Source organism: Peribacillus sp. NPDC055009, assembly GCF_053608705.1.
The window spans coordinates 1-47,205 of record NZ_JBSGVZ010000029.1 but is presented as its reverse complement, the minus strand read 5'-3'; the positions used below and the strand labels follow the sequence as shown (position 1 = coordinate 47,205).

The following is a 47,205-nucleotide window of genomic DNA, read 5'->3' as shown; positions in this document are numbered from 1 at the left end:
GATTAAATATTTATTTTATTATAATACAAATATTTACCAAAAATATGAATGTTAATTTTCAAAGAAAAAATCAATTCAGTTATGGCAGATGAGTTTCTATACAATGAAGCATCCTTTGCAAAACGGTCAGGCGCTGTATTTGTTGCGGAAAATCGTCAGTGAATCTGGTTTTTATGTGTTAATTTCTATATTTGGAATAAAGGGTCAGTGCGGTACACAAAAGGGAATTGTGTATCGTCCTTTTTAGGGAAAAAGGAGGATTTTACGTTTCATTTGGAGAATGTTTTGACAAATGGGGGTGGATTATTTGAGACAACATTTTGAACAGGATTTATCTAGAGAGGATATTTTTAGAATGATTGTTAAGCACCTTGATGTATTTCCGTTGACTAGTCTAGAGGCTATCAGAGAAGTGATCAGGAGTTCATTAAATCAAAGAGGCTTGATAGGGGGGATGAACACACAAACAGGAGCCGCTACATATAACCGGAAAATATCAGACCAGGATATCCAATTAATAAATGATTGTATTTGTGACCTCTTAAATAGCCGCGTTATCCAACCAGGTATTAATGAAGTCAATCAGGATTTACCATGGATTTCTGTTTTTGATAAAGAGAAACTTGAAACATATCTAAAATGAAAAGTATAGTATTTAATTTGAAAAAATTTCCTTTGTAATTCGTGAAATATTTTCTTCTTCACTTAAGGTAAGCTTTAACGCCAACTTAGAGGTAAGTTTTTTTCCATATTCTCAGTATATCACGGCCCTATCAGATTAATCTTCTAGTCTGCAGAATTCGTAAATCTCTAAGCTAGTTCAAATTTAGCTGCTCCAATTTTCGTCTGTACGACTTAATTTCCGTGCACGTTCTCAGATTATAATAAAATTAAGTGGCTCGAAAAGGGTACCCCCCTTTTTGAGTCATTTAATTTTATTCGCGAAAAGACGCTATAATGTTAAAAATCAAGTAAATTGTTGTCACTTAACCATGAGTGGACACAATCAACAAACTTTTTAGTTGCAGGTGACATATTCGGTTTTACAGCAAGGCCTATAAAGCGAAAAGATTCAATTTCTAAATTAAGAATACCAATATTGGCAGGAATGCCCGACAAAGTCATTTCAGGTCTAATACTAATGCCTAAATTATTTTGTACCATTGCAATAATCGCCTGATCATCCGATACCTCAAATAGTACGTTAGGCTTTATATTATTCTTTTTAAAAATTTGCTCTATCTCATTGCCCCAGCTCTTTTTGGGCATAATCAAAGGCTCAGTTTCAATTTGTTCAAAAGAAATAGTATTTGATGTATGAAGAGGATGCTGATCTGACAGGATACAAAGCATTTTATCCTTTTTTAAAGGAAGAAATTCCAACGATTTTGTGATAGGTGAAGTGAGAAATCCACAATCTATGCCTCCGGTTGAAACCTCATTTTCTATGGTAAGGTAATCACCCTCAAATAACTTTACGATGATTCCTGGATGGGCATCTTGAAACTTTTTTATAATAAAAGGCAGCCATTGTGCAGCAACACTTGTAAAGGTACCTATCCTGACTACGCCTGTTTCTATACCATTTATTTCTGAAGCTTCTTGTTTCATTTTATCGTTCAGGATTAGAATATCCCGAATATATTCAAGCATGCGTTCACCATTGCTTGTTAAAAAAATCCCCGCTTTCCCTCGTGTAAGTAAAGAAAAACCTAATTCGTTTTCCAAACTAGAAATTGCATGGCTGATACTTGATTGTGTTAAATTTAAAAGTTTTGCAGCTCCTGTCAGACTTCCCGATTCCACAACAGCATTAAAGGCTTCATACCGATTAAGTGTCATTTAATTCTCCCTCATCTATCGAATTAATTCATGTTTACTATTATAAACATTCAATTTACTAATTCATAATGATTTCTTATACTTAAGGTAATCAATTTTACTTTAATGAAAATTTTACTCTGTAAGGTAGAATGCAAGACTATTAAGAGTTAGCAAAGTATTTCGTTAAAACTATTTTGAGATAATTGTAAGCGCTTTAATACAGGTCTGTATTAGTGATAAATATTTTGTTTTTAAATTATGGATGCTCTCTTTTTGAAAATATATAAACGTTGATAAATAAGGTTTTATGTCACTTATATGATTACTCAAATAGATTTTTGAAAAAATGGTGTCAGAAAATATGACAAGAATATTGATGGGAGTTTAGTTTTCAGAATATAATGTTTTTATAGTTAAGAAGAGATAACATTGTGTTACGTTTCATCCAACTTTTTATGCTAATTATTCAAAGTGTGGGAGGAATATTGAAAGGTTTTTTAGACAACTTCAGTGAGGGGAAAAGAATGGTTATTGCTTGCTTAAAACTAAAGGGGGAAGTTGTCAATGAACTTTGAAGTTAAATTATCTGTAAATGAAATTTTAAAAAATAAACACTTTGCAAGTGCTAAGGTTTTGGCTGGCAAAGGAGGACTTGATCGGCTAGTTCGATGGGTCCATGTTATGGAGGTAGATTCAATTGAAAGCCTCTTGAATGGGAATGAATTGATTCTATCTACAGGGGTTGGATGGAAAAGAGGTGAAAATACTTTTACTTCATTAATTCAACAATCCATTGATGCTAACGCAGCTGGTCTTTGTATTGAGTTAGGAACATACATCTCCGAGATACCAGAAGCCGCTTTACAACTAGCCAATACAAATGACTTTCCCTTAATCGTTTTTCAGAAAAAAGTTCGCTTTATTGACATTACACAGGAATTACATAGCCTCTTGATTAAAAAGCATTATAGAATTTTGACTGATTTAGAAGATTACTCAAATAGGTTAAACCAGCTTCTTCTTTCGGCAAACCCACAACAAAGAATTCTCCAGTTAATACATGAACATTTAAAATTAACAGTTTTATATATTACCAATCAAGGTGAAATTGAAATTATTTCTAAGAAGGAAAGAGCAGAGGAAGAGAAAATAATACAATTGTTTAAAAGTAACAACATATCAAAACATATGAGTGTGGCACATCAATCTGTACAGGCTTTAAACCAAACTTTTGCTGATCTCTTTGTTTTTTCGGAATCGGGTTCCATAACAGAATTTGAATCCCTCATCCTAGATCGCAGTGCTATAGCATTGGCACAAAGCCTTTTGCGTGAATTATATATTGAAGAACAGAGAAAAACTAAAGAAGCGGAATGGGTACGGCGTTGGCTTGAAGGGGAAAATAGCGCTGAACAGATTCAAAAATATCTTTCAGAGCTTGAACCTAATCTCAAATCCAATACTTACACGGTTTTACTTTGCAAAGCAGATAACATAGAAAAAGTAAGTTCAGAATTTAACTATATAAAAATCTACTGTCGTTCAATGTTTGAACAAAAAGGTATATTTTTATTGACAGATATAGGGAAAAATCAAATTATTTTTATCCTTATAAACAAATGGAAGAAAGAAGACTTTAAGCGCAGAATACAAGAAGGAATAGAAGTTCTAAAAAAATCTGACTCTTTTAAAAAATATAAATTTTCAGATCTCAGTTTCAGCGTCGGTAAATTTGTTACTAATCTAAACGAAGTTAGAAACAGCTATACTTCAGCAAAAGAGACTATGAATATTCGAGAAAAAATACCCAATGAATTAAACAGTATTTTTTATGAAGATTTATATATTTTTCGGATGGTATTAGCTGCTCATGATCAAGGAATCCTTAACGAATTCATCACAGATTATATAGGTCCAGTTATATCACAAGATCAGCAGAATAGTGGAGAATTACTAAAAACATTAAAAACATATTTACAATGTAAAGGTGCAAAAAAAGAAACCGCCGAACAACTTCACATTGTACGTCAAACCCTGTATCATCGACTCGAAAAATTATATGAATTAATTGGAAGGGATTTCATGGATCCATATAAACGTCAAGCCATAGAAGTTGCCATTTCCTCTTATGAATATATTTCTGCTTCTCAGTCTAAGTCTGAATATGAAAATACTACGTTTCCGCGGGTGGTTAACCGATTGTATTAAACTAAGGTCTTTTGTATTATTTGGAAGCAAGAAAACCTATAGCATGGTAGCACTCTTTACCCTTTAGCTTTTTGAGCAATGCTGAAGAGGATATAAAACGCTAAGATCTATTTCATCATTTAGATACAAATGATGTTTTAAACAACTAAGTGAATGATACCTCTAAAAGAATGAGTTCTAATAGCAGCTAAGACAGACTGATTGTTTTGTGTCTTTTTAAAAAAGAAGGATTGCAGAATTACTAAAACCTTTGAAAGAAGCTTTTTTATGACAACTTGTAAATAACTTTTTATCCACACTCTTTCATGATGCAGAAAAAAATGACAGAATATCTTACACCTTGTCCAATGGTCTGTATTTATATAAACAATATAATAATCTCATTCATAAATAGGAGGTTTTATAGAGAGATTCCGGAATATTCAATCTACGGTGGGGTGAAACCCCGTAATTTTGAATAGGAATACGTATCAAAAAATTGATCTTTGTACAGGGGGATTTCGATGAGTGACATTGTTAATTGGTTAAATGGTTATGTCTGGAGTCCAGTCTTAGTTTATTTGCTTCTAGGAATAGGTTTGATGTATTCAATTCTCACACGTTTTGTACAGGTAAGGTATTTTATAGAGATGATTAAGCTAATTTTTGAGGGCGGAGGTTCTAAGGCTGGGGTAAATTCTTTTCAATCATTAGCTTTGTCATTGGGAGGTAGAATTGGTGTAGGTAATATTGCAGGTGTAGCTACTGCTATTTCGTTAGGGGGACCAGGTGCTGTTTTCTGGATGTGGTTTGCAGCATTTTTAGGAAGTGCTACTTCGTTCGTCGAAATTACTCTTACCCAAGTATACAAAAGCAAAATTGATGGTGAATATAGAGGGGGTATTCCTTTTTATATTGAAAAAGGATTAAACATGAGGTGGTTTGCCGTCGTTTCTGCAATCTTAACATTGTTTGTCATGGGTTTTTTATGGCCCGGGGTACAAGCCAATACAGTTGCATTGGCATTGAATGACGCTTTTGGAATAACACCAATCATAACTGGAATCTTCGTGGTTATTTTCCTAGGGACTATAATTTTTGGCGGCCTTAAGAGAATAGCCAAATACTCTGAAATCGTAGTTCCTTTTATGGCTTCTGGTTATGTCCTCATGTGCGTGATCATTCTTACTTTGAATTATGCTAAAATTCCAAGTGTTCTTTCCTTGATTTTTAATAGTGCTTTTAGTTTAGATGCGACTTTTGGAGGGATAATAGGGGCTGCAATTGCATGGGGAGTTCAAAGAGGAATTTATGCAAATGGAGCTGGTTTAGGTAGTGAAACGTTTGAATCTGGTTGCGTAGAGGTATCTCATCCAGCCAAACAAGGATTAGTTCAAGCATTTTCTGTTTATATTGATACCTTTTTGATCTGTACTTCAACGGCATTTATGATTCTGGTTACAGGAATGTATGATGTAAAACCAGAAGGGATGGAGCCTATTACGAATAAACTTGGAAACGTAGCACCATCTATGTATACTCAGCTCGCAGTTGATTCTGTTTTCCCTCAATTTGGTGCCGGTTTTCTTGCGATTGCTCTGTTATTCTTCTGCTTTACAACACTTACTTCTTATTATTATAAAGCAGAAACAACCCTTGCCTATCTTAGACAGTATTTAAAAGTAAAATCAATTTGGCCAAATCACCTATTGAAAGTGACCTTACTAGCCACTGTACTGTATGGTAGTGTTAAAACAGCGGACACAGTATGGGCAATGGGAGATTTAGGTACAGGGGCGCTAGCTTGGTTAAACCTCACTGTTGTTTTTTTTCTTACAAAGACAGCATTAAAGGTACTTAAGGATTATGAAATGCAGAAAAAGAAAGGAGAAAATCCTGTATTTGACCCTGTAAAGTTAGGGATTAAAGGAGCGGACTTTTGGGAAAAAGAATATGGGAAAGTCGAGCAAGATATACCAGCAAAACAAGATAAATTATCAGTGTAGTAATAGTATAATCATTTGTAGATCACTTTGAACAGACGTTTCTTAGAAACGAATCTGTTCTTTTTTTGATTTAATTATCGATCATTTTTTCTAGGTCTATTGTTTTTTATAGGTATGTTTTTCATGTGAAAAGTTCACTCTTTTGATTTATATGCTTGCTTGCGATTTTTTTGAGAGAGATGGTTGAATAAGCATATTTATAAATCTCCATAAAAAGCAGCTGAGTTTTTTAAAAATGACATTTTTTTAAAATTAATTACAAATTGTAAATTACAATAAAAGTATTACCGTCAAATCAACTGGAGGGAATACATTTTACATGATTATTATGAAAGACAGAAGAAAGAAGGAAAAGACCCTGTATTCGATTCATGTAGAATGGGGAATGTTCCGCCAGTTTCTGGCGTATAAATGCGAGCTCAATGGCGGCCGGCTGGTCAAAGTGAAGCCGCATTTCTTCCACTTGTGCAGTGCAAGCTCAATAAACTGGCTTGTTGTCTAAAGTTTTTCAGTCATCATTTCCGATGGGAAAACCCATACTCCCGGCTTCCTAGAGGGAGATGAATTGTTTCCCTTCTAGTCATTTTTTGGGGCAATTCCTTCATTCCTTTTTACATATAGTAACTGCTGTCAGGATTAAACATACTTCACTTAAACCCTTTTTATCTTTCTTTTCCCATAAAAAGCACCATTTTGTACTTTGAATTGTTATTTTAGTTGTCTCAATATATTACTACTAATCATTATGGTATTTCCCCCGTTCATTTTGTTCCTAACAAAGGAGGTAAATGAACGGAATTTTAATAAGTATCTTCCTTTAAAGAGAGCTATTACAATTCCTACTAGGAAAAGGAGAGAATTCAAATGGATGTTCATGTTGTTGTGATTACAGGGGCTGGAAGTGGATTGGGTGCTTCATTGGCAAAAAAATATTCTGATCTAGGCTGTCATGTATGTTTGCTTGGACGAACTCAAACAAAACTTATTCGAACAGCTGAAACATTAAGCCATAATCATTCTATTTATGAAGTAGACATTTCATCTAAAAGTGATGTAGCAAAAGTCATGCAATTAATTAAAGAAGAAGTTGGACAAATTGATCTATTAATTAACAATGCAGGAGTTGGGATCTTTGATTTGACTGAAAATTTAAGTGAAGAATCCATCCACCAAATGATTGATATAAACTTAAAAGGAACCATCTTTTGTACTCAAGAAGTATTAAACGACATGAAAAAGAGAAATCAAGGCTATATTGTCAACATTGTCTCTTTGTCTGGTAAGCGAGGAAAAGCTATTGAGTCGGTTTATAGTGCAAGTAAATTTGGCGCAAGAGGATTTACTGAAAGTTTAGCGATTGAACTTGAGCATACTGCGATTAGAGTATTTGGAGCTTATATTGGGAATATGAAAACTGAATTATGGGGGGGAGCTAGTTCAGAAGACAAGTTTATGGAACCGGATGATGTTGCAGATGTCATTATGGAAAGTATCAAACCGCGAAAATACGCATCAGTTGAAGAAATTATTATTAAAAATAATAAAGATAAATATTAAAGAAAGCGTTAATATAAATTCTCTACCATATTCAAGATAAGGGATGCTCTATCAAAATCTTTGTTGTAGGTAAGAGGTTGATAGGCCTGGCATTTCATAGCTGTAATTTATATACGAATACACCTCTGAATACATATCTTTCACCAAGTCGTAAATGAAAGTGAAGACAATGGAAGCCTCAATTTTACCAACCAAAAGGTTCGCCGGTACCAGTTGATCTAAAATAATCATTTCAAGTTGATCTCGTTGAATAGAATGATGTTTCGAAAGCATCCTCATTACCTCAAGTTTTAATAGATCTATTTTAAAACAAAAAAGACTGTAGGCAAAAGGAGTTCTATCTAAACTTTAAAAATAGTTGATTGGAGCGGGTGTGCGAGACTCCTGCGGGAATAGCGAGTCCAAGGGAGACCCCACAGGCGCATGTGCGCCGAGGAGGCTCCCGGACCGCCCGCGGAAAGCGAGCGCCCTACGTTCCAATCAACGTCCAAATTTGTACACTCTGTGAAATCCTTAAAAGGGTTTCTTTTTTTATGACAATATGTAAATAATTTCATCTACTCGTATTAATGTTGCAGAAAAAAATGACAGAATATTTTACACCTTGTCTAATGGTCTGTATTTATATAACCAATATAATGAGCTCAAGGTATTACTAAGTTTTCATAAAATAGGAGGTTTTAATAGTGGAATTAACGAAGGAAGTTCAAATGTTAAAGAACTATATAGGTGGACAATGGGTGGAATCGGCAAGTGAGCAAATTGAGGAAGTACCAAATCCAGCAACTGGAGAAATCATTGCCCGCATTCCAATTTCTACTCGTGAAGAATTAAACCAAGCGGTTTTGGCTGCTAAGGAAGCTTTTAAAAAATGGAGAAAAGTGGCTGTACCTCGACGTGCTCGAATTTTGTTCCGTTATCAACAATTATTAGTAGAGAATTGGGGGGATTTAGCAAAAATTATTACCCTGGAAAACGGAAAAAGTTATGCCGAAGCATACGGAGAAGTACAACGAGGGATTGAATGTGTAGAATTTGCCGCAGGTGCCCCTACTTTAATGATGGGAGATCAACTTCCTGATATTGCTACTGGTGTTGAGTCAGGCATGTATCGCTATCCAATTGGCGTTATTGGTGGAATCACACCTTTTAATTTTCCGATGATGGTTCCGTGCTGGATGTTCCCACTTGCCATTGCATGTGGAAACACTTTTGTATTGAAGCCATCTGAAAGAACACCATTGTTGGCTAATCGTTTAGCTGAATTATTTAAAGAAGCAGGACTTCCTGATGGGGTATTAAATATTGTCCATGGCGCACATGATGTGGTTAATGGCATTTTGGAAAATGAGGATATAAAAGCAGTATCTTTTGTAGGTTCTCAGCCTGTAGCTGAGTATATATACAAAACTGCAGCAGCTAACGGTAAACGTGTACAAGCTCTGGCAGGAGCAAAAAACCACTCAATCGTCATGCCCGATGCAGATCTGGACAACGCTGTAACGAATATTACCGGTGCTGCTTTTGGATCTGCAGGCGAGCGTTGTATGGCGGCTTCAGTAGTCGTTGCAGTTGGAGATGTTGGGGACGAATTAATCGATCGGCTTAAAAAAGCAGCTGATGAAATTACAATAGGAAACGGGATGGATGAAGGTGTGTTTCTTGGTCCTGTCATTCGTGAATCCCATAAAGAACGTACGCTCAGTTACATAGAAATTGGCAAGGCGGAAGGTGCTTCCTTAATTCGTGATGGAAGAAACGATGAAGGGAATGAGCAGGGATACTTTGTTGGACCTACGATTTTTGACAATGTAGAAACAGGAATGAAAATCTGGCAGGACGAAATTTTTGCTCCGGTACTGTCGATTGTTCGAGTGGACAGTTTAGAAGAAGCCATTGAACTGACAAACAAGTCTGAGTTCGCAAATGGCGCATGTTTATATACAGACAGTGCAAAAGTCATTCGTGAATTCCGTGAAGAAATTGATGCAGGCATGCTTGGCGTTAATCTTGGGGTTCCGGCTCCTATGGCGTTCTTCCCGTTCTCGGGCTATAAAAAATCCTTCTATGGCGATCTTCATGCAAATGGAAAAGACGGAGTGGAATTCTATACTCGAAAGAAAATGCTTACTGCCCGTTACTAAAAATTTGATTTAAAACCATAAAAGAATGGAACGGAGCGGATGATTGTGCAAATAACCGAACAAATGCAAAACCTACAGAAAATAGATGAAAAGTACCTTTGGCATGCAATGAGGGGAGCGGCTTCTAATCCGGCAAATATAATTGCCACAAGTGCAGAAGGAGCCTGGGTGACGGATATTGACGGCAACCGTTATTTAGATGGTATGTCCGGCCTGTGGTGTGTAAATGTAGGATACGGCCGGAAAGAACTTGCCGAAGCGGCTTTTGAACAACTTCAGGAAATGCCCTATTTCCCTTTAACGCAAAGTCATGTTCCAGCTATTAAATTAGCAGAGAAATTGAATGAATGGCTTGGTGATGATTACGTTATTTTCTTTTCCAATAGCGGATCAGAGGCGAACGAAACGGCATTCAAAATTGCCCGTCAATATCACCAGCAAAAAGGGGAGCAGGGGCGTTATAAGTTTATTTCACGCTATCGCGCTTATCATGGAAATTCAATGGGTGCTCTTGCAGCAACTGGCCAGGCGCAGCGAAAGTATAAATATGAGCCATTAGGGCAAGGCTTCTTGCATGTTGCACCGCCTGATACGTATCGCAATCCAGAAGATGCCCAAACACTGGCAAGCGCTGATGAAATCGACCGTGTTATGACATGGGAGCTAAGCGAAACAGTTGCTGGTGTGATTATGGAACCAATCATCACTGGAGGTGGAATACTAATGCCTCCAGATGGATACATGAAAAAAGTAAAGGAAATCTGTGAGAAGCATGGTGCGCTGCTTATTTGTGATGAAGTCATTTGCGGATTTGGACGGACAGGGAAAGCATTTGGGTTTATGAACTATGACGTCAAACCAGATATTATTACAATGGCAAAAGGAATTACCAGTGCGTATCTTCCTTTATCGGCAACAGCTGTAAAAAGAGAGATTTATGAGGCCTATACAGGCACAGATGATTATGACCGCTTTCGCCATGTAAACACGTTTGGAGGAAATCCAGCTGCCTGTGCCTTGGCTTTGAAAAACCTGGAAATCATGGAGAATGAAAACCTCATTGAATGTTCCAGAGAGTTAGGCGAAAGGCTGTTAAAGGAGCTGGAAGTATTAAAAAAGCATCCGAATGTGGGTGATGTACGCGGGAAAGGTCTTCTACTAGGGGTTGAACTGGTTGAAAATAAGGAAACAAAAGAGCCGGCTGGAGTCGGAAAAATGAACAAAGTGATACAGCTTTGTAAAGAAAAAGGCTTGTTAGTAGGGAAAAATGGCGACACGGTTGCAGGGTATAACAATGTTTTGCAACTCTCTCCTCCATTGAGCATTACGGAAGATGATTTTACATTTATAGTTAAAACGTTAACAGAAAGTATCTTTCAACTTTAAATAAGAGTATGTCGATACCACATAAAACGATGGGCCTAGTCCCATCGTTTTATCTATATAAGAAGAAGCGAAAAATAACTTTAAAAGATGTTTATTCCAATTGAAGAATATGAACGGTTCGTTTTTCTCTCATTTTATTATAAAAAGTAAGATCATTAAGAATGTAAATGGTGGGTGTAAGACCAATAAACTAAAAAGCTTGACACAGTGTCTAATGTTAAAATTTTGTGAATATTTTATTTTTAAATGAATGTTTCATTAATTTTAAAGCTTATGTGGAGGATGATGGAGCAAAAAAATAAGTGAAGAGGTGCTTGTTTGTGGAGAATTTAGTAAATTGGCTCAATGGATATGTGTGGAGTCCATTGCTTGTGTATGGATTTTTAGGGCTGGGGCTGCTTTTTTCTATTTTTACACGATTTGTTCAGTTAAGGTTTGTGAAAGACATGATTAAGCTGTCCTTCGAAGGAGGAGATTCAAAAGCAGGGGTTACGTCTTTTCAAGCACTGGCTATGTCATTGGGCAGCCGGGTTGGCACCGGGAATATAGCAGGCGTGGCTACTGCCATTGCCTTAGGAGGGCCCGGAGCGATTTTTTGGATGTGGGTTACCGCCTTTTTGGGCAGCGCCACTTCGTTCATCGAGATTACGCTTACTCAGATCTACAAAAGAAAGATCGATGGGCAGTACCGGGGCGGGACACCTTATTACATAGAAAAGGGACTGAAGCTCAGGAAGCTTGCCATTTTATCGGCCATTCTCACTTTAATTGTGATGAGCTGTTTATGGCCGGGTGTCCAGGCTAATACAGTGGCGTTAACAATGAACAGCGCTTTTGGAATGCCTCCTATGTTAACTGGCATCAGTATCATTGTGCTGCTGGGGTTTATCATTTTTGGCGGCGTAAAGCGGATTGCCAAAACCGCAGAAATCATGGTTCCGTTTATGGCGCTTGGCTATATTCTCGTTTGTATTATCGTGTTAAGTCTGAACTTTTCCCACATTCCCAGTGTGCTATCGCTGATTTTCACCAGTGCTTTTAATTTAAACTCCACTTTCGGCGGATTGATGGGTTCTGCGATAGCATGGGGCGTACAAAGAGGGGTTTATTCGAGTGGAGCTGGAATAGGCAGTGAAACGTTTGAATCAGGAGCAGCGGAAGTATCCCACCCAGCTAAACAAGGACTGGTTCAAGTCTTCTCTGTTTATATTAATACGTTATTTATCTGTTCTGCAACCGCATTCATGATTCTGATCACAGGTATGTACAATGTGGAACCGGAAGGCGCGGCACCTATTGTGAATAAGATTGGAAACGTTGAGCCATCTGTGTATACACAGCTCGCTGTTGATTCTGTCCTGCCGCAATTTGGTGCGGGCTTCCTGGCGATCTCTTTATTCTTTTTCTGTTTTACCACGCTGCTGTCTTATTATTACAAAGCAGAAACAAACCTTGCTTTTCTGACACAAAGCAAAAAAACAAAGTCTAGTTGGCCGAACCATGTCTTAAAAGTTGTCTTATTGATCACTTCATTTTACGGAAGTGTTAAAACAGCAGCTGTTGTGTGGGCAATGGGTGATTTGGGGATGGGGGCCATGGCCTGGGTAAACCTTGTTGCGATTTTTCTTCTGACCAAGCCTGCATTACGGGTGTTAAGAGATTATGAAGTGCAGAAAAGAGCAGGGAAAGACCCCGTTTTTAACCCGACAAAGCTGGGAATCCAAGGTGCCGAATTTTGGGAGGGGAAATATAAAGAAACTGAGGATCCGGTTAGGCGATCTGATCAAAGAAAGCTTAGTTAATGCCAGATGCGTCCAAGAATTTGAGAAAGATATTTTACACACTGTCCAATGAAGAATATGGCAATCTAATTTATCTTTAACTTATACAAAAGTTATAAAACATGTAATTTCATAGAAGAGGTGAATCTTGATGATTTTGGAAACAGCAGACATTAAATCCGTTTTAACTAGCAGCAACACTACTCAGAAGATGTATATTAACGGTGAATGGGTTCTAAGTGAATCAAATCAAACAAGTAAAATCGTTAACCCTGCAAATGGAGAGTTAATTGGAACAGTTACTGTTGGAACAGAAGAAGATGCTAAAAAAGCAATTGAGTCTGCACGAAAGGCATTCTATGAAAATGGATGGATGAATAGCAGAGCTCGAGATCGTGCAGAACTTCTTCTACAAATTTCAAATAAGCTGGAAGAAAGAAAAGAAGAATTTGCTTATTTAGAAACATTGAATAATGGAAAAACATTAAGGGAGTCACTGGGCGATGTTGAAGACGCAGTAAACCAATTACGTTACTATGCGGGATTAGCGACAAAACCACATGGCCAAACTTATGATGTGCCGGATGACATTCAGGCAATGGTTGTTCGTGAAGCAATCGGCGTGGTGGGGATAATTGTTCCTTGGAACTATCCATTAGTAATGGCAAACCAAAAAATTGCTGCAGCAATCGCTGCAGGCTGCTCAATAGTGGTGAAACCAGCAGAGATAACACCACTTTCCCTCATCCGCTTGTTTGAAATTATTGATGAGATTGGCTTTCCTCCTGGTGTTGTTAATTTAGTTTTAGGTTCTGGAAGAAAAGTTGGCGCAGAATTAGTTTCTAATCCAAATGTAGATAAAATCTCCTTTACTGGCGGTACTGATACAGGAATTAAACTGATGAAATCAGCAGCAGATACAGTGAAAAAGATTAGTTTGGAATTAGGTGGGAAATCCCCTAATATCGTCTTTGCTGATGCAGATTTTGATGCGGCTGTTGATTATGCATTATACGCCATTTTTGCAAATCAAGGCCAGGTGTGTTCGGCAGGATCACGTTTACTATTAGAAGAGAGTCTATATGAAAAATTCGTACCTGAACTAGTTAGACGTGCGAAGATGATTAAAATAGGTCCAGGTTGGAATGATGGTATTGAAATGGGACCTTTAGTCTCGGAAGCACATATGAACACCGTACTTAATTACATTGAAATTGGAAAAAATGAAGGAGCAACTCTGCTTTGTGGGGGCAATCGAATGATCGAAGGTGACTTTGAAAAAGGTTATTTTGTTGAACCGACCATCTTTGGAGATACGACCCCTGATATGCGTATTGTTCAGGAAGAGATTTTTGGCCCTGTGTTAGCCATTCAAACGTTTAAAACCGAAAAGGAAGCGATTGAACTAGCAAATGGTACAGCGTTTGGTTTAGCAGGAGCTGTTTTCTCTCAAGACGGTGCCAAAGCACAGCGGGTCATTCGCCAATTACGTGCAGGAATTACATGGATCAATACGTATCACCCAACTTTTAACGAAGCGCCTTGGGGCGGGTACAAACAAAGCGGAATTGGAAGAGACTTGGGCACATATGGTTTTGAAGAATACCTTGAAACAAAGCAAATCAACATAAATCTAAAAGTAGAACCATCAGGTTTTTTTGAGGGGAAATAAATAATAGTAAGGGAGAGTGATCCTACTTGGAAAGGAGGCAGATATATGAAAAGTTATGACGTCATTGTCATTGGGGCAGGAGTAATCGGATCTAGCGTAGCGTATCATTTAGCGAAAAAAGGACTTGATGTTGCATTGATTGAAAAAGGCGGTGTTGCATCAGGTACTTCCAGTAGATGTGACGCAGTGGCGCTAATTTGTGATAAAAAACCAGGTATTGATACCGAAATAGGTTATGCAAGTATCCAGCTTTTCAAACAATTGGCTAAAGAGTTTTCAGTAGATTTTGAATTTGCATCACGAGGAAGTTTATATGTTTGTGAAACAGATCAAGAGCTCGAAATTGCTAAAGGATATGTTTCTCAACAAGCAAAAGATGGTTATGATATGCGCATGGTCGATAGAAATGAATTGCAGCAAATTGAACCATATTTAGCTGATGATTTAGCTGGTGGGATTTGGACAGAAGTAGATTCCTCCATGAATCCGTACAAACTATGTTATGCATTTGTTGAAGAAGGAAGAAAGCTAGGGTTGGAGGTTTATGACTATCATTCTGTTCAGAATATTACACTGGATGTCAAAGGACGGATTGAAAGTGTAGTGACAGACCGGGGCACATTTAAAACAAATAGGATTGTGAACTGTGCCGGTGTATGGTCACCTAAGATAGCAGAAATGGTAGGGGTTTACATACCGATCAGGCCAAGAAAAGGAATGGTATTGATCTCCGAGAAAACGCCATTCAAAGTAGCCAGCCAGAAAGTGCATGAATTCGGATATATGTTATCAAAATTCGAAGATATCCAGTTTAAAAGAAACGTAAGTGAATTAGTTGAAAAACATAATGTGGCTTTTACCATTGAACCGACTGACGCCAATAACTTCTTGGTTGGGGGCCACAGGGCATTCAAAGGTTATAACATCAATTCCGAAATCGAAGTTATGCACGCAATAGCAGAAAGGGCTATCCGATTTTTGCCGAAACTAAAGGAAATTAACTGTATAAGAGCTTATGCAGGAGTACGGCCTTGGGTTGAGGATCACCTTCCTATTGTATCGGAAGTAGAAGAAGTACCAGGTTTCTTTATTGCCAGCGGGCATGAAGGAGACGGTATCAGCATGGCTCCCATTACAGGAAGAATGGTAACGCAGTTGATTGCAGGCGAACAAACAGACTTTAACATTGATAAACTGAATTTTTCTAGATATAAGAAAGCGAACGCAGTTTAATAACAAAAGTAAGTTCTACATATTAGAAAACAGGAGGAATAAATTATGAGTATTGCACCTAAAGGAATTTTTGTACCATTAATTACCCCGTTCAATGAGGATGAAACGATTGATTTCCAGTCTTATAAGAAAGTAATTGACTTTCAAGTCGAAAGCGGAGTCCATGGTCTTCTGGTTGGAGGCACAACAGGAGAATACCACGTTATGTCATTGGAGGAACGCAAAAGTTTAATCAAGGCTGGCTGTGATTTTGCCGCAGGAAGAGTACCTGTGATGGCAGGTGTTGGATGCTCAACTGCCAAGGAAACGATCGAGCTTGCCAATTATGCTGCAGAATGCGGCGCTACATGGGGATTGGCTTTGCCTCCTTATTACCATAAAACAAGTGAAGAAGGAATTCGTGAATTTTTCAAGGAAGTGGCTGAAAAATCAAATGTCGGAATCGTCATTTACAATTATCCAGGTGCAACGAGTGTTACCATTTCACCTGAAATGATTTATGAATTGAGCCAGGAAGAAAACATTGTAAGTGTCAAAGAATCTGCTGATTTTGGTCACTTATGTGAAGTTGTGGCTTTGACGAAGGATGTCGAAAACTTTACTGTATTCACGGGTGAAGAACACTTTATACTTCCTACTTTCTCTATTGGAGGACAGGGTGCTTTTGGAATTCTCGTCAACATGCTTCCTAAGGAACTTGTAGAGTTGTACGAACTGGTCGTTGAGAAGAGTGATATAAATGCTGCACGTGATTTGAACCGAAAATTATCAGGTTTCTATGGCCTAATGGAGGCGGAAGGCAATCCATATCCAGGTCCGGTAAAAGCAGGCATGGACTTGATCGGAATTAAAGGAGGAAATGTGAGAAAGCCTTTAACACAACCTACTGAAGAAATGAAAATAATGCTTAAAGAGGAACTGGTCAAGTTAGGATATGAAATTAAATCACTGACAGAAGCGTAAGGTGAATAAAATAAGATTAGGAGTTTCAGAGAATACATTTTTATTCTCTGAAACTATAAGGAGGGGCCGTAATTGACTACCAAATCATTGGGCAATGAACGGGAGTATGGCTACTTAGAAAAGGAAAGCCAGATTATCACCATGAAAAAAGGGCAATATGTAGCGGGATATTCAGTTGGTATACTTTATTTAGATGAATGCTGGTATCCGGTTTTACCTGGAAATGTTGCAAACCTTTCTACCTACGACTTTCCTGTACGGCTAAAAGTAGTGCCAGACTGTAACCAAGAAAGAATCCATGCAGGTGATCCTACACTGCTGGACGACATTATAAAAGCAGCAAAAGAATTTGAAGCAGAAGGTGCTCGTGCCATATGTGCAGCATGTGGTTTTTTCGGAAACTTTCAAGACAAAGTAGCAGCAGCTGTTGATATCCCAGTTTATCTTTCAAGTGTTGTTCAAGTACCTTGGATAAAAACAGGATTGAAACCAAGTCAAAAAATAGGCATGTTGACAGCGGATGCGCATGGAATTACGCCAAATTTATTTAAAAGCTGTGGAATAGATGATCCTAACATTTGTGTAGTGAAAGATCTAGGCAGATTGCCGGAATTTTCAGCCATTATTGAAAGCAGAGGATCTTTTGATAACGAAAAAGTAAGAAGAGAAGTAGTAGAAGCGGCTGTTAAGATGGTAAATGAAAACCCGGATATTGGAGCCATTCTGCTTGAATGCAGTGATTTACCGCCATATGCAGCTGATATTCAAAGGGCCGTTAAGCTTCCAGTATTTGATTTCATTACGATGATCAAATGGGCTCATTTTGCTACCAGTCAGAAACCATATAATGGTTTTATTTAAAAAATAAGGACAAGCAAACAAACGTAGCATGTAAATAGTGAAATCCAGGTTTTAACATATCTTCTGATGTGCTGCTCTATATTGTACGTATGAGGCATCTAACGTTCTCTTCTGCGTAAAAATAGTTGGTTGCGCATCTATTTTTACACTAGAAGAATGTTGATGTCTTTTCTTCTAAATAAATGACTTATAAGGAATTACTAGATTCCTTTTATGAGAAATTGCAGTTTCTAACACAATTCAAAAAAACCTAAAAAAATAGACCGGCTATTTTGAAAGTAGTGGAGGTGTGTTCAATGAATGAACAACATACAATAGTATGCAGATGCGAAGAAATTACAATGAATGAAATAAAAGAAACCATTGAACAGTTTCATTGTTCTTCACGTGAAGTGAAATTGCGAACACGTGCAGGAATGGGCTCTTGTGGAGGGCGCACTTGCCGTACCGTAATTGATCGATTAGTAGATCAGCTGGGGGGACCAGCTATTTCTAATGAAGTGCCACTTAGCTACCGTCCTCCTGTTCGCCCTGTTTCATTCGGTGTTTTAGGAGGAGAAAAAGAATGAATTCTATGAGAGTGGAACATCATCCTGTTCTCGGGGATCTTAACAATCAAGAAGAAATTAAGATTTACTTTGATGGTCAACAATATACGGCACGCGTTGGTGATACAATTGCCTCTGCCTTGCTCGCATGTGGAATTCGAACTCTTCGCCTTCATGAAGACAAAGCAACGCCACGTGGGATTTACTGCAATATTGGCCACTGTTTTGAATGTCGAGTAAGGGTGAATGGGAAAAATACAGTTCGTGCTTGTTTAACACCAGTGGAAAACGAGATGCAAATTGAATCAGGTACAGCTCTTCCTGCCTCTTTATTAAAAGGAGGTACATTATGATTGATGTAGTTATTGTAGGCGCAGGACCCGCTGGACTAGGCGCAGCTATTGCAGCTGCAGAACATGGGCTACAAGTATGCGTGGTGGATGAGTTTTTAAAGCCTGGAGGCCGTTTATTAGGGCAATTGCATGAAGAGCCTGATGGTAAATGGGTGAATGGTATCGAAGAAGCCAAAAAACTTTATAACCAAGCCGTTCAACTGGGCGTGGATATCCTTTGCGGAATATCCGTGTATGATTTAAAAAAAATAGAAAATGGCTGGTGTGTGTATACCACTGATAAAATAATAGAGTCAAAATGTCTTTTACTTGCTACAGGAGCATCAGAAACTCCTGTTCCTATCCCGGGATGGACTCTTCCAGGAGTAATGTCGATCGGAGCCGCTCAGGTGATGGGAAACGTGCATCGCGTGAAGCCGGGAGAAAAAGGGATTATAATTGGTGTTAATGTACTCTCTGTAGCAATTGCGAGAGAATTGCAATTGTGTGGAGTTCATGTTGAAAGTATTTTACTTCCTAATGCGGGTATTTTAGCTGGAAATGCTGCTCAGCCAGAAAAAATGATGGAATCGCTTCTAAGGCTATCACATTTAGCTCCTTCACCTATATTACGGTTTGGAGGAAAGCTGGTAAGTCCAAAACTGGGTGCGCGTTTTTTCCCGAAAAATGGATTTAAAATGTGGGGTATTCCTATACAGCTACGTAAAAGCGCTCTTGAAATATATGGAGAAAACCAAGTCGAGGGTGTCCGAATTGCGGAAATTTCTGTTAACGGAGAAGTTGTTCCTGGAACAGAAAAAACAGTATCTGCTGATTTTGTCTGTATTGCGGGCGGCCTTACACCATTGTCCGAACTTGCGGCTGTTGCTGGGTGCTCTTTCTGCTATGTTCCTGAACTGGGAGGACATGTTCCGTTGCACAATGAATTTATGCAGACCAATCTAAAAGGTTTATATGTAGCCGGCAATATCACAGGAGTTGAAAGCGCTAAGGTGGCCAGGGCTCAAGGAACAGTGGCTGGACTTACGATTGCAGGTGAACTTAATGCATTAGCGGGACGTGCTGATGCAAAGATTAAAGCAGCAATTGCAGAGGTTATTGAAACACGACGCAAAGCGCTAATCCAATTCCAGCCAGGAATTGAAGAAGCACGTACGGAACTTCATCATAAATTTTATGAAGAGCGTGGGAAAAGAGTCTTGGTCTGATTGCGGATAATTAGGGACTGTTAGTCGGTTGTTACTAAATACAAGTATATCTTGTGCTATGCAAAAAAAATTCAACCTCCCGTAATAGAAAAAGGTCTAATGCGGGCGTAGTCGGTTGACTTTTCAGAAGATTGTATTCCTGATTAGTTTTTTGTTAGGTTAAGGTTTTTCAAAAACTATACTTGGAGGATTAATAAATGAAGGTTTTAGTCATTGTAGCTCATCCAAATATTGAAGAGTCGATTGTGAACAGAACATGGCTAAGAGAATTGAAGCAGCATCCCGCTGTAACTGTTCATGAACTATATAAGGAATATCCAGATGAAAAAATTGATATTGAAAGAGAGCAAAGGCTATGTGAAGAACATGATCGGATTGTTTGGCAGTTTCCGTTCTATTGGTACAGCTCTCCGCCACTTCTTAAAAAATGGCAGGATGGGGTACTCACACATGGATGGGCTTATGGTTCAAACGGGAATAAATTACATAATAAAGAGCTCATTTTAGCAGTATCGACTGGAAGTGCAAAAGAAAGGTACAAAGCGGGTGGGCGTAATAATTATTCTATGAGTGAACTCTTAAAGCCTTTCCAAGCAACAAGTAATCTAATAGGTACAAAATTTTTACCGCCATTTATTTTCAATGGAACATATACCGCAAATGACGAAGAGATTGAAGAAAGTGCAAACGCATATATGGATTATATTTTTACTAAGGATGTTTTACACTAAGAAATATTATATTTGCTATGTGTCTCATGCTCAAATAATAATAAAAGTATATTTAAAGTTTTTAGTTAAAGAACAAAGTAAAAAATATAAAAACAAAAATAATAGAAGGTTGTCCTATAAATATAAATCTATATTGAATCTTCATTTTAGGTTAATGGATACATTGGTGAATTCCCTGTCTTAACTTTTTACATATAAAAGCCCTTCTCTAAATCGAGAGGGGCAAATTTTCTTTATCCAATAATTGTAATTTTCCATATCCTTCATACTCAATTAATTGTATTTTTTAACCTGTAAGATGGGATTCAAACATATCGATTATTTCAAGGAAACGTTCGGCCTCACGGAAAACGTGATCAGCCAATAGTGGATGAATGATGCTCTTGATTTTGCATTCTTCGATTAAATCCCTGGCGGTTTTCTTAAAGTCTCGAAGTGATACGACGGACACACGGTTCTGATCTAGAAATTGATCCAGAAGAGGGGCCGTTTGAGATTGCGGTTTCATGGACTCTAAGTCTACGGCTTGAAAGACTAATTGATCAAAATCATTACTAAAGTTTCGCGCCATATCCACCAGCTTTCTTTCCGATGGATCAAGGAGATGTCCAATGAATTTTGCATGATCCGCCATTATTCTTAAAAAGAATACATTTTCCTTGATGATGGCATCTGCAAGTGGTTTCAATTTACCTTCATTTAATTCTATTAATCGTTTTCTAAAATAATTGGCTTCTCTGCTTGTATGGTCGACTAGAAGTGGGAAGTTGTTTGCACCAGGCAGTTTACAGGTGAGTATTAATCCTAATACCTTCCTTTTAAACAAAAATATGCCTGTGGCAGCTTGTTGCACCTCCGCGTTAAATCTTCTGATTTGTTCTGGATCAGCTTGATTTGTAAATGAATGGGATTGCTGTTCTATCCGTTCAAATAAAAGATAAAACTGATTAGCTTCCTCAATTAACTGTGTATCTTCACATCTAAAACCTAGTCTTAGAAATAACGAGTGTTCCTTCATTATTCTTGACCAAAAACGAATCTCATCTAAGGAGCGTTCAACAAACATTCCAGAGTTATTCCTCATAGCTTCCTGTGCGTTCTCACTCATAACTAAGGCCCCCTCTTAAAACATAACCATCATTCAATCTTATTAACAAGGGGACAATAGTATTCTGCTCAATTTGCAAATTGTATCATTACGGATATCCTTTTAGCACCTCAAATCAATTGGTTCTTGATGTTCAAGGTGTGTAAAAAATTCCTGAACGATCGGAGACTGTACTTTGTTCGGCAGGACTTCAGGGTAATATCTAAAAAACCCTTAGAACTAATTCATTTCTAAGGGTTAACATCCAGTACATTAAGTTACAGTGATAGTCATTTGTCACCAAGTTCATTTATTTTTTTCGTAAGCTCATTAAACCTCTTATCGAGTTCCGTGTACGCTTTATCATTTGGCGTCATAAAGCTAAGCTTTCCCAAAACTTCCTGTCTTTCTGTTTCAAGTGTTAATCGCAGTTCTTCCAAATCATCTCTTTTGGAGGATGATGATTCATACAATTGCTTTTGTATGCGATTATTCGAAATGACAAGTTTGCTGCTTGTCGTTTTTTCGAGAAAATATCTATCATGCGAAACGACGATAAGCGTTCCAGTATAATGTGCTAAGGTTTCTTCAAGTTGTTCCCGTGAAGCTAAGTCCAGATGATTTGTCGGCTCATCCAAAATAAGCACATCTTTTTCTTCCAATATATATTCCATTAACTTACATTTCACGCGTTCACCCATACTCATATTCTTAATGGGTTCTGTCCAATGAGACGCCGTGAAGCCTAAATGCTTCATTAAAGTTTGAACGTCCCCTCTCGACTCGAAAGTATCTTTATGAAAAAGCTGGGCGGGTGTAAGTTCAAGTGGTAAATCAAACACTTCTTGCGTCAAATAGCCTATTTTTGCGGATGGTGAAATCCATACATCGCCCGCAAAAGTTTCATGTCCAAGAATTATTTTTAATAATGTCGTCTTTCCGCTGCCGTTTGGGCCTATAATGGAAATCTGCTCACCATGCTGAATCGTGAAATTGACGTTTTTAAACAGTGTTCGCCCGCTAAAAGTCTTAGTTAAATTCTTAACTTCCAAAAAACGTTTTCCCGTCTTGTTTTTTGTTTTAATTGAAAAGCGTACAGTATATTCTGATTCAACAGGTTCAGCTTTTACTTTTTCAAGCTCTTTTTCAAGACGCTTTTGTTTAGATTTTACCTGTGCATCCATTCGCTTCGCTTTCACGCGATAGTATTCCTTAACTCCTTCCTTTTTCGTCGATTGTGAATGGGCTTTTTTTGACCAGGAAGTGATTTCATTCATTTGTCCCTCGATCCGTTCAACCATTTTTTGCTGTTTTTCATATTCACGTTGTTGTGTAAGTCTTTTCTGTTTGCGAACCTCCATATAACTAGAATAATTCCCTCTGTGCTCAATTAGCTTTTTATCTTCAATCGACCAAATTTTCGTTGCAACAGCATCCAAAAAATAACGATCGTGCGAAACAAAAATAATGGTACCTCTATAATTCTTAATTTGTTCATTGAGGAATCCTAAACTGGCCTCATCAAGATGGTTCGTAGGTTCATCTAATAGTAAAAGGTCTGCACCTTTAGAAAGCCCTTTTGCTAGCCGGGCCTTTATTTTTTCTCCTCCGCTTAATTGTAGGAAGTCATGGCTTGGTACATGCATTTTATCCAGTAATTTAACTTCGGTAGGCGTTTTATCTTCTGAAGAATGCGACTCGACTTCTTGTTCAACCATAAAAACTTTCAAGTCTTGCTGTAGCCATTGGATTTGTCCATGTACAGGCTCTAAATCATTGTTAATTAAATGCAGCAACGTAGATTTACCGGCACCATTTTTGCCAATGATACCGATGATTTCCCCTTGTTGAACACTAGCATTAACATTTTCAAAAATGTTATGGTCCAATACTTCAAAGCTGATATTGGTTAACTTTAATAGTTCTTTCATATAATTATCCCTCTCCTTAAAGGGAGAATAAAAAAAATCCTCCCAGTTCTATGGAAGGATTAGCCGTACCTGTGCATTATCAAATAAGAGCTATTTTCATGATAGCTCTACAATTTATAGAAAATGGGCAGACTAATCCTATTTCGTATGATTTGAAATATGTGATTTCAAATTTTGAAAATAAGATTAGTTAATCATCGGCCACCCATCATCCCTTCTGATATTAATAAAATCAGTATAGCATAAAATAATCTTTGAAACCAAAAGGAAGCAACATAATACTTTTACATCATTTATATTTGTTTTAATTCAATCAAATATTTTATTATAAGGTGGGCAGTAGGACTGAATATTTCCTATAAAACTCATAAATATTTACCACCATAGGATTGTTTCCTTGAGGAGGTCATTAATATGGAATATATAAAGGGAATCGATGTTTCACATTGGCAAGGTGCTATTGATTGGGAGGAAGTTGCAAAGGCAGGCGTGAAGTTCGTGTTCATTAAAGCAACAGAGGGAACAAGTTATTCCAAGCTATCATATTTCAAAGAAAATGCACCACAAGCATTGTCAGTGGGATTGAAAGTCGGGGCCTATCACTATGCGAAGTTTGCAACTATTGCAGAAGCAAAGGCTGAGGCTGCTTATTTTTTAGATTCTATCAGCTCTTTTGCTTTAAATTATCCTGTTGTTCTTGATCTTGAAGAAAATAAAAAAAAGGCAAAGAAAAAAACGCTGACAGATGCAGCAATCGCGTTTTTGGAGGCTATTGAAGAAGCTGGATACACGGCTATGCTGTATACTGGTAAATACTTTCTCGAAAATACTTTAGATGAATCAAGGTTGACGAAATACGCTTTGTGGATTGCCAGATACAACAGCACGTTGGGACGTAGCACAGATATATGGCAGCATTCTGATTCAGGTAAGGTAAGTGGGATCAGCACAAAGGTGGATTTGAATATAGCCTATAGGGATTTTACAAATACAATAAATACTTTTAGGACGCACAACTCCCGTGCATTGAAAACTGAAACAACCACAACTTATACTGTAACAAAAGGCGACACACTTAGCTTCATTGCAAAAAAATATAAAACAACAGTAAAATCTCTTGTTAGTCTTAACGGAATTAAAGACCCCGACAAAATTTATATCGGTCAAAAATTAAGGTTGAAATAAGTAAAGGCTCTTCTCATTATGAGAGGAGCTCAGTTTTTAATGAATATTATATTTCTTTAAGTTCGTCAATTGCTACGTCTGATCTTTCCTCTAATGGGCCTCTTAGATGTACTGTAGCCGTTCTTCCATCTTCATTTAAATTATCAATCCATACTGAAGTGCCATTATATCTGACCTCAATGTCAGATGAAGAAGAAAGAATCTGTTTTACACGCTTAGCATCCATATAAATCCCTCCCTTAATTAGTCTACCTATTATTTGGGAAAAGCCATAATTTTATTCATTTGATTAATATTGCAACTAAATCATAAAAAGCGCAATGATGTTTAACTTTCCATTTATCTGCCGTGACTTTTTTAAAAATTAAGCATGTAAAGATGAGAATTCTTAATCTTAAAAATATTGAGTTTATCTGATAGAATGGATAGGATTGTAAATAATTTTTTGAGGTGATGAATTTGAAAAAACGCAGGCTTCTGGCAGCCTTTTTAATACTTATTGGCGCCTCCGTTATATTTACATGCATGCAGCAGCCAAGTGGAGCCAACGCCGCAAAAGATAAACTCAATATTAAGAAGCTCGACGTCGATGAATTTTTTGCTGAACGTGAAGGTACTTTTATATTACGTGAAGTGAAAAAAGGTAAGACTTTTATCTATAATAATGAACGGGCCGAACAAAGATTTGCGCCGCAATCGACTTTTAAGGTGCCTAATGCACTTATCGGATTGCAGGTCGGTGCCGTCGAGGATGAATATGACATTAAATATTGGGATGGCGTGAAAAGGGAAATTGAGATATGGAACAAGGATCATACGCTTGGGTCTGGTTTAAGGAACTCCGTTGTTTGGTATTATCAAGCAATGGCCCGTGACATTGGAGAGAGTCGAATGGAGGAATGGATTCATAAGATTTCTTATGGCAACCAAGATATTAGTGGAGGGATAGATCAGTTTTGGCTAAGCAGCTCACTCAAAATTTCTCCTATTGAACAAGTGGATTTCATGGCAAATTTATATGGAGAGAATCTTCCTTTTGATAAGGATGTCATGAAAACCGTTAAAAGGATGATGATCCAGACTGAAGGGGACAGCTATACACTATACGGAAAAACAGGGCAGGGGACAAACATTGGCTGGTATGTTGGTTTTATTGAAACAAAGGGAAGTGACTATGTTTTTGTAACGAATATCTCCGGTACATCGGCAGAAGCTAGGGAAATCACAAGGGACATTTTACAGAAATATCATTTAATGGCTGAATAGGTATTGATTTGGTGATTGCCGAAGTGTGAAGATAAAAATGCCAATGTGAACTTAGGCTAAGCAAAAAAGAATATAATATAGAGCTAATGGATGCTTACTATCAATAGGTGAGTTGCTTCGTTCAAACAGGGCTAACGGGACGGAAGGTTTGAATAAGGAAGTAGGTAAGGTGGGACAATATTGGAGGAGAAAGTGTTGTTGGGTTTGAAGTCATATACGCATTCTTATACATGCTTTTAGGGGGGTATCATGGAACTATCGTTATTATTGGAATATGGCTGGGTATTAATCATTCTAATTTTTTTAGAAGGTTTATTATCTGCTGATAATGCATTGGTTTTAGCCATCATGTCAAAGCATTTACCACAAGAACAGCAAAAAAAAGCGATTAATATTGGGTTGCTTTTGGCTTTTATATTTAGGATTGGTGCAATCTTCATCATTTCGTACCTTTTCCATGTTTGGCAAGTTCAAGCAATTGGGGCTGCATATTTGATTTTCATTTCATTAAAGCATTTACTAAAAAGGGACCACGGTGATAAAGAAAAAAAAGGGAAAAGCTACCGTATGACCGTTGCGCAAATTGCATTAGCTGATATTGCTTTTGCTATTGATTCCATTTTAGCTGCAGTCGCTCTTGTCATTGCCTTGCCAGATACACCGATGGGTGATATAGGAGGTATGGATGGGGCTAAATTCATTGTTATTTTGTTAGGAGCAATTGCAGGTTTAATCGTCATAAGGTTTGCTGCAGGATACTTCGTTAAGATACTGACAGAGCGGCCTAGCCTCGAAACGGCAGCCATGTTGATCGTTGGTTGGGTAGGGGTAAAGTTATTGATGCACACCCTTGCACATCCAGCCGTGCACATTATTTCTCATGATTTTGTTGAGGGACCGATTTGGAATATAATCTTTTGGTCAGTCATGCTTCTTATTGCAATAGGCGGATGGTTTTTATCTGGAAAAACAGTGAAAAACGATAAGCAAAATGACTAATGTTATTAGAATCAAAAAGAGTTGAAATAGTTCATTAAATTCCCTTATTTTAATAAATGAGCTCCTTAGGGTTATTTTTTGTTAACGTTATCTTTGCTAAATAAGAATTTGAGACCGACTTCAAATTTGAACTGCACCTCCAATTGTTAGACATCATTCTAACAATTGGAGGTGCTTTTTTGCCATTGCTGCCATATACCAGGGCCTTCCCGGCGGCAGTATTGCCTTGTTTGCCATAATCATTATTATCATTATTTTTCTTTCAGCTACACTAGATTCTTCGTCATTCACATTAGCAAGCGCAGCATCAAAAAAGTTGTCATTAGATCAATAGCCAGCTGGATGGCACAAAATATTTTGGGCATTGGACATAGAACTTGTAGCGTTTTCCATGATGTTTGGTGGAGGACTGCAAGTTCTTCAATCATTAGTAATCATTACCTCCGTTCCACTCATCTTAATTATGGCGATGGCATAGATATCTCTCATTAAATGGATTAAAGAGGATCAATCAGAAAGCAGCAGTATAGAAAAAACTATCAATGAACAACCTACAAAGCTAACATCTTAAAGTATAATTCATACTCAGAGGATACAGTATAAGGGATAAACGCCAACAGGCACCAGCTAAAAACAGCTGGTGCCTGTTTAGAGTTCGATGAGACCGTACAAAACTTTTCTGATTTGTAAACAAAAAATGCTTCTAAAATCAAAGCCGAAGATAAATGGCAGTTGATTCAGCGGAGCTTATTGACGGGAGGGTACGTTCAATTACCTATCTGTCCATTAAAGAAATGATGCACCGTATGAATAAAAACAAAAATGGCTCCTCATATTAAAAGAGAGGGGATGTGTCACATGATAAAAAGTATATCTACTTTTCAAGCAACAATGGTACTGATTCTATCTATTGGGTTGATGAACCATGTTATCGTTTTGCCTTCATTGCTTGGTGCATCCGGAAGAGATTCATGGATAAGTACTTTAGTCACCGGGATGCTTTTTCTATTATGGCTTCCCATGGTTTATTGGATAATAAATAAAACAAAGCAACAGCATATCATTGGTTGGCTTCATACTCACAGTCACCCGCTCGCCGCCTGGTCCATAAAAATCCTTCTTTTCTTATATATTTTATTAAACTTGTTTGTCACTTTATATAGCACATTTTCCTGGGTAAACAGTACTTATATGATTCAAACGCCAGAATATATATTATTCATACCTTTCATCATCCTATGTTTTATTGCTGCAGAGGCTGGAATCAAAACAATAGCCATTGCCGGAGGATTGGTTTTACCCCTTGTTGTGGCACTTGGATTTATGATAATGACGGCAAATATACAGTATAAGGATTACTCCTTGCTTTTCCCTATTTTTGAAAATGGAATTACACCTGTTTGGGACGGGGTCGTAATACTAGGTGGAGGTTTTACAGAGATATTTCTTCTCGTTTTGATTCAACAGTTTGTAAAGACAGAAATAAAGTTCAGGAGTTTACTTTTTTTAGGTTTATTTCTTTTGTTTATCAGTATGGGACCCATAATAGGCTCCATTACAGAGTTTGGTCCGGTACAGGCTGCAAAAATCAGCAATCCTGCATACGCTCAATGGCGGTTACTAACCATGGGTAAGTATTTGAACCGGCTGGATTTTTTATCAATATACCAATGGCTTTCAGGTGCATTTATCCGTGTATCGTTATCGATATTCCTAATGGGGGAACTGTTTCAAATTAAATCAAAGAAAATAAAAAATATTGTATTGCTTGCTATATCAGTCTCCTTAATCATTGCGCTTTGTATACCAATCGACATTCCAGCATACAGGGATTTTACGGAACGATATTATTTTAAATTGAGTGTAATTAGCATTTTGGTTATAACCTTTTTCATTAACATGGTCATTTTTTTGAAAGAAAGGGTGAAAAAGAATGGAGCCTCTATTGAACAAGGCAAATAAGGGGAGTTCTTCGGAGATCCAACTAAAAACGGAGTATTTCAATGATTTATTCGGAATGAGCTCGGATGTAAAATTCAAAAAGCATACCATTACATCTGAAGAGAAAACAGATCCACCCCTTATTTGTACTTTGATTTATTCAGAGGTGTTGGTCGATGTCAAAAAATTGTGGGAATCAGTAGCACGGCTTGAAGGTAATGTATTCATAAACTCTAAACTGAAGGAAGAAGATGTTATAGAGGATCCTCAAGACGAATTTAAAGTAAGCAGGGTTTTCCCTTCCTCCACTAAAAAAGAAGATGTGGAGGAAAACGTATTTTCCGGGATGGTTCTGATGCTATTTGAAGAATTGGAATTATTATTTATGTTTTCCCTACCAAGCATCCCGAATCGGAGTCCCGAAGAAACAAGTAGTGAAATTTCCATCCGAGGTCCACGTGATGGATTTATTGAAGATATCTCTGTTAATTTAGGGTTGATCAGAAAAAGATATAAAACGGCATCACTCGAAAATCAAGCATTTACCATTGGGAAAAGAAGCAAGACAAAAATCAATTTATTATATGTGAAGGATGTTGTAAATTCAGAAACCATTGAAAAAGTAAAGCGGAAAATCACTTCAATAAACACTGATATCTTGTTGGGAACTACTGAGCTTGAAGAATTTTTATCAGGCAGGAAATTCAACCTAATCCCGTTTTTTGATTACACAGGAAGGCCAGATTATACTGTGGCCAGTTTAAATAATGGGCGCTTTGCCATTTTAGTGGATGGGTCACCAACTGCCTTAATTGGACCAGGTAATATTACATTATTGTTAAAAGCTGCGGAAGATCGTCATACTCCATCTTACTATTCAAATTTCGAATATTTCTTTCGCATTATCGGACTAGTTATATCAATATTTCTGCCAGGCTTTTATATAGCACTAATATCATTTCAATTAGACCAGCTTCCCTTCCCATTTTTGGCGACGATAACCGTATCTAGGTTTGGGTTGCCTATATCACCTCAACAAGAAGCTTTCTTGATTTTGGGTTTATTTGAGTTGTTTCGAGAGGCAGGGATCACACTCCCAAAAGCAATCGGTCAATCACTGGCTGTTGTGGGTGGATTAATTATAGGGGATGCGGCAATTAGAGGCGGGATTACATCCCCGACGATGCTGGTTGTGGCAGGTACTACTGCGGTAGCCACCTATACATTAATTAATCAATCTTTAGGTGGAATTGTAAGCATGGCCAGGTTTTTTGTATTATTTCTCTCTTCTGTTTTAGGTTTATTCGGATTCTTTCTCGGTGTTTTCTCTATTGTCCTTTATTTATCAAGGCTGCAGATTTATGGTTTACCCTACTTAGCGCCTATATCACCAATATCCTTTAAAGATCTTCTAGGGGGCGGTGTCTTTGTGAAGCCATATCTCTTTAGAAAGAAACGAGCCGAAATGCTGAAAACTAAGGACAAAACAAAAGGAAATCGCTAATGAAAATGATCCTTAGATTTATACTATTTGTAATGAGCCTGGCTCTTTTAAGTGGCTGCTGGGATACTAAGGATATTCAAGATATTCAATATATAAGTGCAATGGGAATAGATTATCAAAATGGGCAGTATGTCATTTATGTGCAGGTGACGTCTTTTGCAGGTGTGGCTAAACAAGAAGGCCTGGAACCAAAACCAACACCTGTTTGGGTCGCCAAAGGGCGAGGGAAAACTATGAACGAGGCCATGAATGACATTTATAAAAGGTCAAACCAGTATATTTATTGGGCTCATGTTAAATTGATCATTTTCTCTGAAAGCTTACTAAAACATGGATTGGACAACGTAAACGATCCCATTTTAAGATTTCAGCAAATTAGGGAAACAACTTGGTTATATGGAACCGATGATTCCTTAGAAAAGATCCTCTTTGTCAATAGTTTATTCGGCTCTTCAGTGCAAACAAGCATTTTCAATCCGGATGATATTTATAAATTAAGATCCTTTGTCGAACCCATCCGGATCCAAAGATTTTATACACAAAATTATGAAACAGGAATGACAATAAAACTACCGAAGATTTCGTTAAAAACTGAGGTGTGGAAAGCAAAAGAAAAATCACAGAACACCGTAAAACTATCAGGGTCCTATTTTATTAAAAATAATCAGCTAAAGGGGGAGATAGCAAATAAACATCTTGGGGGGATGAGATGGTTAACAAAGTCAACGGTAAGATCCCCAATTGGAATAAAAATCAACAAAAACAACATTGTTCAATTATCTCTTATCAGGCCAAAATTCAATATAAAGCCAATCTATGTAAATAATAAAGTCGAATTCGATATTTCAATTGAAGTAGAAGGTGCCGTAACGGATATGGAAGAAAACATTTCCTTAACCCACCTTAAAGAAAAAATACAGGGAGCATTAGAGAAAGAAATTAGGGATACCTACAAATATGCTTTTGAAAAAAATATAGACATCTATAATTTAGAAGCAGTTATCTACAGAAAGGATATAAAAAAATGGAAAGAAGTTAAAGAGGATTTTAGCCTTAATGAAGAATCCATACGTAATATTCAGGTGGAAGTTACTATTAAAAATACAGGCGATTATAAATATGAGTACATGAATTGATCCTTCAGAAGTGGATAACAGGCTGCCATGACAGAATCTTTCTTCAAAGCCGTTTCCAATGATTATGATATGGCAGCTAATGTAAATGATATATTCGACAACATACTATGTAAGGATTTATTTTGACTTACATAACGATTAAAGGAAACTTGATTTTACTTTAATAGACCTAAGCGAAATCCATAGACTACGACTTGTGTACGGTTCTTGGCTTTAAACTTTGTCATTAAACTGCTTACATAATCCCTTATAGTATGCTCGCTTAATTGCAATAATTCGGCCATCTTTTTATTGTTATACCCCTCCGCAAGCAAAGATAAAATCATGGATTCCCGTTCCGTCAATTGTAGATCGGTATCAATGGAAACCTCATCATCCTTTCTTGATAAATATAAACCTAACCGTTTTCCGACCTGTTCAAGTAAAGTCAGTTCATCTTTTGAATAATCGAATTCCTCTCCTAATTGATCAAAGGTCAGCCAGCCGAAAACTTGCTGGTCATGAACAATCGGTACAAAAATGACAGACGAAAGATTAAACAACGTTATATGTTCCTTTTTAATAAAATGATTGGGATTCTTTAAAAATACAGGCTTTTTTGAATTGAAAACAAAGGAATGCTTCAAGCTGAGTTGTCCTCTCATGCTTTGTACCTTAGGAAGCTCCAATCCAATGGTGCCGTAAAATTGATTGGACCAAGGAATATAAGCATAAAAAACACATCTTTTATAGTGAAAGAACTCTTCACATTTTTTTAGGATATGAGCAAAATCCTTAATTCCTGATGAGTTAATTAGAAGTTCATCTAATTGGTCTAATAGTTGCAGCCTTTTAAGTTCAGCATTTTCTTCGCGGGTTTTTGAAAGTTGCGTTGGTTCGACAACCATCCATTTGTTATAGCTATGGATGAGATGAGAGAAAATGGATAATAAGAACATTAAAATGGAAATGGTATGGGCATGTTTCAGGTTGGACATTAAGGTAACGATGGACTTTTCAAAGATCAATCGGAACATGCTGAAATGGTTCACATTTAAAATGGGTAGATGTGATTGGAGCCAAGTTTCCAGATACTTATCGTATGTTTCATTTATGTCCTCGATGTTTGGAGCAGATAAAAATAGTAGAAATGATTCCAGTAATGTTTGTATCATCTTACGTTCATCTTCTAATATAAGGGGCTCAAGATTCAAATAAATATTGATGTTTTCTTCAATTTGTTTGTTATGGCTTTTTATGAATAATATGAATTGCTGAAACGATATCTCTTCATAAGCATGAGAGGGCTGGGTCATACGAGTCTCTTCTCCTTAAACGAAATACCCCTATATAAGGGGGATACTTACCCTATTATTATACAGCATATTATAGGATAGTATTTCAAATTACGAGGAGTAAAATAAAGGCATAGACAGACAATGAAGCTTTTTTAGCGGCATTCCAATTAAAGGGATGGACAATTGTTAAAGTCAGCTTTATGTACTTGTATAGGAATACTAGTCTAGTGAGAACCTCTAAGGATGGCAGTATCAGAAAATAAGTAAAGGAGATCTGGTGAAATCATGAGACTTGAAAATAAGGTGGCAATCATTACTGGCGGGGGTACAGGAATCGGGAAAGAAACAGCTTTGCTTTTTGCTAGGGAAGGAGCAAAAATCGTCATAACTGACATTAACCAGGATTCCGGTGATCAAGCTGTGAAAGACATTCAGGCAATCGGCGGAGAGGCCCTATTCATTCGTCATGATGTCAGCAATGAAGAAGATTGGAAAAAGGTTGCTAAGGTAACAATCGATACTTTTGATAAGGTGGATGTTCTGTTCAACAATGCGGGTATTTATATCATTAAACCGGTTGCGGAGATTGAACTGGAGGAGTGGAATCGTCTCATGTCGATTAACGTGACCGGCGTATTCTTGGGAATGAAGCATATTATGCCACTGATGGCGAAACAAAATAAAGGTTCAGTCATAAACGCTTCTTCCATAGCAGGCTTGATTGGTGCCCCTGGTCATGTTTTATACGGTGCAAGCAAGGGAGCGGTCCGGACAATGACTAAAGATGCTGCCATCGAGTATGCTTCAAAAGGGGTCCGTGTAAACTCGATTCATCCAGGATATATCGATACCGGGATGGCGGACTATGCATCTGAACAAACTGGCAGTACAAAAGATGAATTGGGTAAAGAATTCCCGTTGGGACATCTGGGCAGCGTCAAAAATGTGGCGAATACAGTGCTTTTCATTGCCTCGGACGAATCTTCCTATACGACGGGTACTGAATTTGTGATAGATGGCGGAGCGACTGCACGCTAAAAAAATTACTTTTCTAACGGATATTAGAAACTAAAAACTAAGGAGTGTTTAGAGATGAGATTAGAAAATAAAGTGGCAATCGTAACAGGGGGAGCAAGCGGGATTGGAGCAAGCACGGCTCAATTATTTGCAGAAGAAGGAGCAAAGGTGGTCATTGCCGATTTTGCTGATCATGGACAGGCTGTGTCAGAAGAGTTAAATGGAAAAGGGTATGATACTCTTTTTGTTAAAACTGACGTGACGAATGAAAATGACGTAAAGAATATGATCGAAGAGACGGTTAATAAATATGGAAAACTGGATATCATGTTCGCAAACGCAGGAATTGCAAGAGACGGAAACATTCATGAGTTAAGCTACGAGCAATGGCAAAAAACGATTGATATTAATTTATCCGGTGTCTTCCTATCCGATAAATATGCGATAGAGCAAATGCAAAAACAATCTACTGGCGGCGCGATTGTCAATACAGGCTCCATCCATAGCCATGCAGGGAAACCGGGGGTAACAGCATATTCTGCTGCGAAAGGCGGGGTCAAACTGTTAACACAAACGTTAGGTTCGACTTATGCGAAAGATGGCATTCGTGTCAATGCAGTTTGCCCTGGATATATAGATACACCACTTATTGCCGAAGCACAAGGTGAAATAAGACAAGGTTTGATCGATTTACATCCAATCGGCCGTTTAGGCAGGGCGGAAGAAGTGGCGAAAGCCGTTCTCTTCCTCGCAAGTGACGATGCATCATTTGTTACAGGCACAAGTCTTATTGTCGACGGCGGATATACCGCAGTATAAATTTCGCTCGGTCTCTCAATCAGTCAAATTAGGTTTGAGGTGCCAATTAATAGAGCTTCTTCTGTAAGATGAGTGGTGTTCATACACCCAAATCATACTGGAGGGCTTTTTTTTACATATAAATGTATAAGGATTTAAAATGTAGATATAGTGATACATTCCGAACCCCTACCTTTTAGTTACATAATAATCTATCGTCTTATATTTATTGTTATTATTAGAAAATATTGAAAATTATAAATTTAAATGTTTTAATGTAACTATGCCTTTTATACTGGTTCGGACGACGTGATGTTAACACCACTAGTAAAATGGGGTAAATCTATTGTTTCATTCTAGAAAGGATGTGTCATTTTACTCCTGATTGACTTGTAAATATTTGCCCTATCTATTCAGTATTTCCATCTGTCAGTTTGCCAAGTTAGTACTATGACGAAATGAAGTGGATTTAAAACCAAAAAAAGGGAGGGACTTTATTTTATGATAAAAATCGATCTTTTATTTAAAAATGCAAATGTGCTGACTCTAGATAACAGGAATCGTCGGGCTAGGTCAATTGCTGTAGCAGATGGGAAAATTGTCGGGATTTGGGATGAGTGTGAGCCACCTAAAAGTGCAGTGGAGATTACAGCAAGTACCGATGTTGTAGATTTAAAGGGATCCACCCTAATACCAGGCTTTATCGATACTCATAACCATATTTTGATGTATGGACTAACGATGGGACAGGTGAACTGCGGTACACCGCCCAATCAATCCATAAAAGATATTTTAGAGGTGATTGGTGCAAAAGCAAAAGACACTCCCGATGGCGAATGGGTAAAGGGATATGGCTATGATGATACGCTTTTGTATGAAAAGCGCCATGTTACACGGAGTGATTTAGATAAGGTTTCGCCAAATAACCCTGTAGTCATCACACACACTTCAGGGCACTTATCCGCAGTAAATTCGCTTGCTTTGCAATTCGCAGGTTTAACTGATGATGTTTCTGATCCCCAGGGCGGACATTATGGACGGGATGAGAACGGAAGGCTGAATGGGGTAATCTATGAACCAGCGGCAATGGCACCAATAAATAATCACATACCCCAAATGACAATTGGGCAACAGGTTGACATGATAGGAAAGGCTTCAAAAGATTATGTCGCTCAAGGAATTACCACGAATACAGATGCGGCAGTTGGATTTAATAATTTGGAAGATTTAGAGGTTCATCTTAAAGCGGCTGAACAAAAAATTAATCCGATGCGAACGAGACTGATGATCATGCATCAGCAGCTTCGTGAAGGAGAGCCATTCGGGGGTTATTCTCCAGCTCAATTGGACCTGGAACTCAGGGAAAGGTCTGGGGGACGGGTTAAATTAGATAGCGCAAAAATGTTTCAGGACGGCTCCATCCAAGGATTAACAGGAGCTTTACGTCTTCCATATTATCAAAATCAAGATGTATACGGAAATCTCATTCATCAGCAGGAAGCATTTAATGAAGAAGTCTTAGACCTGCACAGACGAGGATTTAGGATCACAACGCATGGAAACGGGGATCGTGCGATCGGCTCGATATTAGCGGCATATGAATATGCTTTATCCAATAGCCCTCGTACAGGACATCGTCATAGAATCGAACATGTCCAAACCGCGACCACCGAGGACATCATGAAGATGAGGGAACTTGATGTAGCCGGATCCTTCTTCATCAATCATGTATATTATTGGGGAGACAGGCATAAACAAATTTTCCTGGGGCCGGAGCGTGGAAGGCGTATAAGTCCGTTAGCTGAAGCTGTTGCACACAATTTATTGTTCACCCTGCATTCCGATTGTCCAATTACCCCAATCTCACCCCTGTTTTCAGTATGGGCTGCAGTTAATAGAATAACGAGAGAAGGTCATGTTTTAGGCCCAGAACAGCGCATTGATGTAGAAACAGCTTTAAAGTCGATGACTATTTTTGGCGCAAAACTAAATTTTGATGAGTCACGATCAGGCAGCATAGAAATTGGAAAACAAGCAGACTTTACCATTCTCGAGACTGACCCTACAGCTGTTCATCCAGAAGAAATTAAGGACATAGCAATTCTGGCCACCTTCATAGATGGAAACCCAGTATATGGACAAGAAAAGGTAAAGACTACTTAATTTCTTACCGGAAATTTACTGCGTCTAATAATAATAGAAAATCCTATATGTTTGACATAAAGGCACCGATAATCTTTGAACCCGCATCCTCGACATTAGAGACTCCATGATCCTGTTTCCTTAGAGTTTAAAGAATCGTGATGAAAATTAAAGCTAAACTAGGGGGCTATGCTAGTGAACAAATTAGCATTCGGTCAAAATCCAAAAATGATTTTGTTATTACTTTTTGCAGGTAATTTGTTCTCGGCACTGGATCGCTTCGTCATTAATTATGGGATTGTCCATATATCCGATGACCTCCAATTGAGCGCATCCTCCACAGGTCTGATATTAAGCATCTTCTTTTTAGGATATGCAATTATGCAGATTCCCGGCGGTTGGATGGCCGATCGTTTCGGCGCAAGAATCGTGCTTATTGTCTCTGTCTTTAGTTTTACCATTTTTACCAGTCTGACAGGATTGGCATGGTCTTTTGTATCGTTGTTGGTCATTCGTTTTATGTTCGGATTGGGGGAAGGAAGTTTCTTTCCTGCTGGGGCCAAAATGATAGCAGTGTCCATTGCGGAAGAAAAGCGATCCCGGGCAATGTCTTTGTTTCTTTCCGCACTCACTGTTGCAGGTGTCATTTCACCCATTCTAGCAGCCACTCTGCTTGTTAGTATCGGATGGAGGATGATGTTTGGCATTATTGGGATTTTCGGGTTTACGATTGGGTTGCTATATTTGTTCTTTTTAAAACCAAGAGTAGGGAGTCAGGGCCCGCGAGAAGTAGATTCCTTAACGGAAGTTCCTGTCAAAGGTTCTTTTATTAAGCTGTTTAAAACCCCCTTGGTCCTTAGTTTGATGGTTGCCTCGTTTGCATATGGTTTCATCAGCTGGGGAGTGATGTCATGGATGCCGACTTACTTAGTGCAGGAGCGTGGCCTGAATTTAATTTCCATGGGTCTTTTACAGATGATCCCTGCAATAGCGTCGGTGGCTTTCTATATTATCGCCGGTTATGTACTGGATAAAGTGAAAGTTGGTCGGGAAAAATGGATAGGGGGCTTTAGTGGATTAGGTCTAGCATTATTCGTGTATCTCATGTTTCATGCAGAAACGGTAACGGGAGTTATCATCTATCAATCCATTATACCTATATTTTCCGCAGCCTTATCCACTATCATTTTTAGTCTGCCGCTGAAGTATTTACCGGAAGCAATCGGAGGTTCTGCAGTGGGAGTGGTCAATTTAGGGATGCAAGTGGCTGGCTTCATCGCTCCTTTAACGATCGGTTTTGTCATAGACGCTTTCGATGGATCGTTTAATGGAGCTGTTTGGTTATTGGTTTCATTCGGAGTCGTTTGTTTTATCGCTTTTATGACCTTGAAAACGGGTAAGGAAAATTCCATATCAGAAAATCCACAAACAATTCCTGCTGTAAAATAGATTGATATAAATGAAGGCAAAAGTGGGCGTTAGGATTTATAAAAGTTTGTTCGAAATGGTATATAGAGAGTGATATAAGTCTGCCAGCTACTATCTTTAAAAGCCTGATGTTACTGAATTCAGTTAACAGGGCTTTTTATTTTTTATAAGATATTATCAATATATTCATACAGTAAGGCCAGGGTATTTTTCATGATTAAAATATACAATTTTTCCATGTGCTGCAATTAATCTATTTGGAGTAGTGTTAAGACCTATATCCGTTGAAAGGAAAATGGATGTACTAGTGGGGTCCGAAGGAGGCAATGAAATCTAAGTTTTTATTAATGTATAACTTTGGTAAAATTAGTTTATAAAAATAATCAATGTTCTTAGGGAGGACACAAATGAAGGTAAAAAAAATACATCATGTAGCAATAATTTGTTCCGATTATGAAAAGTCAAAGAACTTCTATGTGAATATTTTAGGGTGTGATATCGAGAATGAAACATATCGGTCAGAAAGGAAATCGTATAAATTGGATCTTATCGTCGGAGGGGAATATCAGCTGGAATTATTCTCATTTCCTGATAGCCCCCATCGTCCTAGTTATCCTGAAGCTAGAGGGCTTAGACATCTTGCTTTTGAAGTGGAAGATATTAATCAAGCGATTGAAGATTTAGAAAACGAAAACATTCCAGTCGAACCTATCCGTGTTGATGATTTAACAGGAAAAAGGTTTACTTTTTTTTGTGATCCGGATGATTTGCCTCTAGAAATATATGAAAAGTAGGAATTACAAGCCTGATAGGTTGTTGATGAGAGAGCTTTAAGGCATGAAGTTTGATAGAAGAGGTAAAACTTCAAGAATTGAGGCAAACTCTTTTTTAAAATTTGATTTCAATAAATGAATATGATGATTTAAAGAGGTTACTTATATCAATTACAATATGAAGATTCCCTATGATATGTCGATACCATTAAGTTTGATCCACTTGTATTCCATATTTCGATGAGAGCTGAAATAATCACCGGCTATACTATCTGTAGATTGGTCATTTAAATATGTCAGGAGATAAAAAAATGAATGTTTACAAATTTACAGTGTTGATACTTTTAACGACATTTTTGATGGGTTCTTCTTTTGCAGTAGTTAAAATTGGTCTACCTTATTCATCCCCATTATTATTAGCAGCATTACGCTTCACACTTGCCGGGCTCATAATGGCGATGATCGTAATCTTTTTTAAAAGACCGCATCCAAACTCAAAAGGGGGTTGGATAAAAATCTTTATAATCGGCACCTTTCAAACAGCCGGAGTAATGGGTTGCATTTTCCTGAGTTTACGCACGATTACAGCAAGTGAATCCTCCATTCTTACATTCACCAACCCGTTACTTGTTGTTGTTTTCGGTACGATCTTTTCACAAGCACGCTATAAACTATATCAATGGATTGGAGTTTTATTAGGATTAGTTGGAGTGATTATAACGATGGGAGCGCAACTTGAATTTAAGGTTGGTATTCTTTTCGGCATTCTTTCTGCTGTTTTCTGGGCCATTTCCACTTTATTGGCGAAAAAATGGGGAGCGATTTCCGATACATGGGTATTATCTGCCTATCAGATGCTTTTTGGCGGTTTACTGCTTTTACTTGGCAGCTTTATTCTTGAAAAACCATTTTTCATAATGAATGGCAATTCGTTGTTCATTTTGTTATGGTTAAGTATCATGTCATCGATCGTGCAATTTGCTGTTTGGTATTACCTTTTACAAAAGAGTGATCCCGGAAAAACAAGTGCCTTTTTATTTTTGGCACCTTTCTTCGGTGTTTTATCAGGGTGGGCACTATTAGGTGAACCGATATACACTTCACTCCTAATTGGCGGACTGTTTATCATCATTGGCATCTATCTTGTAAATAGCAATTTCCAAAAGGAAAATAAATTTATTAAAAGAGCTTTATAGTAATCGTATTGATTGTTCTAAGCTGCTAAAGACAGAAAATCCCTCAAGATGAAAAAGAAAAGAGCCCTTTTCTTTTTCACCATGAGGGATTATTAAATTATACCTCTATACAAAAAACTTCTTTAAATCCTTCTTTCCCTTTAGGTGTTACTTTTACTGCGCGAATAGATGGAACACGGACAATCCAGCCTAAATCAAAAAAATGTGTAAGGAGCCCATTCCCTAAAGCTCCGCCAAGATGATGGTGACGTTCACTCCAGTCTAAACATGAGTGGGAAAATGAACGGCGCTTTCTTCTTAAATCAAGTAAATCGATGCCGAATTCAGAAAAAAAATGATCTCCTTTGGGTGTAACTGTAAACTCTCTCTCTTCTTTTTTCAAATATCCGGCCTTCAACATCGATTCAGTTAATTGGACTCCCAGTTTTCCTGCCAAATGATCATAGCAAGTTCTGGCTTCCTGAAGCATTTTAACTTGGCTTGATTGTTTTAACGACCGAACTTGAGGAGGTGGGGAAATGGCAAGAAACGATTCTAAAATATGCGCAATTTCTCCATTTGCTAGCTGATAGTAACGATGTCGTCCGTGTTTTTCAACTTTAACAAGGTTACCTTCCACTAATTTAGAAAGGTGAAAGCTGGCGGTCTGAGGTGTTATTACAGCCATCAATGCTAATTCACCTGCAGTATGAAAACGCCCATCCAGTAAACTTGCAAGTATTGTTGCACGTGACGTTTCTCCTAGGAGGGAGGCTATCTCCACCATATTTGGATTTATACTCACAATAATTACCAACCTTTCTAACGATATGTAGCTAATTTTTAGTTTAAATAAGCTGAATGCTATGTAATTAGCTTTTAAAACATGTAAACTTATTTTTCTATTATACAGTACCCTGCCTTAATGAAATTCGGTAATTCACGATTCCTGCTTTAATTAAATTTTGAAAAAGAACCCTACAATAAAAGTGGATAGTGTTTATTTCGTATTTTTTCGGAGCATATATGCTGAATGATAACGTGGCATTAAAGCAATGAAACATGGATAACTTCACCAACATGTGAAGACTGCCCAAAATCAAAAAATTCATCTATAAATTATTTAGATGCTAGTTAATCCTCACTCGAAGGAAATTAATGTTCTTTGCTTTTAATGAACGTTTTTTAACATAACTTTTTTAAACGGTTAACTGTGGTTTTAATTTGGAAGCAGGAGAAGTGTTTTTAGGCTAACTAGAAATAAGAATGAAATGGGAAAGGGTAAACCCCAGGTGTCAAGAACATTACATTTTGAGTCGTTTCTACAAGGATTTTATTGATGAAATGAACGAGATAAATGAGGGCATCCGTTAAATCGGGTGCTTTTTTTATTAGGGAGAGATTATGAAATCAGGAGAGGTTAAAAAGAAGACTGTATAGAAGAAGACTGTCTATCCTTTGGATAAGCGTTTTTTAATGAAGTATATTCTTTGTAAACTAGGCATACATTCTTACATGTTCACTAACAGTAAACGTTCCTTAATAGTCCCTTTTGTCGAATTTAGTAGTCAAATAGGAGGGAATGAAGAGTATGAAAATATCAGACGTTGGATTTAAAGGTCAAGTTTTTGGATTTATAAAGTTCACACCTTTTGTGGAAAGTTTTTTGTCTGGAGATTTATATATGAATAATTTTAAAAAGTATATTGATATAGAAAGTGCTTCAGGTGAAAAAGGTGTAGGAGACAAATTTGAAGCAACTCATGTTTTTACGGAACTAACAATGAATTTCTTTACTCAAGATACCAATGAATTAATAATGTCGGGGCGGACTAAAAAAATGAATTTCAGAAAAAATATAAATAAAAAAAGACCATTATATTGTATGTTTGCAATTGTCGGCGATATGTTAAAAGTGGTTAAGGAGGATGAAAAATATTACTATACCAAATTTGATTTACCTAATGAACAAATCGATAAAATGATCAGGGAGTTCGGAGATAGCTTAATTTTTGTTACCCCATCGCAATTTATTGACAGAATTACTAGAACACTCAATGAAAAAGGTTATGCTTACAGAGGGGGCTTGGTAAAATATGATGATTATAACATCAATTCCTCAGCTAGGATGAGCTCTTATAAAAATCAAGGGACTGATATTTATTTTTGGAAAGATAAATACTTTGAAAATCAATATGAATATCGCATAGTTCTCACAGATCAAGAAGTTGATGAAGCCTTAATTGTGAACATAGGTGATATTTCAGACATTAGTACTATTTTTAATGCAAATGAATTTTTCAGTGATAAATTTGAAATAAGATTACGAAAGAAAGGAAATCTAAGCATCCATTAAATTGGGTGCTTTTTATTTGCAGGATGGATAAAGAAAATATTGAGCTCTTTAAAGAATTGGCTCTGTTAAATAATATTGTTGATATAAGCTAATTATAAATTGAGAACCTCAATCAAGGTCCTTGATTTTGTTCTTATTTAAGCTAATTAAATGTCGCTGTTCTCCAAATCAAGCGAGTAGGCTTTTGATATAAAGTGTGTAATTTTTTTAGGGGAGTTGTATTTGTCATTCTTACTAAATATAGTGAGTCCAACCTCGTGTACATCAATAAATGTATCGACCTTTTCAAAAGCTAGATTTTTAAATTCAATAGGTTTATCCCAGTTTCTTGTTGGGACTAAATTCTCTTCAGAAAGTCCTTGTCCAAAGAAAATAAACACGCTCAATCCATTTAAAACTAAATCAACCGTACTACTACAAATCACTTCTAGTGTGTCAACCGAATCAATTTTGATAATAATACCGTCCGAAGCAAACTTATAGTAAGGGATATTCCTTTCCAAAATAATCTTTTCAATATGTTCAAAAATCACAGATTCCAGCACAAAGAATACAGGAAAGCTGAACATATTTTGAGCCAATGTATAAAGAAAGTCCGTATCTATGTCTCTAATTCCGACATCCATTGATTTAAACATATCTTTTGGAAGGGCAAAATCATCTTTTATACTATCGTCTGAGAATTGAACAAAATATTGTTTTTTCAATTTCTCACCTCCTACTTAGGTTATTTTTAACATTTCTCTAAAATTCACCCGTCCCCATAAGGCAAGTTATAACTTAAATGTTGATAATCTTAATTTATCATAAGTAGCATTGGTAGATAATAGACAACTATCAATCACCATTTTGCTTACCGTTGTAGAATCATTACGGAATCTAATTACATCCAAGAATTGAAACCAACTCAAATATTGGTTGAGGTATTTGGTTGCCACGCCATTAAAACGGTCCATCCAGCCTTTCAGACGACTATGATAGTTGTTAACATTTTGGATATGGAAAAGCCCTTTAACACGTTCCTTTCCATCCGATTTGAAAGGATAATGCTCTAGTCCTTTGTCTTTCGCATAGGTTTTAAATGCTCGCCACGCATCTGTACAAAGGATATTCGATTTGGATAGCTTGGAGCCGATTGCTTTATCCAATCGGGATTTTACAATACGTCCCTGTCCTAAGTCTTTGGAATAAGTCAGTTTTTGACGGTCCCTGGCAATCAGCACACAAACTTGTTCTTTACTGATGCCACGGAATTGAGAAGCACCACCACGTTTGCGAGCTTTACGCCCATTTAAATTTCGTTTCCCTTTTTCAGAGTATAGGAAATAGGTTTCATCCATTTCAACAATACAGAAAATTGGTCAAAATCCATTTGTTTCAAAGCTGGTAAAATCTTATGCCTCCAATAAAAAAGGGTGACATAATGGACTTCAATCAACTCAGATGCCTTGCGTAAAGAGTAGCCTTCAATCATACACTGAATAAAATCCAACCATTTGTGAGGAAGGTGCGAACCCCGCAAAGGGGTATTCGTGACATCGGTAAAGGTTTTACCGCAATCTTTACAGCGATAACGCTGCCGTTCCATTGTTTTCATTCCTACTTTAACGGAATACTTTCCGAATCGGACAACATTATTCGAATGATAGTGAGTGCAAGTGTAGCCGTCTTTATGTTTCTGTTCGGACACCTCTTTAAAAATAGGTTTACTAGCTGAAAATGCGGCAAGAGATTTTGTGAAAAACTCTTTCAAACGAAGTTGGTCTGCGGTATTGAGTTTTTGAATCTCCTTAATAATGTCCGTTAATGTCATTTGAAACCACTCACTTTTGTTCTTATTTATATCACTATTATAGAACAAGAGTTCGTTTTATTCAAATATCAACATAATCGTTTAACAGAGCCAAAGAATTAAATAGAAGAGTTAAATTAACCGGAAATTCTAGGGTTATCGCATCCGCAAGGGGTTTAATTTCTCAATTATATTCACTAGTATATATTTAAATCTGGACTATTTTTCATATCTTTAATTTTTAAACCATTTATGGATCTTTTAAGAGAGCGCCATTCAATAGAGTCGAAAATACAGCAAAACTACTCTGAATATGACGACTTTCATCTATTGTCATTTATAAAAAACTATGAATATGGCGGAAAAACATACTGTAGATAATGGACATTTTGCTGAACAAAGTTAAAAAAGTATCATTCACTTTTAGATTAAAGGGACTACGGTATCAAAACACGGAAATATACCTTAAGCAATTATCACAACGTAATTGCAATGGTGATTATAGCCAGTTAAGAGCGCTTTTTATGCGATAAAAGTCGATCACTTGATAAGATTGTTTTGATGTCTTTTGATGTCTGCTGCCGCTATTTGATCTGCTATTAAAATGGAGTGACTATTGAAAGTGCGTCCGTGTTTGGCTCAACAGCAACACTTTGTCTAGGCTAATACGCATCAATTGCAACCTGTTCTTCAAAAAAAATCCCCTTTAGTTGTAGGGGAAGTAATGATTTAATGCCGACTTTATGGCTTTTTATTTTTAACAGCAAATTACTGGAAATCTGATGTGAATTCGTGTAATCTACAAAAGTATGTTTTTTTCCAAATCGTAAAGGGGGACCATAATTGAGTTCAACAAATCGTAAACAGACAACAATTGTTGCTCTTTTGCTTGCGGGTACATTCATTGCGATCTTGAATCAAACATTAATGATTACCGCCATTCCTCCTGTAATGGAGGAGATGAATGTTACGGCAAATAGTGCACAGTGGCTAACAACAGTTTTTATGCTGGTTAATGGGATCATGATCCCTGTTAGCGCGTTTTTACTGGAGCGCTTTACCACCAGACAGCTTTTCCTTTCCGCGATGGGGATTTTTGCTACGGGTACATTGGTTGCGGGGCTAGCTCCTAATTTTGGAATGTTGCTGCTAGGGCGGATGATTCAGTCGAGCGGAGCCGGAATAATGCTCCCGTTAATGCAAACAGTATTCCTAATGATTTTTCCTGTTCATAAACGTGGTGCAGCTATGGGACTGGTCGGACTGGTCATTTCCTTCGCGCCGGCTATTGGACCCGCTTTGTCGGGCTGGGTTACGGAAACCTACTCATGGAGGGTGTTATTCTTTATCATTCTACCAATTGCTATTATTGATATCATAGTTGCGTTCTTCGCTTTAAAAAATGTAACAGAAGTTACACGGCCAAAAGTGGATGTGCTTTCGATTGTCTTATCTTCCGTGGGATTCGGTGGATTATTGTATGGATTTACAGCTGCTGGTAATTATGGATGGGCAGACGAGAGTACCATCATATCCCTAGGCATTGGAACAATTTCACTTGTTTGGTTTATCAAAAGGCAATTACGATTGAAGCATCCAATGTTGGAGTTCCGTGTGTTCACGTATTCATTATTCCCGCTTGCCATTATTATTGGAGCCATTACCTTTATGGGTCTGATAGGTGCCGAAACGCTCATCCCGCTATTTATGCAAAATATGCGAGGATTTACTGCGTTTGAAGCTGGATTAGCCATACTTCCAGGAGCACTTATTACCGGAATAATGTCCCCGTTCATTGGACGTATTTTTGACCGGATTGGAGCCAGGTGGCTGGTTATTGGCGGATTACTCCTCATAACCGCTTCCTCCTTTACTTTTATGGATGTTGGTCCTTCGACAAGTTTTACATTTATAATGGTAATGTACAGTATACGGATGTTCGGATTAGCCATGGTTATGATGCCTGTTTCAACGGCCGCCTTAAACCAGCTGCCTAAACGGTTAATTGCCCATGGTGCAGCAATGGATAATACGATGAAAATGATTGCCGCATCTGTAGGTACAGCAATACTTGTTACTGTAATGACAACAGCTACCGAAAATGCTCAGCAGCGTCCCGAGATAGTACATCCTGATATGTATGGCGCGCAAATCTCATTTATTGTCATCGCTGTACTTTCATTAATTAGCTTCCTCATTTCTTTTAAAATAAAGGATAAAAAATCAGCAGGAAAAGAGTTCGGGGAGAAGAATTAAATATTTGAATTTGAGTTTTTTTAACTAAATATTAGAACTCCATTTTTTAACTTGTTATGAACATTTTCCAACGCCGCCCCTGGTGGCTTTCCCTCCCAGGCCCTATCATTCCTTCGTCATGCCTACCTAAGGGATTCTAAAAAAGAGGGAGAACAAGTCATCCAGATGATTTGTTCTCCCTCTTTTATTTTTTTCTTTCTTTATAAAAAAAGTAAACATACATGAATTAGATGTAGGTGTGGAATTATCTTTTATTAAATCTGGACTATTTTTCATTTCTTAAATCTTTAAACCATTTTAGAAATGGGATTTTTAAGAGTGCGCCAAAAATCACAAAAATCCCTCTGAATATGAAGATCTTCTTATATATATACTCCCCAAACCACAAATGAATCGCATGGCGTCCTTTTTCAAAAACTTTCTCCAAATATATTTCTGAAGTGAAAAGCTGTTCATGGCCCAGACTCTTCATAATCTGATAGACTTCCACTCCATTTAAGTGAGAAATGATGGCAAAAGCATCCCTAAAGGTATGAAGACCTAAATATATCCTACATTTATTTATATGAGATATAATTAGTATGAAATTAGATTCTGAAAATTATAACAATATTTTATAATTCAAATGTTAAATCTTAATGATTATATAAGAGAAATTTATAAATACTTATTTAAGACAACATTATAT

The 47,205-nt window shown here is 37.4% G+C and carries 38 protein-coding genes and 2 pseudogenes; 31 read left to right on the top strand and 9 right to left on the bottom strand.

The features are described from left to right. The first annotated feature begins 307 nt into the window (after nucleotides 1-307). Nucleotides 308-643 (top strand): hypothetical protein, encoded by a 336-nt coding sequence (locus ACWF5P_RS25690; RefSeq protein ID WP_434169189.1) that lies wholly within the window; start codon nucleotides 308-310, stop codon nucleotides 641-643. 317 nt (nucleotides 644-960) lie between these two features. On the opposite strand, the gene ACWF5P_RS25685 is transcribed toward ACWF5P_RS25690, so the two are convergent. After that, nucleotides 961-1,842: a LysR substrate-binding domain-containing protein gene (locus ACWF5P_RS25685; protein ID WP_434169191.1), complete on the bottom strand. Its 882-nt coding sequence runs from the start codon at nucleotides 1,840-1,842 to the stop codon at nucleotides 961-963. Nucleotides 1,843-2,388: 546 nt separating this feature from the next. On the opposite strand from ACWF5P_RS25685, the gene ACWF5P_RS25680 reads away from it, so the two are divergent. The 4 genes from ACWF5P_RS25680 (at nucleotide 2,389) to ACWF5P_RS25665 (ending at nucleotide 7,574) form a co-directional block, all read left to right on the top strand. Next, entirely contained in the window at nucleotides 2,389-4,032 is a 1,644-nt protein-coding gene (locus tag ACWF5P_RS25680; protein WP_434169192.1) for a PucR family transcriptional regulator ligand-binding domain-containing protein, read from the top strand. Between the two features lie 503 nt (nucleotides 4,033-4,535). Next, on the top strand, nucleotides 4,536-6,017 hold the full coding sequence (locus tag ACWF5P_RS25675) for an amino acid carrier protein (protein ID WP_434169193.1): 1,482 nt from the start codon (nucleotides 4,536-4,538) through the stop codon (nucleotides 6,015-6,017). A gap of 319 nt (nucleotides 6,018-6,336) precedes the next feature. Next, nucleotides 6,337-6,519, top strand: coding sequence for a zinc ribbon domain-containing protein (locus ACWF5P_RS25670; protein ID WP_452445462.1), 183 nt, complete (start codon nucleotides 6,337-6,339; stop codon nucleotides 6,517-6,519). A gap of 362 nt (nucleotides 6,520-6,881) precedes the next feature. Beyond that, nucleotides 6,882-7,574, top strand: coding sequence for an SDR family NAD(P)-dependent oxidoreductase (locus tag ACWF5P_RS25665; RefSeq protein ID WP_434169194.1), 693 nt, complete (start codon nucleotides 6,882-6,884; stop codon nucleotides 7,572-7,574). Between the two features lie 51 nt (nucleotides 7,575-7,625). Here the strand turns inward: ACWF5P_RS25665 and ACWF5P_RS25660 are convergent, their stop codons facing one another. Then, nucleotides 7,626-7,847 carry a hypothetical protein gene (locus ACWF5P_RS25660; RefSeq protein ID WP_434169195.1) on the bottom strand — a complete coding sequence of 74 codons (222 nt, stop codon included), beginning with the start codon at nucleotides 7,845-7,847 and terminating at the stop codon, nucleotides 7,626-7,628. 413 nt (nucleotides 7,848-8,260) lie between these two features. Here ACWF5P_RS25660 and ACWF5P_RS25655 point away from each other — a divergent pair, with 413 nt between their 5' ends. The 11 genes from ACWF5P_RS25655 to ACWF5P_RS25605 all read left to right on the top strand — a co-directional run bounded on the left by ACWF5P_RS25655 (nucleotide 8,261) and on the right by ACWF5P_RS25605 (nucleotide 20,454). Further along, nucleotides 8,261-9,718: a CoA-acylating methylmalonate-semialdehyde dehydrogenase gene (locus ACWF5P_RS25655; protein ID WP_434169196.1), complete on the top strand. Its 1,458-nt coding sequence runs from the start codon at nucleotides 8,261-8,263 to the stop codon at nucleotides 9,716-9,718. A gap of 45 nt (nucleotides 9,719-9,763) precedes the next feature. After that, nucleotides 9,764-11,104: an aspartate aminotransferase family protein gene (locus tag ACWF5P_RS25650; RefSeq protein WP_434169645.1), complete on the top strand. Its 1,341-nt coding sequence runs from the start codon at nucleotides 9,764-9,766 to the stop codon at nucleotides 11,102-11,104. Between the two features lie 320 nt (nucleotides 11,105-11,424). Continuing rightward, nucleotides 11,425-12,906 (top strand): amino acid carrier protein, encoded by a 1,482-nt coding sequence (locus ACWF5P_RS25645; protein ID WP_434169197.1) that lies wholly within the window; start codon nucleotides 11,425-11,427, stop codon nucleotides 12,904-12,906. A 130-nt stretch (nucleotides 12,907-13,036) separates the two neighbouring features. Further along, entirely contained in the window at nucleotides 13,037-14,557 is a 1,521-nt protein-coding gene (locus tag ACWF5P_RS25640; protein ID WP_434169646.1) for an aldehyde dehydrogenase family protein, read from the top strand. Nucleotides 14,558-14,602: 45 nt separating this feature from the next. Continuing rightward, complete coding sequence (locus tag ACWF5P_RS25635) at nucleotides 14,603-15,790, top strand: FAD-dependent oxidoreductase (protein ID WP_434169198.1); 1,188 nt, start codon at nucleotides 14,603-14,605, stop codon at nucleotides 15,788-15,790. Nucleotides 15,791-15,835: 45 nt separating this feature from the next. Further along, nucleotides 15,836-16,753: a 4-hydroxy-tetrahydrodipicolinate synthase gene (gene dapA / locus ACWF5P_RS25630; RefSeq protein WP_434169200.1), complete on the top strand. Its 918-nt coding sequence runs from the start codon at nucleotides 15,836-15,838 to the stop codon at nucleotides 16,751-16,753. 72 nt (nucleotides 16,754-16,825) lie between these two features. Further along, on the top strand, nucleotides 16,826-17,614 hold the full coding sequence (locus ACWF5P_RS25625; protein ID WP_434169201.1) for an aspartate/glutamate racemase family protein: 789 nt from the start codon (nucleotides 16,826-16,828) through the stop codon (nucleotides 17,612-17,614). Nucleotides 17,615-17,910: 296 nt separating this feature from the next. Next, the gene (locus tag ACWF5P_RS25620) at nucleotides 17,911-18,183 is read left to right on the top strand and encodes a (2Fe-2S)-binding protein (RefSeq protein WP_101221556.1); all 273 of its coding nucleotides are present in this window, start codon (nucleotides 17,911-17,913) and stop codon (nucleotides 18,181-18,183) included. Then, complete coding sequence (locus ACWF5P_RS25615; protein ID WP_434169202.1) at nucleotides 18,180-18,515, top strand: (2Fe-2S)-binding protein; 336 nt, start codon at nucleotides 18,180-18,182, stop codon at nucleotides 18,513-18,515. The genes ACWF5P_RS25620 and ACWF5P_RS25615 overlap by 4 nt, the downstream gene beginning before the upstream one ends. Further along, a complete protein-coding gene (locus ACWF5P_RS25610; RefSeq protein ID WP_434169203.1) occupies nucleotides 18,512-19,723 on the top strand; it encodes an FAD-dependent oxidoreductase in 1,212 nt (403 codons plus the stop codon). Before ACWF5P_RS25615 ends, ACWF5P_RS25610 begins: the two co-directional genes overlap by 4 nt. Nucleotides 19,724-19,920: 197 nt before the next feature. After that, on the top strand, nucleotides 19,921-20,454 hold the full coding sequence (locus ACWF5P_RS25605) for an NAD(P)H-dependent oxidoreductase (protein WP_434169204.1): 534 nt from the start codon (nucleotides 19,921-19,923) through the stop codon (nucleotides 20,452-20,454). Between the two features lie 286 nt (nucleotides 20,455-20,740). On the opposite strand, the gene ACWF5P_RS25600 is transcribed toward ACWF5P_RS25605, so the two are convergent. Further along, entirely contained in the window at nucleotides 20,741-21,562 is an 822-nt protein-coding gene (locus ACWF5P_RS25600; RefSeq protein WP_101221560.1) for a DUF2935 domain-containing protein, read from the bottom strand. 269 nt (nucleotides 21,563-21,831) lie between these two features. After that, nucleotides 21,832-23,472 carry a ribosomal protection-like ABC-F family protein gene (gene abc-f / locus ACWF5P_RS25595; RefSeq protein ID WP_452445461.1) on the bottom strand — a complete coding sequence of 547 codons (1,641 nt, stop codon included), beginning with the start codon at nucleotides 23,470-23,472 and terminating at the stop codon, nucleotides 21,832-21,834. Between the two features lie 414 nt (nucleotides 23,473-23,886). On the opposite strand from abc-f, the gene ACWF5P_RS25590 reads away from it, so the two are divergent. Further along, the gene (locus ACWF5P_RS25590; protein ID WP_452445460.1) at nucleotides 23,887-24,657 is read left to right on the top strand and encodes a GH25 family lysozyme; all 771 of its coding nucleotides are present in this window, start codon (nucleotides 23,887-23,889) and stop codon (nucleotides 24,655-24,657) included. A gap of 46 nt (nucleotides 24,658-24,703) precedes the next feature. On the opposite strand, the gene ACWF5P_RS25585 is transcribed toward ACWF5P_RS25590, so the two are convergent. Further along, nucleotides 24,704-24,883, bottom strand: coding sequence for an H-type small acid-soluble spore protein (locus tag ACWF5P_RS25585; protein WP_034313120.1), 180 nt, complete (start codon nucleotides 24,881-24,883; stop codon nucleotides 24,704-24,706). 227 nt (nucleotides 24,884-25,110) lie between these two features. Here ACWF5P_RS25585 and blaOXA point away from each other — a divergent pair, with 227 nt between their 5' ends. The 6 genes and pseudogenes from blaOXA to ACWF5P_RS25555 all read left to right on the top strand — a co-directional run bounded on the left by blaOXA (nucleotide 25,111) and on the right by ACWF5P_RS25555 (nucleotide 31,503). Beyond that, entirely contained in the window at nucleotides 25,111-25,923 is an 813-nt protein-coding gene (blaOXA, locus tag ACWF5P_RS25580) for a class D beta-lactamase (protein WP_434169207.1), read from the top strand. 249 nt (nucleotides 25,924-26,172) lie between these two features. Further along, nucleotides 26,173-26,922, top strand: coding sequence for a TerC family protein (locus ACWF5P_RS25575; protein ID WP_101221564.1), 750 nt, complete (start codon nucleotides 26,173-26,175; stop codon nucleotides 26,920-26,922). Nucleotides 26,923-27,268: 346 nt separating this feature from the next. Next, nucleotides 27,269-27,400, top strand: a pseudogene (locus ACWF5P_RS25570) (BCCT family transporter); the annotation flags it as partial. Nucleotides 27,401-27,780: 380 nt separating this feature from the next. Continuing rightward, the gene (locus ACWF5P_RS25565) at nucleotides 27,781-28,884 is read left to right on the top strand and encodes an endospore germination permease (protein WP_434169208.1); all 1,104 of its coding nucleotides are present in this window, start codon (nucleotides 27,781-27,783) and stop codon (nucleotides 28,882-28,884) included. Next, a complete protein-coding gene (locus tag ACWF5P_RS25560; protein ID WP_434169209.1) occupies nucleotides 28,856-30,367 on the top strand; it encodes a spore germination protein in 1,512 nt (503 codons plus the stop codon). The genes ACWF5P_RS25565 and ACWF5P_RS25560 overlap by 29 nt, the downstream gene beginning before the upstream one ends. Then, nucleotides 30,367-31,503, top strand: a complete 1,137-nt coding sequence (locus ACWF5P_RS25555; RefSeq protein WP_452445459.1) for a Ger(x)C family spore germination protein — start codon at nucleotides 30,367-30,369, stop codon at nucleotides 31,501-31,503. The genes ACWF5P_RS25560 and ACWF5P_RS25555 overlap by 1 nt, the downstream gene beginning before the upstream one ends. 155 nt (nucleotides 31,504-31,658) lie before the next feature. On the opposite strand, the gene ACWF5P_RS25550 is transcribed toward ACWF5P_RS25555, so the two are convergent. Continuing rightward, nucleotides 31,659-32,798 carry a LuxR C-terminal-related transcriptional regulator gene (locus ACWF5P_RS25550; protein WP_434169210.1) on the bottom strand — a complete coding sequence of 380 codons (1,140 nt, stop codon included), beginning with the start codon at nucleotides 32,796-32,798 and terminating at the stop codon, nucleotides 31,659-31,661. Nucleotides 32,799-33,065: 267 nt separating this feature from the next. On the opposite strand from ACWF5P_RS25550, the gene ACWF5P_RS25545 reads away from it, so the two are divergent. The 6 genes from ACWF5P_RS25545 (at nucleotide 33,066) to ACWF5P_RS25520 (ending at nucleotide 40,134) form a co-directional block, all read left to right on the top strand. After that, nucleotides 33,066-33,818 (top strand): glucose 1-dehydrogenase, encoded by a 753-nt coding sequence (locus ACWF5P_RS25545; protein ID WP_434169211.1) that lies wholly within the window; start codon nucleotides 33,066-33,068, stop codon nucleotides 33,816-33,818. Between the two features lie 54 nt (nucleotides 33,819-33,872). Next, nucleotides 33,873-34,616: an SDR family NAD(P)-dependent oxidoreductase gene (locus ACWF5P_RS25540; protein ID WP_076368734.1), complete on the top strand. Its 744-nt coding sequence runs from the start codon at nucleotides 33,873-33,875 to the stop codon at nucleotides 34,614-34,616. Between the two features lie 480 nt (nucleotides 34,617-35,096). Further along, nucleotides 35,097-36,758 (top strand): amidohydrolase, encoded by a 1,662-nt coding sequence (locus ACWF5P_RS25535; protein ID WP_452445458.1) that lies wholly within the window; start codon nucleotides 35,097-35,099, stop codon nucleotides 36,756-36,758. Nucleotides 36,759-36,932: 174 nt separating this feature from the next. Then, nucleotides 36,933-38,186 carry an MFS transporter gene (locus ACWF5P_RS25530; RefSeq protein WP_452445457.1) on the top strand — a complete coding sequence of 418 codons (1,254 nt, stop codon included), beginning with the start codon at nucleotides 36,933-36,935 and terminating at the stop codon, nucleotides 38,184-38,186. A 386-nt stretch (nucleotides 38,187-38,572) separates the two neighbouring features. Continuing rightward, on the top strand, nucleotides 38,573-38,959 hold the full coding sequence (gene gloA2, locus ACWF5P_RS25525) for an SMU1112c/YaeR family gloxylase I-like metalloprotein (protein ID WP_434169214.1): 387 nt from the start codon (nucleotides 38,573-38,575) through the stop codon (nucleotides 38,957-38,959). A 290-nt stretch (nucleotides 38,960-39,249) separates the two neighbouring features. Beyond that, entirely contained in the window at nucleotides 39,250-40,134 is an 885-nt protein-coding gene (locus ACWF5P_RS25520; RefSeq protein WP_452445456.1) for a DMT family transporter, read from the top strand. A gap of 97 nt (nucleotides 40,135-40,231) precedes the next feature. Here the strand turns inward: ACWF5P_RS25520 and ACWF5P_RS25515 are convergent, their stop codons facing one another. Then, complete coding sequence (locus tag ACWF5P_RS25515) at nucleotides 40,232-40,918, bottom strand: ArsR/SmtB family transcription factor (protein WP_434169216.1); 687 nt, start codon at nucleotides 40,916-40,918, stop codon at nucleotides 40,232-40,234. Between the two features lie 786 nt (nucleotides 40,919-41,704). Between ACWF5P_RS25515 and ACWF5P_RS25510 the strand changes: the two genes are divergently transcribed. Then, the gene (locus ACWF5P_RS25510; RefSeq protein WP_434169217.1) at nucleotides 41,705-42,469 is read left to right on the top strand and encodes a hypothetical protein; all 765 of its coding nucleotides are present in this window, start codon (nucleotides 41,705-41,707) and stop codon (nucleotides 42,467-42,469) included. 146 nt (nucleotides 42,470-42,615) lie between these two features. On the opposite strand, the gene ACWF5P_RS25505 is transcribed toward ACWF5P_RS25510, so the two are convergent. Both ACWF5P_RS25505 and ACWF5P_RS25500 read right to left on the bottom strand, forming a co-directional pair. Continuing rightward, on the bottom strand, nucleotides 42,616-43,176 hold the full coding sequence (locus ACWF5P_RS25505; RefSeq protein ID WP_434169218.1) for a hypothetical protein: 561 nt from the start codon (nucleotides 43,174-43,176) through the stop codon (nucleotides 42,616-42,618). A 66-nt stretch (nucleotides 43,177-43,242) separates the two neighbouring features. After that, nucleotides 43,243-44,282: pseudogene (locus ACWF5P_RS25500) on the bottom strand (IS1595 family transposase). Nucleotides 44,283-45,104: 822 nt separating this feature from the next. Here ACWF5P_RS25500 and ACWF5P_RS25495 point away from each other — a divergent pair. Continuing rightward, complete coding sequence (locus ACWF5P_RS25495; protein WP_434169219.1) at nucleotides 45,105-46,517, top strand: DHA2 family efflux MFS transporter permease subunit; 1,413 nt, start codon at nucleotides 45,105-45,107, stop codon at nucleotides 46,515-46,517. Nucleotides 46,518-47,205: the final 688 nt, after the last annotated feature.

Coding starts and splice junctions, on each gene's coding strand:
- ACWF5P_RS25615 (WP_434169202.1), top strand. CDS start 18,180: ATGAATTCTATGAGAGTGGAACATCATCCTGTTCTCGGGGATCTTAAC.
- ACWF5P_RS25685 (WP_434169191.1), bottom strand. CDS start 1,842: ATGACACTTAATCGGTATGAAGCCTTTAATGCTGTTGTGGAATCGGGA.
- ACWF5P_RS25575 (WP_101221564.1), top strand. CDS start 26,173: ATGGAACTATCGTTATTATTGGAATATGGCTGGGTATTAATCATTCTA.
- dapA (WP_434169200.1), top strand. CDS start 15,836: ATGAGTATTGCACCTAAAGGAATTTTTGTACCATTAATTACCCCGTTC.
- gloA2 (WP_434169214.1), top strand. CDS start 38,573: ATGAAGGTAAAAAAAATACATCATGTAGCAATAATTTGTTCCGATTAT.
- ACWF5P_RS25670 (WP_452445462.1), top strand. CDS start 6,337: ATGATTATTATGAAAGACAGAAGAAAGAAGGAAAAGACCCTGTATTCG.
- blaOXA (WP_434169207.1), top strand. CDS start 25,111: ATGAATTTGAAAAAACGCAGGCTTCTGGCAGCCTTTTTAATACTTATT.
- ACWF5P_RS25550 (WP_434169210.1), bottom strand. CDS start 32,798: ATGACCCAGCCCTCTCATGCTTATGAAGAGATATCGTTTCAGCAATTC.
- ACWF5P_RS25680 (WP_434169192.1), top strand. CDS start 2,389: ATGAACTTTGAAGTTAAATTATCTGTAAATGAAATTTTAAAAAATAAA.
- ACWF5P_RS25610 (WP_434169203.1), top strand. CDS start 18,512: ATGATTGATGTAGTTATTGTAGGCGCAGGACCCGCTGGACTAGGCGCA.
- ACWF5P_RS25590 (WP_452445460.1), top strand. CDS start 23,887: ATGGAATATATAAAGGGAATCGATGTTTCACATTGGCAAGGTGCTATT.
- ACWF5P_RS25675 (WP_434169193.1), top strand. CDS start 4,536: ATGAGTGACATTGTTAATTGGTTAAATGGTTATGTCTGGAGTCCAGTC.
- ACWF5P_RS25640 (WP_434169646.1), top strand. CDS start 13,037: ATGATTTTGGAAACAGCAGACATTAAATCCGTTTTAACTAGCAGCAAC.
- ACWF5P_RS25565 (WP_434169208.1), top strand. CDS start 27,781: ATGATAAAAAGTATATCTACTTTTCAAGCAACAATGGTACTGATTCTA.
- ACWF5P_RS25660 (WP_434169195.1), bottom strand. CDS start 7,847: ATGCTTTCGAAACATCATTCTATTCAACGAGATCAACTTGAAATGATT.
- ACWF5P_RS25600 (WP_101221560.1), bottom strand. CDS start 21,562: ATGAGTGAGAACGCACAGGAAGCTATGAGGAATAACTCTGGAATGTTT.
- ACWF5P_RS25620 (WP_101221556.1), top strand. CDS start 17,911: ATGAATGAACAACATACAATAGTATGCAGATGCGAAGAAATTACAATG.
- ACWF5P_RS25510 (WP_434169217.1), top strand. CDS start 41,705: ATGAAAATATCAGACGTTGGATTTAAAGGTCAAGTTTTTGGATTTATA.
- ACWF5P_RS25520 (WP_452445456.1), top strand. CDS start 39,250: ATGAATGTTTACAAATTTACAGTGTTGATACTTTTAACGACATTTTTG.
- ACWF5P_RS25555 (WP_452445459.1), top strand. CDS start 30,367: ATGAAAATGATCCTTAGATTTATACTATTTGTAATGAGCCTGGCTCTT.
- ACWF5P_RS25665 (WP_434169194.1), top strand. CDS start 6,882: ATGGATGTTCATGTTGTTGTGATTACAGGGGCTGGAAGTGGATTGGGT.
- ACWF5P_RS25605 (WP_434169204.1), top strand. CDS start 19,921: ATGAAGGTTTTAGTCATTGTAGCTCATCCAAATATTGAAGAGTCGATT.
- ACWF5P_RS25540 (WP_076368734.1), top strand. CDS start 33,873: ATGAGATTAGAAAATAAAGTGGCAATCGTAACAGGGGGAGCAAGCGGG.
- ACWF5P_RS25635 (WP_434169198.1), top strand. CDS start 14,603: ATGAAAAGTTATGACGTCATTGTCATTGGGGCAGGAGTAATCGGATCT.
- ACWF5P_RS25545 (WP_434169211.1), top strand. CDS start 33,066: ATGAGACTTGAAAATAAGGTGGCAATCATTACTGGCGGGGGTACAGGA.
- ACWF5P_RS25535 (WP_452445458.1), top strand. CDS start 35,097: ATGATAAAAATCGATCTTTTATTTAAAAATGCAAATGTGCTGACTCTA.
- abc-f (WP_452445461.1), bottom strand. CDS start 23,472: ATGAAAGAACTATTAAAGTTAACCAATATCAGCTTTGAAGTATTGGAC.
- ACWF5P_RS25585 (WP_034313120.1), bottom strand. CDS start 24,883: ATGGATGCTAAGCGTGTAAAACAGATTCTTTCTTCTTCATCTGACATT.
- ACWF5P_RS25560 (WP_434169209.1), top strand. CDS start 28,856: ATGGAGCCTCTATTGAACAAGGCAAATAAGGGGAGTTCTTCGGAGATC.